Source organism: Gulosibacter sediminis (assembly GCF_030011715.1).
Lineage (GTDB): Bacteria > Actinomycetota > Actinomycetes > Actinomycetales > Microbacteriaceae > Gulosibacter > Gulosibacter sediminis.
In genome coordinates, this window is record NZ_JASCYH010000005.1 from 1 (window position 1) to 57671 (window position 57671).

At 67.9% G+C, this 57671-nt stretch carries 52 protein-coding genes and 3 tRNA genes (1 of these 55 running past the window's edge); 35 read left to right on the top strand and 20 right to left on the bottom strand.

The window, feature by feature from the left end; all coding sequences use genetic code 11:
* A partial coding sequence (locus QM019_RS03235; protein ID WP_282851893.1) for a transposase occupies nt 1-131 on the bottom strand: 131 nt, incomplete at its 3' end.
* A 492-nt stretch (nt 132-623) separates the two neighbouring features.
* On the opposite strand from QM019_RS03235, the gene QM019_RS03240 reads away from it, so the two are divergent.
* The 4 genes from QM019_RS03240 to QM019_RS03255 all read left to right on the top strand — a co-directional run bounded on the left by QM019_RS03240 (nt 624) and on the right by QM019_RS03255 (nt 4914).
* Nucleotides 624-1166 (top strand): DinB family protein, encoded by a 543-nt coding sequence (locus QM019_RS03240; protein WP_125106735.1) that lies wholly within the window; start codon nt 624-626, stop codon nt 1164-1166.
* Between the two features lie 144 nt (nt 1167-1310).
* Entirely contained in the window at nt 1311-2381 is a 1071-nt protein-coding gene (locus QM019_RS03245; RefSeq protein WP_282851844.1) for a thiamine pyrophosphate-dependent enzyme, read from the top strand.
* Entirely contained in the window at nt 2378-3427 is a 1050-nt protein-coding gene (locus tag QM019_RS03250) for an alpha-ketoacid dehydrogenase subunit beta (protein ID WP_125106737.1), read from the top strand. The genes QM019_RS03245 and QM019_RS03250 overlap by 4 nt, the downstream gene beginning before the upstream one ends.
* A gap of 2 nt (nt 3428-3429) precedes the next feature.
* On the top strand, nt 3430-4914 hold the full coding sequence (locus tag QM019_RS03255; protein ID WP_282851845.1) for a dihydrolipoamide acetyltransferase family protein: 1485 nt from the start codon (nt 3430-3432) through the stop codon (nt 4912-4914).
* Here the strand turns inward: QM019_RS03255 and QM019_RS03260 are convergent.
* A complete protein-coding gene (locus QM019_RS03260; protein ID WP_282851846.1) occupies nt 4859-5674 on the bottom strand; it encodes an acyltransferase family protein in 816 nt (271 codons plus the stop codon). The genes QM019_RS03255 and QM019_RS03260 overlap by 56 nt on opposite strands.
* Nucleotides 5604-5936 carry an acyltransferase family protein gene (locus QM019_RS03265; RefSeq protein WP_282851847.1) on the bottom strand — a complete coding sequence of 111 codons (333 nt, stop codon included), beginning with the start codon at nt 5934-5936 and terminating at the stop codon, nt 5604-5606. The genes QM019_RS03260 and QM019_RS03265 overlap by 71 nt, the downstream gene beginning before the upstream one ends.
* A 198-nt stretch (nt 5937-6134) precedes the next feature.
* On the opposite strand from QM019_RS03265, the gene QM019_RS03270 reads away from it, so the two are divergent.
* Both QM019_RS03270 and aqpZ read left to right on the top strand, forming a co-directional pair.
* A complete protein-coding gene (locus QM019_RS03270) occupies nt 6135-6860 on the top strand; it encodes a DUF1345 domain-containing protein (protein ID WP_282851848.1) in 726 nt (241 codons plus the stop codon).
* Nucleotides 6861-7022: 162 nt separating this feature from the next.
* Entirely contained in the window at nt 7023-7820 is a 798-nt protein-coding gene (gene aqpZ, locus QM019_RS03275; RefSeq protein ID WP_428831952.1) for an aquaporin Z, read from the top strand.
* 78 nt (nt 7821-7898) lie between these two features.
* On the opposite strand, the gene aspS is transcribed toward aqpZ, so the two are convergent.
* The gene (gene aspS / locus QM019_RS03280; RefSeq protein ID WP_193128298.1) at nt 7899-9209 is read right to left on the bottom strand and encodes an aspartate--tRNA(Asn) ligase; all 1311 of its coding nucleotides are present in this window, start codon (nt 9207-9209) and stop codon (nt 7899-7901) included.
* A 178-nt stretch (nt 9210-9387) separates the two neighbouring features.
* Here aspS and QM019_RS03285 point away from each other — a divergent pair, with 178 nt between their 5' ends.
* The 5 genes from QM019_RS03285 (at nt 9388) to ccsB (ending at nt 14254) form a co-directional block, all read left to right on the top strand.
* Nucleotides 9388-10035, top strand: a complete 648-nt coding sequence (locus QM019_RS03285) for a histidine phosphatase family protein (RefSeq protein ID WP_282826114.1) — start codon at nt 9388-9390, stop codon at nt 10033-10035.
* Nucleotides 10036-10052: 17 nt separating this feature from the next.
* Nucleotides 10053-10625, top strand: coding sequence for a TlpA family protein disulfide reductase (locus QM019_RS03290; protein ID WP_125106743.1), 573 nt, complete (start codon nt 10053-10055; stop codon nt 10623-10625).
* A 3-nt stretch (nt 10626-10628) separates the two neighbouring features.
* Nucleotides 10629-11438: a cytochrome c biogenesis CcdA family protein gene (locus tag QM019_RS03295; RefSeq protein ID WP_282826110.1), complete on the top strand. Its 810-nt coding sequence runs from the start codon at nt 10629-10631 to the stop codon at nt 11436-11438.
* Nucleotides 11422-13116: a cytochrome c biogenesis protein ResB gene (gene resB / locus QM019_RS03300; RefSeq protein ID WP_282851849.1), complete on the top strand. Its 1695-nt coding sequence runs from the start codon at nt 11422-11424 to the stop codon at nt 13114-13116. The genes QM019_RS03295 and resB overlap by 17 nt, the downstream gene beginning before the upstream one ends.
* Nucleotides 13117-13180: 64 nt before the next feature.
* On the top strand, nt 13181-14254 hold the full coding sequence (gene ccsB, locus QM019_RS03305) for a c-type cytochrome biogenesis protein CcsB (protein WP_125106746.1): 1074 nt from the start codon (nt 13181-13183) through the stop codon (nt 14252-14254).
* A gap of 12 nt (nt 14255-14266) precedes the next feature.
* Here the strand turns inward: ccsB and QM019_RS03310 are convergent, their stop codons facing one another.
* Nucleotides 14267-15289, bottom strand: coding sequence for an o-succinylbenzoate synthase (locus tag QM019_RS03310; protein WP_125106747.1), 1023 nt, complete (start codon nt 15287-15289; stop codon nt 14267-14269).
* A 105-nt stretch (nt 15290-15394) separates the two neighbouring features.
* Between QM019_RS03310 and QM019_RS03315 the strand changes: the two genes are divergently transcribed.
* From QM019_RS03315 to QM019_RS03330, 4 genes are read left to right on the top strand one after another with little or no spacing between them, the layout of a single operon-like run.
* Nucleotides 15395-15838, top strand: coding sequence for a hypothetical protein (locus QM019_RS03315; protein ID WP_125106748.1), 444 nt, complete (start codon nt 15395-15397; stop codon nt 15836-15838).
* Nucleotides 15839-15865: 27 nt separating this feature from the next.
* Nucleotides 15866-16777, top strand: a complete 912-nt coding sequence (locus QM019_RS03320; RefSeq protein WP_193128295.1) for a 1,4-dihydroxy-2-naphthoyl-CoA synthase — start codon at nt 15866-15868, stop codon at nt 16775-16777.
* Between the two features lie 8 nt (nt 16778-16785).
* Entirely contained in the window at nt 16786-18150 is a 1365-nt protein-coding gene (locus QM019_RS03325) for an AMP-binding protein (RefSeq protein ID WP_282851850.1), read from the top strand.
* 9 nt (nt 18151-18159) lie between these two features.
* The gene (locus QM019_RS03330; RefSeq protein ID WP_282851851.1) at nt 18160-19134 is read left to right on the top strand and encodes a 1,4-dihydroxy-2-naphthoate polyprenyltransferase; all 975 of its coding nucleotides are present in this window, start codon (nt 18160-18162) and stop codon (nt 19132-19134) included.
* Nucleotides 19135-19137: 3 nt separating this feature from the next.
* Here the strand turns inward: QM019_RS03330 and QM019_RS03335 are convergent, their stop codons facing one another.
* On the bottom strand, nt 19138-19581 hold the full coding sequence (locus tag QM019_RS03335) for a DUF4229 domain-containing protein (RefSeq protein ID WP_282851852.1): 444 nt from the start codon (nt 19579-19581) through the stop codon (nt 19138-19140).
* Nucleotides 19582-19647: 66 nt separating this feature from the next.
* Here QM019_RS03335 and QM019_RS03340 point away from each other — a divergent pair, with 66 nt between their 5' ends.
* Genes QM019_RS03340 through QM019_RS03350 form a run of 3 tightly spaced genes read left to right on the top strand, consistent with a single transcriptional unit; the run spans nt 19648 to nt 22945 of the window.
* The gene (locus tag QM019_RS03340) at nt 19648-20118 is read left to right on the top strand and encodes a PLD nuclease N-terminal domain-containing protein (RefSeq protein WP_125106753.1); all 471 of its coding nucleotides are present in this window, start codon (nt 19648-19650) and stop codon (nt 20116-20118) included.
* Entirely contained in the window at nt 20115-22031 is a 1917-nt protein-coding gene (menD, locus tag QM019_RS03345; protein WP_282851853.1) for a 2-succinyl-5-enolpyruvyl-6-hydroxy-3-cyclohexene-1-carboxylic-acid synthase, read from the top strand. The genes QM019_RS03340 and menD overlap by 4 nt, the downstream gene beginning before the upstream one ends.
* Nucleotides 22032-22063: 32 nt before the next feature.
* Nucleotides 22064-22945, top strand: coding sequence for a PPK2 family polyphosphate kinase (locus QM019_RS03350; RefSeq protein WP_125106755.1), 882 nt, complete (start codon nt 22064-22066; stop codon nt 22943-22945).
* Nucleotides 22946-23330: 385 nt separating this feature from the next.
* Here the strand turns inward: QM019_RS03350 and QM019_RS03355 are convergent, their stop codons facing one another.
* On the bottom strand, nt 23331-24653 hold the full coding sequence (locus tag QM019_RS03355) for an isochorismate synthase (RefSeq protein ID WP_282851895.1): 1323 nt from the start codon (nt 24651-24653) through the stop codon (nt 23331-23333).
* Between the two features lie 62 nt (nt 24654-24715).
* Between QM019_RS03355 and QM019_RS03360 the strand changes: the two genes are divergently transcribed.
* The 3 genes from QM019_RS03360 to QM019_RS03370 all read left to right on the top strand — a co-directional run bounded on the left by QM019_RS03360 (nt 24716) and on the right by QM019_RS03370 (nt 28029).
* Nucleotides 24716-25423, top strand: coding sequence for a class I SAM-dependent methyltransferase (locus QM019_RS03360; protein WP_282851854.1), 708 nt, complete (start codon nt 24716-24718; stop codon nt 25421-25423).
* Between the two features lie 40 nt (nt 25424-25463).
* A complete protein-coding gene (locus QM019_RS03365) occupies nt 25464-26582 on the top strand; it encodes a polyprenyl synthetase family protein (RefSeq protein WP_282826091.1) in 1119 nt (372 codons plus the stop codon).
* Nucleotides 26583-26655: 73 nt separating this feature from the next.
* Nucleotides 26656-28029: an FAD-dependent oxidoreductase gene (locus QM019_RS03370; RefSeq protein ID WP_282851855.1), complete on the top strand. Its 1374-nt coding sequence runs from the start codon at nt 26656-26658 to the stop codon at nt 28027-28029.
* Between the two features lie 21 nt (nt 28030-28050).
* On the opposite strand, the gene cls is transcribed toward QM019_RS03370, so the two are convergent.
* Both cls and QM019_RS03380 read right to left on the bottom strand, forming a co-directional pair.
* Nucleotides 28051-29598, bottom strand: coding sequence for a cardiolipin synthase (gene cls / locus QM019_RS03375; protein WP_282851856.1), 1548 nt, complete (start codon nt 29596-29598; stop codon nt 28051-28053).
* 21 nt (nt 29599-29619) lie between these two features.
* Nucleotides 29620-30108, bottom strand: coding sequence for a YajQ family cyclic di-GMP-binding protein (locus QM019_RS03380; protein WP_125106761.1), 489 nt, complete (start codon nt 30106-30108; stop codon nt 29620-29622).
* Nucleotides 30109-30269: 161 nt separating this feature from the next.
* Here QM019_RS03380 and QM019_RS03385 point away from each other — a divergent pair, with 161 nt between their 5' ends.
* Entirely contained in the window at nt 30270-32222 is a 1953-nt protein-coding gene (locus QM019_RS03385) for a DUF4261 domain-containing protein (protein WP_282851857.1), read from the top strand.
* Nucleotides 32223-32676: 454 nt separating this feature from the next.
* Entirely contained in the window at nt 32677-34302 is a 1626-nt protein-coding gene (locus QM019_RS03390; protein ID WP_282851858.1) for an HNH endonuclease, read from the top strand.
* Nucleotides 34303-34501: 199 nt separating this feature from the next.
* Here QM019_RS03390 and QM019_RS03395 read toward each other — a convergent pair.
* Nucleotides 34502-34583 (bottom strand) — tRNA-Tyr (locus QM019_RS03395).
* 86 nt (nt 34584-34669) lie between these two features.
* Between QM019_RS03395 and QM019_RS03400 the strand changes: the two genes are divergently transcribed.
* From QM019_RS03400 to QM019_RS03420, 5 genes are all read left to right on the top strand, one after another.
* Complete coding sequence (locus tag QM019_RS03400) at nt 34670-35515, top strand: inositol monophosphatase family protein (RefSeq protein ID WP_282851859.1); 846 nt, start codon at nt 34670-34672, stop codon at nt 35513-35515.
* Between the two features lie 203 nt (nt 35516-35718).
* Entirely contained in the window at nt 35719-37071 is a 1353-nt protein-coding gene (locus QM019_RS03405) for a M23 family metallopeptidase (RefSeq protein ID WP_282827689.1), read from the top strand.
* A 131-nt stretch (nt 37072-37202) separates the two neighbouring features.
* A tRNA-Thr gene (locus tag QM019_RS03410) sits at nt 37203-37277 on the top strand.
* 29 nt (nt 37278-37306) lie between these two features.
* Nucleotides 37307-37380, top strand: a tRNA-Met gene (locus QM019_RS03415).
* A gap of 135 nt (nt 37381-37515) precedes the next feature.
* Nucleotides 37516-37806: a carboxymuconolactone decarboxylase family protein gene (locus QM019_RS03420; RefSeq protein WP_428831953.1), complete on the top strand. Its 291-nt coding sequence runs from the start codon at nt 37516-37518 to the stop codon at nt 37804-37806.
* A gap of 233 nt (nt 37807-38039) precedes the next feature.
* On the opposite strand, the gene QM019_RS03425 is transcribed toward QM019_RS03420, so the two are convergent.
* The 3 genes from QM019_RS03425 to QM019_RS03435 form a co-directional block, all read right to left on the bottom strand.
* Nucleotides 38040-39512: a hypothetical protein gene (locus QM019_RS03425; protein WP_282851861.1), complete on the bottom strand. Its 1473-nt coding sequence runs from the start codon at nt 39510-39512 to the stop codon at nt 38040-38042.
* Between the two features lie 144 nt (nt 39513-39656).
* Entirely contained in the window at nt 39657-40610 is a 954-nt protein-coding gene (locus tag QM019_RS03430) for a PIG-L deacetylase family protein (protein ID WP_282851862.1), read from the bottom strand.
* 104 nt (nt 40611-40714) lie between these two features.
* Complete coding sequence (locus QM019_RS03435; protein ID WP_282851863.1) at nt 40715-41956, bottom strand: glycosyltransferase; 1242 nt, start codon at nt 41954-41956, stop codon at nt 40715-40717.
* Between the two features lie 93 nt (nt 41957-42049).
* Here QM019_RS03435 and QM019_RS03440 point away from each other — a divergent pair, with 93 nt between their 5' ends.
* The 3 genes from QM019_RS03440 (at nt 42050) to QM019_RS03450 (ending at nt 44968) form a co-directional block, all read left to right on the top strand.
* Nucleotides 42050-42355, top strand: coding sequence for a hypothetical protein (locus tag QM019_RS03440; RefSeq protein ID WP_282851864.1), 306 nt, complete (start codon nt 42050-42052; stop codon nt 42353-42355).
* A 268-nt stretch (nt 42356-42623) separates the two neighbouring features.
* The gene (locus QM019_RS03445) at nt 42624-43103 is read left to right on the top strand and encodes an FBP domain-containing protein (RefSeq protein ID WP_282851865.1); all 480 of its coding nucleotides are present in this window, start codon (nt 42624-42626) and stop codon (nt 43101-43103) included.
* A gap of 269 nt (nt 43104-43372) precedes the next feature.
* Complete coding sequence (locus QM019_RS03450; RefSeq protein ID WP_282851866.1) at nt 43373-44968, top strand: AMP-binding protein; 1596 nt, start codon at nt 43373-43375, stop codon at nt 44966-44968.
* Here QM019_RS03450 and QM019_RS03455 read toward each other — a convergent pair whose 3' ends face one another.
* Together QM019_RS03455 and QM019_RS03460 are read right to left on the bottom strand one after the other, a co-directional pair.
* On the bottom strand, nt 44969-45751 hold the full coding sequence (locus tag QM019_RS03455; RefSeq protein WP_282851867.1) for a GntR family transcriptional regulator: 783 nt from the start codon (nt 45749-45751) through the stop codon (nt 44969-44971).
* Between the two features lie 2 nt (nt 45752-45753).
* Nucleotides 45754-47244, bottom strand: coding sequence for an aldehyde dehydrogenase (locus QM019_RS03460; protein ID WP_282851868.1), 1491 nt, complete (start codon nt 47242-47244; stop codon nt 45754-45756).
* Nucleotides 47245-47414: 170 nt separating this feature from the next.
* Between QM019_RS03460 and QM019_RS03465 the strand changes: the two genes are divergently transcribed.
* From QM019_RS03465 to QM019_RS03475, 3 genes are read left to right on the top strand one after another with little or no spacing between them, the layout of a single operon-like run.
* Entirely contained in the window at nt 47415-48794 is a 1380-nt protein-coding gene (locus QM019_RS03465) for an MFS transporter (RefSeq protein ID WP_282851869.1), read from the top strand.
* 14 nt (nt 48795-48808) lie between these two features.
* The gene (locus tag QM019_RS03470) at nt 48809-49774 is read left to right on the top strand and encodes an NAD(P)-dependent oxidoreductase (protein WP_282851870.1); all 966 of its coding nucleotides are present in this window, start codon (nt 48809-48811) and stop codon (nt 49772-49774) included.
* Entirely contained in the window at nt 49771-50580 is an 810-nt protein-coding gene (locus QM019_RS03475; protein WP_282851871.1) for an N-acyl homoserine lactonase family protein, read from the top strand. The genes QM019_RS03470 and QM019_RS03475 overlap by 4 nt, the downstream gene beginning before the upstream one ends.
* Here QM019_RS03475 and QM019_RS03480 read toward each other — a convergent pair whose 3' ends face one another.
* The 3 genes from QM019_RS03480 to QM019_RS03490 form a co-directional block, all read right to left on the bottom strand.
* Entirely contained in the window at nt 50581-52017 is a 1437-nt protein-coding gene (locus QM019_RS03480; RefSeq protein ID WP_282851872.1) for a protein adenylyltransferase SelO, read from the bottom strand.
* A gap of 70 nt (nt 52018-52087) precedes the next feature.
* Nucleotides 52088-54655, bottom strand: coding sequence for a glycoside hydrolase family 65 protein (locus QM019_RS03485; protein WP_282851873.1), 2568 nt, complete (start codon nt 54653-54655; stop codon nt 52088-52090).
* Nucleotides 54652-55431 carry an HAD family hydrolase gene (locus QM019_RS03490; RefSeq protein WP_345961014.1) on the bottom strand — a complete coding sequence of 260 codons (780 nt, stop codon included), beginning with the start codon at nt 55429-55431 and terminating at the stop codon, nt 54652-54654. Before QM019_RS03490 ends, QM019_RS03485 begins: the two co-directional genes overlap by 4 nt.
* Nucleotides 55432-55578: 147 nt before the next feature.
* Between QM019_RS03490 and QM019_RS03495 the strand changes: the two genes are divergently transcribed.
* Nucleotides 55579-55857: a hypothetical protein gene (locus QM019_RS03495; RefSeq protein ID WP_282851874.1), complete on the top strand. Its 279-nt coding sequence runs from the start codon at nt 55579-55581 to the stop codon at nt 55855-55857.
* Here QM019_RS03495 and QM019_RS03500 read toward each other — a convergent pair.
* Both QM019_RS03500 and QM019_RS03505 read right to left on the bottom strand, forming a co-directional pair.
* Complete coding sequence (locus QM019_RS03500; protein WP_125106776.1) at nt 55854-56282, bottom strand: organic hydroperoxide resistance protein; 429 nt, start codon at nt 56280-56282, stop codon at nt 55854-55856. The genes QM019_RS03495 and QM019_RS03500 overlap by 4 nt on opposite strands.
* Nucleotides 56283-56342: 60 nt before the next feature.
* Nucleotides 56343-57671, bottom strand: the 3' portion of a protein-coding gene (locus tag QM019_RS03505; RefSeq protein ID WP_282851875.1) for a family 20 glycosylhydrolase. 420 nt of this gene lie beyond the right edge of the window; the window shows 1329 of its 1749 coding nt (coding positions 421-1749); its start codon lies off the right edge, out of view; it ends in the stop codon at nt 56343-56345.

The following is a 57671-nucleotide window of genomic DNA, read 5'->3' on the forward strand; positions in this document are numbered from 1 at the left end:
GCATCACGCACCCAGGTCTGCAGCGCGGTCTTCGAGATCCCGAGATCCTTGCACACCACCTTCTGCGCGATGCCGGACTCCACAAGCGCGACAGCATCCCGCTTGAACTCGTCCGTGTACTTGATCGACATGACTGCCATCCTTCCAGCGCAACCCTCTCAGGATTACGCGGTCAAGGACTCAACCAAACCTTCAGCAGACCCAGCGGCAGTTTGTTCGGAGCCGGGTGGATCTGTTCGTTGTTGTCTTGTAGACGCGTGAGCGGGCCAAAACGTGAGCCCTGGTTGCGATCTTTTTGCTGGGAGTTTCCTTACCGCGACGATGTGGTCGAGGAGCGAGTCGGCAACGGTTTCTGGGGGAGTGGGATTACTTCATCACGAGCCACCGACAAAGCTGCGGGGCGGTGAGAGAAGAGGGATCGGCAACGGATTCTGGGGGAGTGGAACTACCTCACCACGAGCCTCCGACATTTTTCGGCGCCGGTACGCAGCGTTGTCTGGCGCTCGGAATGACTTCACCACGAGCCAACGACTTTGCTCCGGGCCGAGATGCGGGCGGCTGATGGCGGACTTCGGCCCGGCACACACCACACCCACCCACCCCACCGTGCCAAACTCACCCGCATGACGATCGACGACCACGGACGCACCGAACCTCCCTTCACCGGCGACGAATACGAGACCCTGATCGGCTTCCTGGGCTTCCAGCGCGACACGCTCGAGTGGAAGACACGATCGCTCACCGACGAGCAGCTCCGCCAGACGCTCCCGCCGAGCACGATGTCGCTCGGCGGCATGCTCGCGCACCTCGCCTACGTCGAAGACAACTGGCTCGCCCAGCACGTCGGCGGCAGTTCCAACGAGCCCTGGGCGAGCACCGACTGGCAGGCCGACTACGACGCCGACTGGCACCTCGTGAGCACGACGTCGGGCGACGAGCTTCGCGAACTCTGGCGGGCATCCGTCGACGCATCGTGCGCGGTCATCAACCACGTGACGGGCGAGCGCGGCCGCGTCGCCGCGCTCGACTCGAGCTATGAGATCTGGAAAGGCGAGGATCCAGTCTCGCTGCGCTGGATCCTCGTGCACCTTATCGAGGAGTACGCCCGCCACAACGGCCACGCCGACCTGCTGCGCGAGTCGATCGACGGCGAAACCGGCGAGTAACCCGACTAAAGTCACCCAGACAAACGGCCCCCAAACACGCCAAAACACCAGACAAACGGCGAAACTTCACGGACGATTGGGCAAGGCGACCACGCCTCCTTCCCAGGCCTCGTGCGGCCCGGCGGCCCGGCGCATCCTGGAGCCATGCGAGACAACGACGTCGCGTCGCTGCTTCCCAGCGACTCACCCATTCAGCTGCTCAACGCGGCTGGCGAACCCGTCGAGGGCGCGTACGAGCTGCCCGACCGCGACACGCTCGTCGAGGCCTACCGACGCATGGTCATCGCCCGCCGCTGGGAGGCGCAGGTCACCGCGCTCACCCGCCAGGGTCGCCTCGCGACCTACCCATCCGCCTACGGCCAGGAGGCCGGCGAGGTCGGCAGCGTGCTCGGCCTCGAAGACCGCGACTGGCTCTTCCCGACCTATCGCGAGTCGTCGGCGCTGCTCGCCCGCGGGATGCACCCGCGCGAGATCCTCGCGTTCTTCCGCGGCGACTGGCACGTCGCCTACGACCCGTATGAGTGGCGCGCCTCGTCGCTTTCGACCCCGTTGGCGACCCAGTCGCTGCACGCCGTCGGCTTCGCGCACGGCGAGCACCTGCAGGGCCGCGACACTGTCGCCCTCGCCTACCTCGGCGATGGCTCGACGAGCGAGGGTGACGCCCACGAGGCGATGAACTTCGCCGCGACCTGGCAAACCGCCACCATCTTCTTCGTGCAGAACAATCAGTACGCCATCTCGGTGCCGCTGAAGCACCAGACCCGCTCGCGCTCGATCGCCGACCGCGGCGCCGGCCTCGGCATGCCGGGCGTCAGCGTCGACGGCAACGACGTCGCGGCCGTCATCGCGGTCGTGCGCGAGGCCGCCGAGCGGGCCCGCGCCGGCCAGGGCCCCACGCTCATCGAGGCGCGCACGTACCGCCTCGAGGCGCACACGAACTCCGACGACCCGAGCCGCTACCGCGAGTCGGCCGAGGCGGATGCGTGGCGCGAGCAGGATGCGATCGAGCGGCTCGAGCGCTACCTCGCGGCCACGGGCGAGCTGCCCGAGGTGCCCGAGGCCGAGGAAATCGCACAGCTCACCCGCGACGTCATGAACGAGGACGTCACGGTCGACCCGCTCGAACTGTTCGAGCACGTCTATGCGGAGCCGCGCGCGGCGTTGCGCGAGCAGCGCGATGCGCTGGCGGCCGAGCTCGCAACGAGGGAGGCATGACCATGATCGACACCGGTTACGAAACCGCCGCCGCGGCCGAGCCCGAGGAGCGCGACGTGCCCACCGCATCCGCGCCCGAGACCCTGAGCATCGCCGCCGCCCTCACCGCGGCGCTCGACGACGCGCTCGCCGCCGACGACCGGGTCGTCGTCTACGGCGAAGACGTCGGCCCGCTCGGTGGCGTCTTCCGCGTCACCGACGGCCTCGCCGCAAAGTGGGGCCCGCAGCGCGTGTGGGACTCGCCGCTCGCCGAGTCGGGCATCGTCGGCACCGCGATCGGCATGGCGATGGCGGGCATGCGCCCCGTCGTCGAGATGCAGTTCGACGCGTTCAGCTACCCGGCACTCGAGCAGGTCTTCTCGCACGTCGCGAAGATGCGTAACCGCACGCGCGGTCGGGTCGAGCTGCCGCTCGTTATCCGCATCCCCTACGGCGGCGGCATCGGCGGCGTCGAGCACCACTCCGACTCGTCGGAGGCCTACTGGGCCCACACCCCGGGCCTCACGGTGCTCACGCCTTCGAACGCGCACGACGCCTACCACCAGCTGCGCCACGCGATCGACTCGCAAGATCCGGTGATCGTCTTCGAACCGAAGCGCCGCTACTGGACCCGCGGCGAGGTGCGCCGCGACGAGCCCGGCACCGACTGGAACCGCGCCCGCGTGCTGCGCGAGGGCGACGACGTCGTGCTGCTCAGCTACGGCCCGACCGTCGAGGTCGCCCTGCGTGCAGCCGAGCTCGGCGCCGAGGAGGGGCTCAGCGTCGAGGTCATCGACCTGCGCTCGCTCTCGCCATTCGACGACGAGACGGTGTCGGCCTCGGTGCGCAAGTGCTCGCGCGCTGCGGTGATTCACGAGGCCGCCCAGTTTGGCGGCTACGGCGCCGAGGTCGCTGCCCGCGTCATGCAACGCAATTTCCACTGGCTCGACGCCCCCGTGCTGCGCGTCACCGGCTTCGACATTCCCTACCCCTCGCCGAAGCTCGAGGAGTTCTACCTGCCCACCGCCGAGCGCGTGCTCGCCGCACTTGACACCTGGGAGTGGTGATCATGAACCGCGAATTCATCCTGCCCGACCTCGGCGAGGGCCTCGTCGAGGCGACGATCGTCGACTGGAAGGTCGCCGTCGGCGACGAGGTGCACATCGACCAGCTCGTCGTTGAGGTCGAGTCGGCCAAGTCGATCGTAGAACTGCCCGTGCCCTACGCCGGCACCGTCGTGTCGCTCGGCGGCGCGGTCGGCGACACGCTCAACGCCGGCCAGGTGCTGCTGACGGTCGGTGTCGGCGCGGATGCGCAGCTCGAGTCGGATGTGCCGGCTCCCGCCCCAGCGCAGGCCACCGAACCCGCCGAGCGCGCCGACGGCACCGGCGTCAACGCAGGCTCGGGTGCCGTGCTCATCGGTTACGGCACGAACGACAGCGAGGCGCGGCTGAAGCGCCCCGAGGGCGGCCGCTTCAAGCGCCGCAGCAAGTGCGCCGAACCCGTGGCCGAGAGCTACGAGACCGGCGCGAGCACAGCATCCGCCGCGAACCCCGCGAACCACGCGACCGCCGCCGCGAGCCCGGCCACCGCATCCGCTCGCGTCGCGGCCGCACCTGCAGCATCTGCCGGCTCGGCAGCCACCGCCAACCCCGCAACCACCGGCCAGCTCGACGAGTCGCGCAACTCGCCCGTCATGTCGCCGCTCGTGCGCCGCGAGGCGAAGGAAGCCGGCTTCGACGCGCGGCACCTGCAGGGCACCGGCCCGAACGGCCTCGTGCTGCGCGACGACGTGCGCGCGGCCATCGCGCAGCTGCAGTCCGACGTGCCCGCGACCGCCGAGCTCGCCGCCCAGAATGCCGCCAACTTCGGCGACCGCCGGGTGCCACTCAGCGGCATGCGCGCCGTCACCGCGAAGCACATGGCCTCCTCGCACGCCGAGGTGCCAAAGGCGACGATCTGGCTCGACGTCGACGTGACGCCGCTCATCGAGCTGCGCCACAGCCTGCAACAGGCGACGGGCGAGAAGTTCAGCATCACGACGCTCATCGCGCGCCTCGTCGTCGCGGGCCTACGCAAGCATCCGCGCCTCAACTCGAGCTTCGACGGCGACGCCGTCATCGAACACGGGCGCATCAACCTCGGCCTCGCGGCGCAGACCCCGCGCGGGCTCGTCGTGCCGGTCGTGCACCACACCGAGTCGATGAACCTGCGCCAGCTGCGGGATGCGGTGGGCGAGGTCGTCGCCGCGGCGGGCGAGGGCAAGTTCCCGCCCGAGCGCCTGCGCGGCGGCACCTTCACGCTGAATAACTACGGCGGCTTCGGCGTCGACGGCGCCTCGCCGATCATCAACCAGCCGGAGGCGGCGATGCTCGGCATCGGGCGCATCAAGGATCGCCCGTGGGCCTACCGCGGCGAGATCGCGCTGCGCAAGGTCGCGACCTTCAGCTTCGTCTTCGACCACCGTGTTTGCGACGGCGAGGCCGCGAGCCAGTTCCTCACCTTCGTGACTGACCGGATTGAGCAGCCAGAGCTGCTCTACGCCGACCTGTAGCGGCCACGGGTGATGCGAGCGGCGCGGGGCCCCGGCTTCGCGCCGCTTCGCTGTCTCCCGGGCGCGTCGGTACGAGCCGGCGCAGCCGAAGCGCCGGCGACTCGACGAAGGTCCATGACAGCCACGCGAGCGGCACGACGATCGTGAACGCGATCACCGCGGTCACCCATGGGCTCAGCCAGCCGAGCCCGAACAGCATGATCAGTTGCTGAATCGGGAACGCCCAGATGTACATGCCGTACGAGACGTCGACGCGGTGCGGCATGCGCAGCGGCAGCACCGCACCCGCCCAGAGCACGGCGAGCGCGAGCGGCAGCGGCGTGAGGTAGGTGCCCCAGCCCATCGTCGCGAGCGGGATGACCGCGGCCGCGCAGGCGATCGGCAGCCAGGGCTTCAGACTGATGCGCTCGCGGAAGACGTAGAGGAGCATCCCGGCGAGGAAGTAGCGGGCGAGGGGCAGTGCGACGCTCGCCGCGACGAACAACACCGGAATCACGAGGTGCAGGTGCCCGCGCACCCACTTGCTCAGAAACAGCACGCCGACTGCCAGGTACGCGGCGCCCTCGTACATGAGGGTCCAGAGCGAGCCGTTCCAGGTCGCCCGGTACGGCTCGAGCTCGAGGGTGCCATCGATCGTCGACTGATTCACCTCGAGCAGCGCGTTCTTCGTGACGTAGCTCACGGCGTCGTCAAAGTCGTAGTGCTGCATCGAGAGGATCGACGCGAGGGGCGCGAACACGAATGCGGTTACCAGCAGCACCGTCCACAGCCCCGGGGAAGATGCGCAGCGCGCGCCGCCAGAGGTACGGGCCGAGCGGCATGCGGGCGGCGGATGCGGTGACCAAGTAGCCGCTCAGCACGAAGAACGCGAACACCGCCCACTCGCCGAGGCCGCGGGTGGGATGCGAGCTGAAACCCGAAATGAGCCAGGTGTGGGAGACGATGACGACCGCGGCGAGGAGGAAGCGCAGGACGTCAAGGCCGTTTTCGCGGCTTGAAAGCCGATCACCCAGAGTTTGCATCGGCACGAGGTTACGTACCGATTCGCGGCCGCGCGTTGAGGCGCCGTTCAGGATTTCCGCGGGATCCGCAGCAAGTTGGGCCACAAGAAAATGCTGGGAACGGTGTGCCTGCGGCGCCGAACCCGCCCCACCGCATCCACTACCCTCGGGCACATGGGTCTGGGGCGGCGGAAGAATGACAGCGGCAGCAGTCAGGCGGTGCAACCGCGCTGGCTCGCGCGCGAGGACCACCGGCAGTGGATTGTCGGCGCCATCGGTATCTCGGTGCTCGTGCCGCTGCTGTTCCCCGGATTCAGCGACATCGACGAGGCAGCCACGTGGCTCGAGCGGCTCGAGCGCCTCGCGGTTCCGGTCATCTTCGCCTACGCCGTCATGCAGGCGACGAGTGTGCTCTCCTACGTGCCGCTGACGCTCTGGGCGTTCCGCGGGGTTGCGGGGGAGGACCTCGCCACGCTCGCGCGCTTCTCGTCACCGCGCAACGCAGACGAAGAGCGTCAACTGCGCTGGGCCGGCTTCGACGAGGTGTCAACCGCGATCGGCGCCGGCGGCATCTCGCTGATCTGCGTGATCGCGTTCATCCTCGTGCCGGGCGTGCGCGAGAGCCCGCTCGCGAGCTACGGCGCGCTCGTCGCGATGGTCGCCTCCTGGATGCTCATCGTCGTCGCGTTCGCGGTGCGGTACCTGCGCGACTGGGCGGCCGACGGCGGCGAGTTCATCGAATCGCGCGAGGCGCCGTCGTTCGTGGACTTTCTGCTCGTGTCGCTGCAGGTGTCGACCGGCTACAACTTGGCGAAGGGCATGTTCGAGACCCGGCGCTCGCGCCGCAACGCGCTCACCCACAACGTGATCGCCTACGTCTTCAACACCGTCATCATTGCCCTCGTGATTTCGGTGGCGCTGCCGGCCGCCATGGCCTCGTCCTAAGCGGCAACCGCACGCCGCGCGAACCCGACCGCGCCGCCCGGCGAAAGATTGCGTCACCTCTCTATTCATGGGTGGCCCGTTCCACTAGCGTCAAAATTGCACGCCGCTCACGGTGAGTGCACCCAGCGCCACCGAGTTCGTGACACGACGAAGAAGGTCGCCATGGCCGCAGATCCCAAGTCCGACGCCCCAATCACCCCGACTGACCTCGACCACACACCCACCGCGCCGACCCTGATGGCGACGCTCTTCGCCGAGACAGCGGGCACCTTCCTGCTCGTGATCGGCCTCATCGGCACGGCGCTGTTCGCGGCGAACTTCGGCGCGAGCCCCGAGGGCACCTCGCTCGGTGTCGGCTTCGTCGGCGTCGCGCTCGCGGTCGGCATCACCGTCATCGCCGGCGCGTACGCGTTCGGCCCGATTTCGGGCGGGCACTTCAACCCCGCCGTGACGGTCGGCCTTGCCGCCGCCGGACGCTTCCCCTGGTCGGGTGTGCTCGGCTACGTCGTCGCGCAGATCGTCGGCGGCGTGCTCGCCACTGCGGTCCTCTTCGCCATTGGCTCGTTCGGACCTGAGGGCTGGCTCGCGTCGGCGCAGGAGGCCGGCTTCGCGTCGAACGGCTATGACTCCCTCTCGCCGGGCGGCTTCGGCCTCGGCGCCGTCATCATCATCGAGACCGTGTTCACGGCGCTGTTCCTCTACGTGATTCTCGGCGTCACCCACGAGACGCGCGGCACGAAGTTCGCAGGACTCGCGATCGGACTCACGCTGACCCTTATCCACCTCGTGACCATCCCGGTCTCGAACACCTCGGTCAACCCGGCGCGGTCCATCGCCACCGCGGTGTTCGGCGGCGCCGAGCCGCTCACGCAGCTCTGGGTGTTCCTCGTGTTCCCGACGCTCGGCGCGCTCATCGCCGGCTTCACCTTCAAGCCGCTCTTCGACCGGGCGCGCGCCTAGCCGAAACGACTCGACCCCCGCGCAAGAGCTGCACGGGGGTCGAGTCGTGGCGCCAAGCGGCGCCGAAGCGGATGCGCGTTACGGCGTGAGGCGGTTCGGGCCGCGGAAGAGGTAGGTCACTTCGCGCAGGTTCGCCTGGTGCAGCATGAGCATCATCATGCGGGCGAGGCCCATGCCGAAGCCGCCGTGCGGGGGCGCGCCGTAGCGGAAGAAGTCGAGGTAGAACGAGAGTTCCTCGGGCTCGAGGCCCTTCTCGCGGATCTGCTGCTCGAGCACGTCGATGCGGTGCTCGCGCTGCGCGCCCGTCGAGATCTCGACGCCGTTCCAGATGAGGTCGTACGACTTCGTCAGCGATGCGTCGTGCTCGTGCCGCATGTGGTAGAACGGGCGGATCGAAACGGGGTAGTCGGTGAGGAACACGAACTCGCTGCCGTGCTCTTCGAGCGCCCAGCGGCCGATCTCGCGCTCGCCCTCGGGATCCATGTCGAGGTCGCCGCGTTCGAACTTGTGGCCTCGCGACTGCACGATTTCGCGTGCCTCGAGCAGCGGGATGCGCGGGAACGCCACGTCGGGCACCTTCACATCGACGTCGAAGTGCTGCTTGATCGCGTCGCCGTGGCGCTCCGAGACTGCCTGCAGGGCGGTGCGCATGAGCTCCTCCTGCATGTTCATGACGTCGGCGTGCGAGTCGATCCACGAGATCTCGGCGTCTACGCCAGTGAACTCGGTCGCGTGGCGCGAGGTGAACGACGGGTCGGCACGGAACACGGGGCCGATCTCGAAGATCTTGCCGAAGCCAGCCGACTGCGCCATCTGCTTGAAGAACTGGGGCGACTGCGCGAGGTACGCGGGGCGGTCGAAGTAGTCGACCTTGAACAGCTCGGCGTTCGACTCCGACGCGCTCGCCATGAGCTTCGGCGTGAACACCTCGATGTAGTCGCGCTCGAACCAGTAGTCGCGCATCGCGTGCGTGAAGGTGGTCTGGGCGCGGAAGAGCGTGTTGTTGCGCGGCGTGCGCAGGTCGAGGAAGCGCCAGTCGAGGCGCTTGTCGATCGACGTGTCGTCGGCAATCGGCGTCTCGGGGTCGGCCTCCGACTCGACGATGATCTCGCCGACCTTCACCTCGAGGCCACCGAGCTTCACGCGCTCATCCTTCTTGAGTTCGCCGGTGACGGTGAGCATGGTGCCCTGCGCGAGCGACGAGATCGTGTCGCTGATCTGCTCGCGGCCCTCGCTGCGCGGGTTCACGAGCTGCAGGGCGCCGGTCTCGTCGCGAAGCACGACGAACTGCACCTTCTTCTGGTCGCGGACGGTGTCTACCCAGCCCTGAACCTTGACCGGTCCATCCTCGAGTCCGGCAAGTTCGGCAATCACGGTTCGTTGAGTCACCCCGCCATCCTAGTCGCCCGGCGCCGCGCGCACGTGCCTTCCCAGTGGCGACTCAGCCGCGGCTAGGCGCCGTCGGAGCGTATCCAGCCCAGCAGCTCGCGGTCGAGGCCGCGCCGATACTCGATCCATTCCTTCATGCGATCAGCCTACGCAGGCGCGTCTCGCTAGGCTTGCGACTATGCAGGAGCAGCGAATCCACCTGGTGCGGCACGGCGAGGTCGACAACCCCGAGGGCATTCTGTACGGGCGCTTGCCGAACTATCACCTGAGCGAGCGCGGCCATCGCATGGCGAAGCTCGCGGCCGACGATCTCGCGGCGCGCAACGTGCCGGCCGGGCGCCTCGTCGTCTCGCCGCTCGTGCGCACGCAGGAGTCGGCGGCGCCGGTCGCCAAGGCCCTCGGGCTCGAGCCGGTCATCGACGACCGCATTGTCGAGCCCTGGAACGTCTTCGAGGGCCAGCGACTGGGCGGCCCCGACGGTGCCTGGCGCAAGCCGAGCAACTGGCCGCACTTCGCCCTGCCGTGGGTGCCGAGCTGGGGCGAACCGTTCACCGAAATCGTCGCCCGCATGAAGGCCTCGCTGCTCGAGCACGCGGCCGCAGCGGAGGGCGAGGATGTTATCGTGGTGACACACCAATTGCCGATCTGGATGGTGCATCGGGCCGTGACCCACCGGCCACTCCCGCACAACCCGGCCAAGCGCCGTTGCGCCCTTTCGAGCATCACTGTGCTCGAATACCACCCGGCAACCGGCTTCATCGAAGCCGATTATCACGAACCGGCCGCCAGCGAACTCGCTGGGGCCACCGACCAGGGAGCTGTGTGAGCAGACGACACCGCCGAGTGACCGCAACCGCGCTCGGCCTCGCCGCGGCCCTCGCCCTCACCGGCTGCGCCAACGACGAGTTCGCGCAGCAGTACGCCGCAGATTCTGAGCAGGGCTACGTTTCGGGCGACGGCTCGTGGGAGATCTTCCCCGCCGACCAGCGCGCCGACCCCATCGCCTTCGAGGGCCAGACCGAGTCGGGCGACACCTTCTCGAGCGAGGACTACGCCGGCGAGGTCGTCGTGGTCAACTTCTGGTACGCGGCCTGCCCGCCGTGCCGCGCCGAAGCCGCCGACCTGCAGACCGTCAACGAGAACTACGAAGACGACGGCGTGCAGTTCGTCGGCGTCAACGTGTACGACCAGGCGTCAACCGCCCAGTCGTTCGCCGACGAGTTCGGCGTGACGTACCCGAGCATCCTCGACGTCGATGACGCGAGCGTGCGCCTCGCCTTCGCCGACAACGTGTCGCCGCAGGCGATCCCGTCGACCCTCGTGCTCGACCGCAACGGCTCGGTCGCCGCCGTGATTCGCGGCCTGGCTGACACCTCGGTGCTCAGCTCGATGATCGACGACGCGCTCGCCGAGTAGCTCGTGAACCCCGGCGAAGTCATCATCAGCGGGCAGCTCCTCGCGGCGCTGCCGATCGCGCTGCTCGCCGGGCTCATCTCGTTCGCTTCGCCCTGCGTGCTCCCCGTGATTCCCGGGTACATCGGCATGCTCGGCACGGTCTCCGATTCCAAGAAGTCCGACACGAACAAGCAGGATGCGCGCGAGTCGGTCGCGTCGGGCGGCACGGCCACCGCGGTGCGCGAGGCCGCGGCCCCGGCCCGCGGTCGCGTCGCGCTCGGCGCCCTGCTGTTCGTGCTCGGCTTCTCGGTGATTTACGTCGTCACCGGCGCATTCTTCGGCCAGCTCGGCGTCTGGTTCCTGCGCTACCAAGACCCGATCACGCGCATCCTCGGCATCGTCGTAATTCTCATGGGCCTCGTGTTCATGGGCATGGCGGGCCCCTGGCAGCGCACGATCAAGCTGAGCCGCGCCCCCGCCGGCCTCGTCGGTGCACCCCTGCTCGGCGCGATCTTCGCGCTCGGTTGGGCGCCGTGCATCGGCCCGACCCTCGTCGCGATCCAGTCGCTCTCGTTTGACTCGGCCTCGGCCGGTCGCGGCGCGCTGCTCGCCTTTGCCTACTGCCTCGGCCTCGGCCTCCCATTCGTGCTCGCCGCCGTGTTCTGGAGCTCGGCGACGGGCTGGATCGGTTGGCTCAAGCGGCACATTCGCACCATCAACCTCATTGGCGCCGCCCTGATCATCTTGATCGGCGTGCTCATGGTTGCTGGCGTGTGGCAGCTGTTCGTCTCCTACATCGCATCTATTCTTCCCGGATATGTCGCGCCCCTCTGATCACATCGACGCCGGCAGCGAGGGGTTCGAACCCAGCATTCGCGCGCCGAAGAAGCAGCCCGCAGGCACACCCCGCGGGCCCGGAGCGCGCGCCGTGACGGTGTTGCGCAACCTTTGGACCTGGCTCACGAGCATGCGCACGGCGATCATCCTGCTGTTGCTGCTCGCCATCGCGGCCGTGCCCGGTTCGCTCGTGCCACAGCGCTCGAGCGACCCGAACGGCGTCACCCAGTACTTTACGAACCACCCCGACACGGCGCCGACGCTCGACGAGTGGGGCATGTTCGACGTCTACTCGTCGTGGTGGTTCTCGGCAATATACCTGCTGCTGTTCGTGTCGCTCGTCGGCTGCATCCTGCCCCGGACCGTGCACCACTTCCGGTCCCTGCGCTCGAAGCCGCCCCGCACTCCGGCGCGGCTGCAGCGCCTCGATGCGTACGCGACACTGAAGCTCGACGCGCGCTGGACTGGCCGCGAGGGCGAGATCATCGCCGCGGCGCAGCGACTGCTCAAGTCGCGCCGCTACCGCACGACGCTCTACGAGACCCAGCCCCGGGGTAAGCGCGCCGGCACCCTGTCGGTGTCGGCCGAGCGCGGCTACCTGCGCGAGACGGGCAACCTCATTTTCCACGTCGGTATGCTCGGCGTGATCATCTCGGTCGGCGTGCTCTCGGGCTTCAACTGGCACGGCCAGCGCGTGCTCGTCGAGGGGCAGTCGTACGTCAACGGCCTCGTCAGCTACTCGTCGTTCACGCCCGGTCGCTTCTTCACGCCCTCGCAGATTCCCGGTTTCTCGGTCAAGCTCGACGATCTGCAGGTGACGTACGAGGACGAAAACCAGAACGCCATCGGTATTCCGACCGACTACACCGCGAACGTGACGGTGCAGCATCCGGGCCAGGAGGCGTACCAGGACGTCATCAAGGTGAACGAGCCGCTGCGCATGGACGGCACCGACACCTACCTGCTCGCGAACGGTTACGCGCCGACGGTCACGGTGCGCGACCCTGACGGCAACGAGGTGTTCCATGATTCGGTCGTCTTCATTCCGCAGGACTCGTTCCTCACCTCGACCGGCGTCGTGAAGATTCCGGATGGGCTGGCCGAGCAGGTCGGCATGGTCGGCTTCTTCTACCCGACGGCATCGCAGCTCGAGTCGGGCGCGTTCACGTCGACCAACCAGGACCTGCTCGACCCGATGCTCTCGCTCAACGTCTACGTTGGCGACCTCGGCCTCGACGACGGCGTGCCAACCTCGGTCTATCGCCTCGACACCGAGAACCTCACGCAGGTCGCGGGCGGCGACCACGGTGAGGCGATGCAGCTGCGCCCGGGCGAGACGGTCGAGCTGCCGAACGGCCTCGGCACCATCTCGCTCGACGCCGAGGTGCCTCGCTACGCGTCGTTCGACGTGCAACGCGACCACACGCGCGTGCCGGTGGCCGTGTTCGTGTTCCTCTCGATCGCCGGCCTCATCTCGTCGCTGCTCGTGCCGCGCCGCCGCATCTGGGTCAAGGTGCAGGCCACCGACGACGGCGTGCTCGTCGAATTCGCCGGCCTCGCGCGCGGGGAGGACCCGCAGCTTGCGCGGGCCGTGAATGAACTCGTAGACGCCTGCACACGCGAACTCGTATCCTTGAAGCACCCTGCCGCCGCCTCGTCGAGCGGCGAATCCTGACTCGGTTGCGCCCCGGCGCAACCAGAATGTCGGCGGATCCTCGCCGCTCGGAGCAACACCTCACATGATCGAATCCCTCATCAACTGGTCGGACATCGCGTACTACGTCGCCATGGGCGTCTATGCCTTGGCGTTCATCCTCTTCGCCCTCGACCTCTCGGGCCGCGGCTCGACCGAGGCGAAGCGCGCCGCGGCCGCCCGCAACTCGGGCTCGGCGCTCGGCGCAACCTCGCGCGAGCTCGTCGGCGCGACCGTGAGCCACGCGGATGCGAGCGGCGCGGGCATCGTGACCTCGAAGGCACCCGAGGCGAGCAGCTCAGGCGGCACCGCCGTGCGCGCGACCAGGGCTGGCGGCGGTGAAAGCTGGCGCGACCTGCGCGCGACGCGCTTCCTGCCCGCCGCGATGGTCGCGACCCTCGTCGGCTTCGCGGCGCACTTCACGTCGGCGCTCACCCTCGGCCTCGCGGCCGGACGCGTGCCGTGGTCGAACATGTACGAGTTCACGCTCACGGCGACGCTGCTCATCGTGCTCGTGTTCCTCGTCTCGCAGCTCTGGCAAGACCTCCGGTTCCTCGGCACCTTCATCACCGGCATGGTGACGCTGTTCCTCGGCATCGCAACCGTCGGCTTCCGCGTCGAGGTCATGCCGCTACAGCCGGCGCTACAGAGCTACTGGCTGGTCATTCACGTCTTCATCGCGTCACTTGCGACGGGCTTCCTCGCCCTCGGCTCTGGCCTTTCGGTGCTGCAGCTGCTGCAGCAGCGCCGCGAGGCCCGCGTGCGCGCCGGCGAGGCCGCGAAGCGTGGCCCGCTCTCGGCACTGCCGGGCTCGGAGCGCCTCGAGGACTTGGCCTTCCGCGTCAACGTTGTCGGCTTCATCTTCTGGACCTTCACGCTCGTCGCCGGCGCGATCTGGGCCGAGGCTGCGTGGGGCCGCTACTGGGGTTGGGACACCAAGGAGGTGTGGACCTTCATCATCTGGGTGGTCTACGCCGGCTACCTGCACGCGCGCAGCACGAAGGGCTGGCGCGGCACGCCGTCAGCCTGGCTCGCGATCGTGGGCTTCGCGACGGTGATGTTCAACTTCGGCATCGTCAACGTGTTCTTCAAAGGCCTGCACTCGTACTCGGGCCTGTAGGCCGCCGAGAAGTTACTTGGCCTCGAGCCGCGCGTAGCACTCGCGCATCCGCTCGAACCACCACGAACGCCGCTCCTTCGGGGCGGCGTTCGTGCGTAGCGCGGCTTCGTCGGGCACGACCGGGGCGAGCGAGATGCAGCCGCCGACGGGGCGCCGCGGCTCGCTCACCTCGTCGGCGAAGAGCGAGACCGTGCCGAGGCCCGCGGCGAATGCGGGCTCGGGCAACAGCGCCGCGAGCTGCGCGCCCATGACGATGCCCACCGAGGTGTCGAGGGCGCTCGACACGGTTGCGGTGAGACCGGATGCGCGCACGATCTCGGCCGCGCGGCTCACCCCGCCGAGCGGCTGGGCCTTGACGACGAGGTGGTCGGCGGCGCCCGAGCGGGCGACTTGGAGCGGGTCGCTCGCCTTGCGCACGAGCTCGTCGGCGGCGATGCGGATGCGTGCGGCCGGGCCGCCCGCGAGCGTCTCGCGCAGCGCGACGAGCTCGTCGATCGTGGCGACCGGCTGCTCGGCGTACTCAAACTCGAAGCCGGCGTCGGTGAGGGTGCGCAGCGCCGCCGCGGCCTCGGCCACCGACCAGCCAGCGTTCGCGTCGATGCGAAGCCTGGCATCCGGCGCGGCCTCGCGCACCGCCTCGAGCCGCGCAAGGTCGTCGGCGAGCGAGTGGCCGCGCTCGGCGACCTTGACCTTGACGACTTCGCAGCCGTCGTAGCGCGCGAGCACCTCGGCGACGCGTTCGGCGGCGACGGCCGGCACCGTCGCGTTGACGGGCACCGAGCCCGACCCTCGGCGCTCGAGGGTGGGCGAGAAGCCGTACTCGATTGCGGCCGCGAGCCAGGTCGCCGCCTCGGCGGGGCCGTACTCGAGGAACGGCGAGAACTCGCTCCACACGGGCTGCCCCGCGACCTCGGCGGTGCCCTCGATGAGCGCCGCCTCGCGGCGGGTCACGCCACGGAACTTCGTGTTCAACGGCAGCGACACGATGTGGGTGCGGGCGAGGAGCTCGTCGAGTGGCACGATCGGGGCAGGCATGTGCTCATCTTCGCGCGCCCGGCTGCGCCAGGTCGAATTAGCTGCCCGGCGAGCGCGCACTACACTAATCAGCAGTCACATCCCTACCAGCCCGAACGGAATCGAATGGCGATCGAGCAGAGCGTCGCTGGCGGCCCGCGCCGCAAGCGCGACCGCGACCCCTCGTACCGGCACGCCACCGTGGTGCCGCTGCCATGGGTCGACCAGATGCTCAACCCGCTCAGCTGGCGCGTCGGGCATTGGGCGATGTTTGGGGCCGTGCTGACGCTCGCCGCCGACATCATCACGGGCCTCTACCTCTTCAACTTCTTCGGCATCGGCCGACAGTTCGAGCTGCAGATGTGGCTGCTCATCGCGGGCACGCTCGGCTTCGTGTCGATCACCGCATCGCTCTACGCGATCTTCTTCAAGTCGGGCCGCGCGACCGGCATCTTCGCGTTCATCTGCAGCTTCATCGTCGGCGCGGCGCCCGCCTGGCTCGTGCTCAACACGATCCTGCAGTTCATCATCAACGGGGGCACCCTGCCCGACGCCCCCATCAACTGGTAGCTCGCGGCGGACGACTACGGTGGTTATATGACTACCGAGCAGGTTTCTGACGTCTTCGACCCGTCGCGCTGGCAGCGGGTGTCGCAGTTCGATTTCACCGACATCACGTACCACCTCGACACGACCGGCCGCATCGCGCGCGTCGCGATCGACCGCCCCGAGGTGCGCAACGCGTTTCGCCCGAAGACCGTCGACGAGCTCTACACCGCGCTCGACGACGCCCGCCAGAACCCGCGCGTCGGCGTCGTGCTGCTCACCGGCAACGGCCCGAGCCCAAAGGACGGCGGCTATGCGTTCTGCTCGGGTGGCGACCAGCGCATCCGCGGCCGTGACGGCTACCAGTACGCCGAGGGCGACACCGCCGACTCGGTCGACAAGGCGCGCGCGGGTCGCCTGCACATCCTCGAGGTACAGCGCCTCATTCGCTTCATGCCGAAGGTCGTCATCTCGGTCGTCAACGGCTGGGCGGCCGGCGGCGGGCACTCGCTCTACGTCGTCACCGACCTCACGATCGCGTCGCGCGAGCACGCCATGTTCAAGCAGACCGACGCCAACGTCGGCTCGTTCGACGCGGGTTACGGCTCGGCCTACTTCGCGAAGCAGGTCGGCCAGAAGTTCGCTCGCGAGGCGTTCTTCCTCGCCGAGGAATACGACGCGCAGCGCGGCTACGAGGTCGGCGCCGTGAACCGTGTCGTGCCCCACGCCGAGCTCGAGACCGAGGCCCTGAGCATGGCCGAGACGATTCTCACGAAGTCGCCCACGGCCATCCGCATGCTCAAGTACGCGATGAATCTGCAGGACGACGGGCTTGTGGGCCAGCAGCTCTTCGCCGGCGAGGCGACCCGCCTCGGGTACATGACCGACGAGGCGGTCGAGGGCCGCGACGCGTTCCTGCACAAGCGCGACCCCGACTGGGCGCCGTACCCCTGGTACTACTAATGGGCCGGATGCTCGGCTCGCGCGAGCTGCGCGAGGTCGCGGTCGACGACACCGCCGAGTTCTTCGCCCAGCTGCGCGCGGCGCTCGCGGGGGAGGGGCCGGCGCTGTTGCCGCGCCCGGCCGGCTGGTCGGGGTCGAGCGACGAGCTGCGCGGCGTGACCGTACCAGGCGACGTCGCCCTCGTCATCGAGACGAGCGGCTCGACTGCGGCGCCGAAGCGCGTGCTGCTCACCGCCGAGGGGCTCATGGCGGGGGCGCGCGCGACGCACCTCCGCCTCGGCGGGGCGCACGCCGGCGGCGAGCAGTGGCTGCTCACACTGCCCGCGCACTACATCGCGGGCGCGCAGGTGCTCGTGCGCTCGATCGTCGCGGGCAGCGAGCCGGTCGTCGCCTCGGGCGAGCACTTCACTCCCGAGGGCTTCATCGCCGACGCCGCGCGCCTCACCGGCGAGCGGCGCTACGTGTCGCTCGTGCCGGTGCAGCTGCGCCGGCTCGTCGACGCGGCCCGGGAGGATGCGCGGGTCGGGGCCGCGCTCGCGCGCTTCCACGGCATCCTGGTCGGCGGGCAGGCGACGCCGCGGGAACTGCTCGCCGAGGCCCGCGGGCTCGGCTGGCCGGTCACGACGACATACGGCTCGAGCGAGACGAGCGGTGGTGCCGCCTACAACGCAAAGCCGCTGCCGGGCGTGCGGATGCGGCAGGTTGACGGCGAGCTCTGGGTCGCCTCGCCGTCGCTCGCGCTCGGCTATCTCGGCGACCCCGAGCGCACCGCCGAGGCCTTCGTGACCGACGAGGCCGACGACCGCTGGTACCGCACGGGCGACGCCGGCACGGTGAGCGGCGACGGCCCCTGGGCCCTCGGCCTCGACGTCGAGGCGACCGGCACGATTGCCGTCACCGGGCGCTTCGACAGCGTGATCATTTCGGGCGGGGTCAAGGTCAACCTCGACGAGGTGACGCTCGCCGCGAGTTCAGCCGGCGCCTTCGACGAGGTCGTCGCGGTCGCCGTGGCGAGCCGCGAGTGGGGCGAGCGCGTCGCGCTGATCGCCGCCGACTCCGCAGCTGGCGGGCCGACGATCGACTCGCCCTCGGGCGGCCGCTCGACGCAGGATCCGCCCTCGGGCGAGGAGCCGTCGCCGGGCCAGCCGACGGCCGACGCGGCATCCTTCGGCGCCGGGGTGCTCGACGCAGGCACGGATGCGAGGTGGCAGCGCATCCATTCGGCCCTCGCACCGCTCGGCGCGGCCGCGCGGCCGGCGCTCACCGCGCGCATTCCCGAGCTGCCGCGCCTCGCGAGCGGAAAGCCCAACCGGCGCGCGCTGCGCGAGCTCGTGGAATCGCTCGCGCGCCGCCTCGAAGCCGACCCGACTTAGAATCACTGGGTGGCCAAACAGAAACGCAGCAACCCCAGTCAGCAACCGCGAAAGCAGGCGAACGCGCGCAACGTGACCCTGCGCGATTGGATTTCCGGGGCGCGGCTGCGCACCCTGCCGCTGGCCGTGTCGCCCGTGCTGCTCGGCTTCGCCTCGGCCGTGAGCGCGCAGCCCGGCGAGTTCCACTGGGTGCGGGCGCTCGCCGCGCTCGCCGTGGCGCTCTGCCTGCAGATCGGCGTGAATTACGCGAACGACTACTCCGACGGCGTCCGGGGCACCGACGACGTGCGCGTCGGCCCGGCGCGACTCACGGGCGGTGGCGGCGTCGACCCGAAGCGCGTGCGCAACCTCGCCTTCTTCTTCTTCGCGCTCGCGGCGGTCGCCGGGCTGTTCCTTGTCGTGCGCACCGAACAGTGGTGGCTGCTCGCCATCGGCGTGCTCGCGATTCTCGCCGCGTGGTTCTATACCGGCGGCAAGCGTCCCTACGGCTACGCGGGCCTCGGTGAGGTCTTCGTCTTCAGCTTCTTCGGCCTCGTCGCGACCGTCGGCACCGCCTACACGCAGGTGCTGTTCGTGCCATCGAACGCCTGGGTACTCGGCACCGCCGCGGGCCTGTTCGCCTGCGCCGTGCTCATGGTGAACAACCTGCGCGACCTCGACCAGGACCGCAACGCCGGCAAGCGCACGCTCGCCGTGCTCGTCGGCCGCGGCACGGGCCGCATCTTCTTCGGCGTCTTCGCGCTCGCGCCGTTCGTTGCGACGATCATGTTCATGCTCGTCTACCCGCTGTCGGGCTTCGCGCTGTTCACGCTGCTGATTCTCGGCCCGGCCGTCGTCATCACCTCGACGTCCGAGACGCCGCGCGACCTCATCCTCGCGCTCAAGCTGACGTCGCTCGGTTCGTTCGCCTGGGCGATCATCATGGCGATCGGCATCATCGTGCCGAACATCACGCCGGCCGTGGTGCCGGCGTACCTCGGCTAAGCGCTACTTGGCCTGAGTATCGGGGTCGTCGGTCTTGTCGAGATCGGCGGCCTCGGTCGTTTCCGGGGCGTCGGTGTCGGTGTCAGTGTCGTGCTCGATCTCGACGTCGGGATCGTTCTCGGGCACCGAGCCGGTGGCCGGCTCGTCCGACTCGGCCACCGCATCCGGCTCCTCGTGCGCGTGCTCATCGAGCAGCGCATCCTCGGCCTCGGCATCCGCCCCGGCGACGCGACCCTCGCGCTGCTGCATGATCGCGCCGCCGATCGCGAGGCGCTCGGAGCGCAGGAACAGCAGCGACACGGCGAAGCCGATGATCGAGGCGATCACCACGGCGATCAGCCAATTCCACTGCACGGTCGGCAGCAGCAGCATGACGAGCACGAACGGCACCGCGAACGCGAGCAGCCGAACGACCGTGTAGATGATCCAGGCGCGTGAAGTCTTCATCACAACCAGTCTACGAATCCCCGGCTCTGACGGTTCGTCAGGCTCGCGAAGGTAGAATCTACGGGTATGGGTCGCTGGATAATTCTCGGAGTGGTCGTCGCCGTCGCGCTGACGGTCTACGCAGTCGTTGACTGCGCAATGTCGGACGCCAACCGCACCCGGATTTTCCGCAAGCCAATCTGGCTCGTTATCGTCCTGCTGCTGCCCGTGATCGGCCCGCTGCTCTGGATCTTCATGGGCAAGGGTCCCGTCGGCAAGGATCAGCGCGCGCCCGACAACGACATCGACTACCTGCGCAGCATCGGAGACGACAAGGCGCACGACGACCGCATCGCTGAGCTCGAAGACGAGATGCGAAAGCTCGACGACGAGATCGAGCAGGCGCGCCGTACAAGCATGAACCAGCATCCGTCGAACCACACCGGCGCGCTGCCCACCATCGAGCCCGACGACGAGCAGCCCCGCGAGGGCGACGACAACCTCGGCGACACTCCGGGCACCGGCCCCGACTCGGATTCCGAAGGCACGCGCTCGTGAGCGCCGCGCTCGCGGCAGCAGTTGAGTTGCTCGTCGCGGCGGTGAACGGTGGGGTGCGCGACATTGTCGTGTGCCCGGGCTCGCGCTCGCAGGCGCTCGCGCTGGTTGCCGCCGAGCTTGAGCGGGTGCGCGCCGTGCGGCTGCACGTGCGGGTGGATGAGCGCGGCGCCGCGTTCTTCGCGCTCGGCCTCGCCCGCGAGTCGGGCCGCGCGGTGCCGGTCATCACGACGTCGGGCACGGCGGTTGCGAACCTCCATCCGGCGATGCTCGAAGCGCACCACTCGGGCGTGCCCCTCATCGCCCTCACGGGCGATCGGCCGAAGGAACTCATCGGCACAGGCGCGAACCAGACCACGGTGCAGAGCGGCATATTCGGTCCGCTCATCAACACGACCACGCTCGGCGCCCCCGACGACGACGAGCTCAGTCTCGCGCTCGCGGCAGGGGCGGGCAAGGAGCTCGCGTCCGCGCGCACGGCCTGGCACCTCAACGTCGCCTACCGAGAGCCGCTCTCGGGCATCGTGCCCGACCTGAGCGGCCGAGTCGAGGCGCTCGCGTCGCCGGTGTCGCCCGAGCTCGAGGCGGCCGAGGCCGCGTGGCCGGGCAAGGGCGGCGATGCGCGCATCCTCGGCCGGGGCATCGGCACCGAGCTCGCGGCGCAGATCACCGCGACCATCGAACAGCACAAGTCCGCGCCCGCGAAGCTGCGGGCGTCGGCGCACGACAGCGTGACCCCGCTCGAGATCGCCGAACTCGACCCGGCCGACTGGCCCGTCAGCATCGTCATCGCGGGCGACGGCGCCGGCCCGAGTGCCGAGCGCATCGCGCGCCAGGGCGGCTGGCCGCTCGTGGCCGAAGTGTCGAGCGGTGCCCGGTTCGGCCGCAACCTCGTCGTCGCCTACCGTCAGCTACTCGGTGAGTCGAGCACGGTGCCGGGGCTGCGTGACGGACTCGAACTCGCGATCGTCCTCGGGCATCCGACCCTGAGCCGCGAAGTGACGGCGCTGCTGAAGCGGCCTCGCCTCCGGGTCATCGTCGTCGACCGGCCCGGCGCGCCGGCGTTCAAGCCGACGAAGACGGCCGAGCACGTCGACGACGTCAAGGTGCTCGCGTTCGGCGCGACGCGACTCGGCGCGAGCGATGAAATGTTCCAGCTGCGCCGCGAGGCCGACCGGATGCTTGCCGGCTGGCTCGACGCATCCCGCGCCCTCGTGCTCGAGCAGGGCTCGGATGCCCCGGCTCCCGACATCGAGGCCTCGCGCAGCCGCGATTTTCGCGACCGCGCGCGCTTCGGCCAGCAGGAGCTCGCCGTCTCGCGCGAGCCGGTCAACCGGCACATGCTCGTCGACGCCCTGTGGCGGCACACGTGGCCGCATGACCGGCTGGTCGTCGCCGCATCCCGGCTCATTCGCGACCTCGACAGCCGCGCGCCCGGCAAGCGCCTGCGCGTGCACGCGAACCGCGGCCTCGCCGGCATCGATGGCACGATCGCGACCGCGCTCGGCGTCGCCGACGCGAGCCAGCACGGCGACGAGCTGAGCTCGCGGGCCGGCATGACCCGCCTGCTCGTCGGTGACCTCGCGTTCGTGCACGACGCCTCGTCGCTGCTCGTCATGCAGGGCGGCGAGGATGCGCCGCGGCTGCAGATCGTCGTCGGCAACGACGGCGGCGGCACGATCTTCGACGGCCTCGAGGTCGCCGACACTGCCGACGCCACCGCGTTCGAGCGCGTCATGCGCACCGGTCGCGAGGTCAACATCGAGGCGATCGCCGACGCATTCGGCTGGGGCTACCGCCGCGCGACGACGCGCTCGCAGCTCGAGGAGGCGCTCACCGACCAGACGTCGCCGCGCATCGTCATCGAGGTGCCGCTCGACGCCGAGCAGGGCCAAACCGACGTCGACACCGAGTAGCGCTTCAGTGGGGCGGGTCTAGGCTCGGTGCCATGGCCGACATCACTGACTACATCTACCTCGAGGATGCGCTGCGCGCGCGGATCACTGACGATCAGTTCTCGATTGGCGACCTGGCACCCGACGAAACCCCGGGCTTCACGGCGAAGAAGAACGAGAAGGCGATCGGCAAGGAACTCCTCACCGTTCGCGACAAGGAGCTCTCTGACCTGCAGGAGCGCATGTACGCGAAGGCGCGGGTCGATGACCCGAACGCGCCGAGCGTGCTGTTCGTGCTGCAGGGTATGGACACGGCGGGCAAAGGCGGCATCATCCGCCACGTGTTCGGCTCGGTCGACCCGCAGGGCCTGCAGCTCGCGTCGTTCAAGCGGCCGACCGAGGAGGAGCTCGCGCATGACTTCCTCTGGCGCATCGAAAAGCAGGTGCCAAAACCAGGGTTCATCGGCGTCTTCGACCGCTCGCACTACGAAGACGTGCTCGTGCAGCGGGTGCGTTCGCTCGCGCCCGCGGAGGAAATCGAGCGGCGGTACGGGGCGATCGTTGACTTCGAGCGTGGCCTGGTTGCCGCCGGGACCAAGGTCGTGAAGGTGTTTCTGCACATCTCGAAGGATGAGCAGGAGGAGCGCCTGCGCGAGCGCATCGAGCGCGAGGACAAGCACTGGAAGTACAACCCGGGTGACATCGACGAGCGCGAGTTGTGGGATGAGTACCAGCAGGCCTACGAGATCGCGATCCAGCGCACTTCGACGCCCGAGGCACCTTGGTGGATCGTGCCCGCCGACCGCAAGTGGTTCTCGCGGCTGTTCGTGAAGGGGCTGCTGCTGGACACGCTGCGCGGCCTGGAGCTCGACTGGCCCGAGGCCGACTTTGACCCGAAGACCGAGCTCAAGCGCCTGAAGGAATCGAGCAAGTAGGGGTTTGGCTTAGGCCGGTTTTCTCGGAGAGACGCGGTTACGGCCGCAGCGATACTCGACAACCCGACGGGGAGCGCGTGCAAGCTTCGCCTCAAGTGCCTCTCGCGAGACGCCCGACGTGTTCGACAGCACCCGCAGCAACACGGCAAACGCGACCACCCCGAGCACGAAGAACGTGCCGAACACCCCCTGAAGCCCAAACGCCTCCCGTGGCGCCAATGAGCAAGATCGACGTGACAAACCCCTCCGCGAGCGGGGTCAGCCAGAGCTCTTGCGACATCGGCTCGAGCGCGCCCGGGCAGCGCACGTGCCCACCCTAACGCGCCCGCACCGTGCGGCCACGGGCAGCGTCATGCGACGAACAACGGCACGAATGTGCGCTGCTCTAGTACCCCTCCGGCCCCACCGTCGCCCCGAGCGCCTCGACGATCGGCCGGAACTTCGGCAGCGTCTCGGCGAACTCCTCGTCGGGGTCGGAGCTGCCGACGATGCCGCCGCCGGCGAAGGCGGTCACCGCATCCGTCGCGAACTCGGCGCCGCGCAGCGCGACGACCCACTCGCCATCGCCCGAGGCCGAGAGCCAGCCCGCGGGGCCGGCGTAGCGCATCCGGTCGAAGGGTTCGAGCTTGTCGATCGCGGCGAGCGCCGCCTCGCGCGGCGTGCCGCCGACCGCGGCGGTCGGATGCAGGGCGGCGACGAGGTCGAGCACGCTCGCGTCGCGAGGCAGGGTGCCGCGAATGTCGCTCGCGAGGTGCCACACATTCGGTAGTTCGAGCAGGAACGGCTCGGGTGACGAGGTCAGCCCCGAGTCGGGCTCCTCATGGCGGTCGAGCGAGCGCAGCGACCCGAGCGCCGACTCGACGGCGTAGCGGTGCTCCTCGCGATTTTTCGCGGATGCGCGCAGCGCCTCGGCCGCCTCGGCGTCGGCCCCGGTCTCGGCCTCGCGCGGCGCGGTGCCGGCGAGCACGCGCGCCGTGACCGCGCCGTCGATCACCCGCACGAGCATCTCGGGGCTGGCGCCGATGAGCCCGTCGACGGCGTAGGTCCAGGTCTCGGGGTAGGCCTCGGCGAGGCGCGCGAGCACGGCGCGGAAGTCTTGCCCGGCAGCGATCGGCGCGAGCAGGTCGCGCGCGATGACGACCTTCGACAGCTCGCCGGCGCGGATGCGCTCGACGGCCTCGGCGACGGCGTCGTGGTGCAGCGCGGCGGTCATCACGCCCTCACGGAACGCCAGCGGCGCGAAGTCGCCGATCGGTGCGAGCACCGGCAGCTGCGCGGTGGCGAGCACCGGCTCCGACTCATCCTCGGGGTCGTCGTCGCCCGCGAGTGTCACCCGCGTGACGAAGGCGACGCCGCCCCGGCGGCCGAAGATGAGCTCGGGCACTCGCAGCACGCTCTGCGCGTCGCTCGAGTCGGCGAAGGCGAAGGCGCCGAACGCGACGAGCCCGGTCGAGGGCAACTGCACCTCGTCAGAGATCTCGCTCGCCTCGACTAGCTGCTGCCAGGCCTCGCGCGCCTCGCGGATGCGGTCAGGCCCCGAGAACTCGGCTCGCCAGACCTCGCCGCGGCCGACGATGCCGTCGCCGCGGCGCAACCACACGGCAAGCTCCCGCAGCTGTCCAGCGCCGGGGACGGGCGCGAGTTGCAGCAGCCCGCCCGGGTCGGCAATTCGCGCGGTACGAACGCGGAGCCGAGGGAGCGCAACCATCACGCGTGCCAGCGTACCGCGCGCGCGAAGGCAGGGAGCGGAGGGTGTCCTAGACTGTTCGGGTGACCAAACCCGACCTCGCGAAGCGACCTGACGACGTCTCGTCGATGTTCGACCGAGTTTCCCGCGGGTACGACCTCACCAACGACGTACTTTCGCTCGGTGTGACGCCGTATTGGCGGATGCGCGCTCGGCGTGCGATCGACCCGCGCCCCGGCCAGCAAGTGCTCGACGTGGCCTGCGGCACCGGCACCGTGACGCGCATCCTCGCCGACCACGGCTCGACCGTCACCGGCCTCGACTTCTCGCACGGCATGATCGAGGAGGCCATCAAGCGCCACGGCGACCACCCGAACATCACGTTCCAGCAGGGCGATGCGACGCAGCTGCCCTTCGACGACAACACCTTCGACGTCACGACGGTGAGCTTCGGCATCCGCAACGTGCAGGAGCCCAAGCGCGCGCTCGCCGAGATGCTGCGCGTCACGAAGCCCGGCGGCAAGATCCTCGTGTGCGAGTTCTCGCACCCGACGAACGGGCTCGTGAACTTCGGCTACGACACCTATATGAACGTGCTCATGCCGGGCATCGTCAAGCTCGTGTCGAGCGACCCCGAGGCCTACGACTACCTCTTCAACACGATTCAGGCGTGGCCCGAGCAGGCGACGTTCGCGAGCTGGCTGCGCGAGGTCGGCTACGAGCGGGTCGCCTACCGCAACCTCACCTACGGCATCGTGGCGCTGCACCGCGGCACGAAACCCGCGGCCTAGCCCGCCGCATCCACCTCACTCGCAAGCTTCAGGAGACTACGTGACCGCCTCGACTTCGGCGCGCCGCCCCGCACACGGCGCGATCGGTGCCGGCTTCGCGAAGCAGCTGTTCGGCAAACCGGCCGAGCGCAAGCTCAAGGCGACCCTCGACGAGGGGCTCGAGCGCGTCGAGCAGGTGCTGCACGAGCAGGTGAAGTACTCCGACCAGGTCGCGGCCACGACGACGACCTACCTCATGAGCGCTGGCGGCAAGCGTCTGCGCCCGATGCTCGTGCTGCTTGCGGCCCAGCTCGGCCCGAAGCCCGTGAGCGCGGCGCTCGACGAGGCCGCCGCGGCCGTCGAGATCACCCACCTCGCGTCGCTCTACCACGACGACGTCATGGACGAGGCGACGCTGCGCCGCGGTGTCACCGCCGCCCACCTGCGCTGGAGCAACTCGACCGCGATCCTCGCCGGCGACCTGCTCTTCGCCCGCGCCTCGCAGATTTTCTCGTACCTCGGCGCCGAGGCGATTCGCATGCAGGCGACCGTCTTCGAGCGGCTCGTGCTCGGGCAGATGCACGAGACCATCGGCCCGCGCGAGGGCGAAGACCGCATCGACCACTACATCCGCGTGCTCGCCGACAAGACGGGCTCGCTCATCGGTGCGGCCAGCGAGTACGGCGTGCTCCTGTCGGATGCGCCGGCCGAGTTCCGCCCCGCGATGCGCGACTTCGGCGAGGCCGTCGGCGTCGCCTTCCAGATCGTCGACGACGTGATCGACCTCTCGCCGGCCGCCGACACGACCGGCAAGCGCGCGGGCACCGACCTGCGCGCCGGCGTCGAGACGCTGCCCGTGCTGCTGCTCGAGCGCCGCGCCGCGGCGGGGGATGCGCCTGCCGCAGACCTGCTCGACCGCATCCGCACCCGCGTGGCCGGCAGCGAGCCCGGCAGCGCCGACGAGACCCTCGCGCGCCCCGAGCCGCAGGTGCGGGCCGACGCCGCCGAGGTCGACGCGATCATCGCCGAGCTGCGCGCCCACGAGGTCACGCGCGAGACGATCGACGCCGCGCACGAGTACGTGCACCGCGCGACCGCGTCGCTCGACGTTTTGCCCTCGGGCGTCGTCAAGGAGGCGCTGCGAGAATTCGCTCAGCGCCTCGTCGAACGCGACTTTTAGGCGCGAGCCCAGCGCCGCCGGTGTCTGACCCGGCGATCATCACTTGAACCATCCGCCACGAGTAGGAGCAACCATGTCTCGTCTTCGCGTCGCCGTAGTCGGTGCCGGACCCGCCGGCATCTACGCCTCGGACATCCTCATGAAAGAGGCCGAGGGCACGCACGAGGTCTCGATTGACCTCTTCGAGCGGCTCCCCGCCCCCTATGGCCTCGTGCGCTACGGCGTCGCACCCGACCACCCGCGCATCAAGGGCGTCGTGAACGCGCTGCGCGATGTGCTCGACACCGGCCGCATCCGCATCTTCGGCAACGTGAACTTCGGCACCGACATCACGCTCGAAGACCTGCAGCAGCGCTACAACATCGTCATCTTCTCGACCGGCGCGTTCTACGACGCCGACCTCGACATTCCCGGCATCGAGGCGGAGGGCTCTTACGGCGCCGCCGATTTCGTGAACTGGTACGACGGCTACCCCGAGGCGAGCCGCACCTGGCCGCTCGACCAATCGTCGGTCGCGGTCATCGGCAACGGCAACGTCGCGCTCGACGTCGCGCGCGTGCTCGCGAAGCACGCCGACGACATGCTGCCGACCGAGATTCCCGCGAACGTCTACGAGGGTCTCAAGAACACCGCCGTCACCGACGTGCACGTGTTCGGTCGCCGCGGCCCGCTGCAGGTGAAGTTCACGCCGCTCGAACTGCGCGAGCTCGGCGAGGTGCCCGGCGTCGACATCGTCGTTGCCGAGGAAGACTTCGACCGCGACCCCGAGTCCGACGAGGCCGCGAAGAAGAACAAGCAGATCCTCGTCATCAGCCGCATCCTCGGCAAGTGGCGGGGCGAGCAGGAGTCGCTCGAGGCGCCCCGCCGCATCCACCTGCACTTCTACGCCCGCCCCGCCGAGGTGGTCACGGAGGACGGCCGCGTCTCGGCGCTGCGCGTCGTGCGCACCGAGCCGACCGCCGACGGCGGCGTCGCCGACACCGACGAGATCCGCGACATTCCCGTCGGTCAGATCTACCGTGCCGTGGGCTACTTCGGCTCGCCGCTCGAGGACGTGCCGTTCGACGAGCGCCGCGGCGTGATCCCGAACATCGCGGGTGCGGTCGTCGACGGTAACGGCGAGCGCGTGCAGGGTCTGTTCGCGACCGGTTGGATCAAGCGCGGCCCCGTCGGCCTCATCGGCGCGACGAAGTCGGATGCGCGCGAGACCGTCGAGCAGATTCTCGGCGACGAGTCGAACTGGTGGCAGCCGACGATCGACGACGAGCAGGAGTTGTTCACGCTGCTCGAGAAGCGCCAGGTGCGCTTCACCGACCTCGAGGGTTGGCGCCGACTCGACGCGCACGAGCAGCAACTCGGCGAGGCCGAGGGACGCGAGCGCGTCAAGGTCGTCGAACGCGACGAGATGATCAACGTCTCGCGCGACGAGACGGGCGACACGAAGTAGCGGACGCTTCGCGCTCCTGCGCTACTGCACGACCGAGGTGAGGCGGGCGACATTGTCGGCCGCCTCCCGGTACCAGGGGCGCTCAAGCCATTCGTGCAGCGTGAGCTCCTTCGAAGCCGCGCGGTACGACTCCTCGACCGCGTGCATCCGGGTGGCGAACGCGCGGCCATAGACGAGCAGCATGAGCTCGGCATTGAGCGTGAATGAGCGCATGTCGAGGTTGCTCGAGCCGACGAACGACACCTCGTCGTCGACGGTCATGTGCTTGGCGTGGAGGATGTAGGGCTCCTCGTACCGCATGATGCGCACGCCCGAGCGCAGCAGCTGCTCGTAGAACGACTGCTGCGCGTGCTGAATGAAGAACTGGTCACCCTTCATTGACACGTACAGCTCGACCTTGACCCCGCGCTGGGCCGCCGTGGTGATGGCGTAGAGCATCGAGTCGTCGGGCGCAAAGTACGGGGTGGCGATGACGACACGCTTGCGGGCGAGGTAGAGCAGCTGCACGAAGATGCGCAGGTTGTTCTCGTTCTCATAGCCGGGGCCGGAGGGCACCAGCTGGCAGTCATAGGTTTCCTCGACGTCGCCGAGGACGCGCGCCCGCTCGAGCTCGTCGATGTAATACTGCGCCGACGGGTCGTCGGCGTCGTCAAGCAGCACGCCCGTGATCATGTACCAGTCGTTGCGGAAGACGGCGTCGAGCGCGATCACCATCGGGCCCTGCAGCCGCAGCATGATGTCTTGCCACAGCTTGCGCTCGCCCGGCTTGCCGCCCTTGTGGTAGTCGCGGGCGATGACGTTCTGCGAGCCGACCCAGCCGACGCGGCCGTCGACGACGAGCAGCTTGCGGTGGTTGCGCAGGTCGAAGCGCTGCCAGCCGCCCTTCCACGGCAGCACGGGGTAGACGTGGTGATAGTCGACGCCCATCGCGCGCAGCCGGCTGCGCAGCTGCTTGTAGCCGCTGTAGCGCACCGTGCCGATCTGGTCGAAGAGCACGCGCACCGTGACGCCGCGTGCCTGTGCCCGCTCGATGGCGTCGAAGAACGGCTTCGTGATGTCGTCGTAGCCGACCGTATAGAAGAGCATGTGCACGTAGTCTTCGGCGCCGTCGATCTCACGCGCCATCTCGAGAATCGTCGCGTCGTATTCGGTGTGAATCTGGATGCGGTTGCCCGGCAGGTGTGGAATGGCTGTGAGCGTGCGCGCGAGCCGCGAGACCTGGCGAAAGCGCTTCGGCATCGTCGTCGTCACGCGGTCGTCAAGGCCCTGCGTAGCCTCGCGGAGCAGCTCGTCGAACTCTTCCTGCTTGCGCCGCTGCGAACGGGGCAGGTGGTTGCTGCCGAACATCGCGAACAGCAGCAGGCCGACGTAGGGGATGAGCGTGACGGCGAGCAGCCAGGCCACGGCGGTCGTCGGGCGCCGGTTCTTACCGACGGTGAACAGCATCGTGATGACGATGACGAGGTTCGTCGCGCCGATCAGGGTGATCCACCACGTGCTGTCGTTCAGGCCCCAGTAGCCGAGCGGGCCGAGCCAGATTCCGCCGCCTCCGGACTCGCTCTGGAGCATGGGGTTGTGGGTCTCCGCTGCTTAGCGGAGGTTGACGAACTGTAGGTCGAGGTCGACGTCGGCGCCGCGCAGTAGTTGCATCGTCGCCTGCAGGTCGTCGCGGCTCTTCGAGCTCACGCGCAACTCGTCGCCCTGAATCTGCGCCTTCACGGTCTTCGGTGCCTCGTCGCGGATCAGCTTCGAGAGCTTCTTCGCGTTGGGCTGGTCGATGCCCTCCTTGAGCGTCGCCTCGAGGCGGTACTCCTTGCCCGAGGGGTAGGCCTCGCCGGTGTCGAGCGACTTCAGCGAGATGCCGCGCTTGATGAGCTTCGACTGCAGCACGTCGAGCACCGCGAGCACGCGGTCCTCGCTCGCCGCCTTCATCATGAACTTCGTGTCGGAGAGCTCGACCGAGGCGCCCGCGTCGCGGAAGTCATACCGCTGCGCGATTTCTTTGCTCGCCTGGTTCACCGCGTTCGCGGCCTCCATGTGATCGACCTTGCTCACGACATCAAACGAGGAATCAGCCATGCTGCCATCGTACGTTGCCGCGCGCGGCTCGCGGCCGTCTTTCGGGGCCGAGCCGAGCATCCATCGTTGTGTCTACGGGCGGTCAGTCTGCCGACGCTCGCATGTTCAGGGTCGGTTTTCTACGGTGGAGGCACCCGTTTCTACGAAAGCGAGGCCCCGCCGTGTCGGTTGCCAGTTTCCTTACGCTCGCGCAGCGGCCCTCGAGTCTCGACGCCGAGCCGATCGTTGAGCGGCTCTGTGCCGACTGGGGTATCGAGCGTGAGTCGACGCAGATCGTGCCGCCCGAGAACCGGCAGGGCTTCGAGACGATGTTCGTCATCGGCAGCTATGTGGTGGCGATCGCGGTGCGCGAGGCGCCCGCGGACGGAGGGCTCTTTGACACTTCGGTGCCGACCGGGCGGTTTTGGCCGGTGGGCGCGTCGCGGCCCGAGCCGAGCCACTTCGTCACGGTCTCGCTGCACGACCTTGCGCCGAACACCGAGCAGCCCGAGCATGAGCGCCTCGCGACCGAGATGTTTGTGCTTGGCGGTGTGACCTCCGAGCTTGTGCAGCTCGTGCCGGGCGTGCTGAGCGTTGGGTTCAACAAGGGCAACGATCTCATAGACCCCCGCTGCTTTGATGATTTTCACCACGACACGGAGCAGCGGTTGTTTGCGTATGCGGTGCGCGTGCTGGTGCGGCCTGTGGATGGCGGCTTTGCGGCGCACACGCGTGGCATGGTGCTCTATGGGCTGCCCGAGCTTGAGCTCACGTGGTCGCCGCAGGCCGAGGACGAGACCGCGGGCACACTCTTCGGCATCGCGAGCTACCTGCAGGGGAGGGGACCGGTGCTGACCCCCGGCGAGACGCTCGCGTCGTCGGACGGCAAGTCGCCCGCGTTGCTCGTGGTTGATTCGACGCCGATTCCCGACGGCGACGGCGAGGTGCTGCGCCTTGCGTTCGTGGGGGCGGATGGTGCTGGTGCTGGTGCTGGCACGGACGGTTCTGAAGGTGGCCGGGTAGAAGCTGTGGACCAAGGCGGCGAGCCGCAGGACCAAGCTTCGAGCGAGCAGTTCGCGAGCATCCCGCCGGTTGGTGCGACGGGCGCAGGAATCGCGGGTGGCGACGAAGCAGGAGCAGGAGTCGCTGGCGGCACCGAGGCGGGCCCAGGCATCGCGGGTGGCGACGAAGCGAGCCCGGGCGTCGCGGGTGGCGATGAAGCAGGACAAGGTGTCGCGGGTGCTGCGCAGCCGGGTGCGGGCAGTGAGGGAGCTGACGAGCCTGGTGCGGGCGAGCCCGAGGGAGCGACCGGCACCGAGCAGCGCGAGCGCCAGTCGGATGCGCGCTCGGGCGTGCAGACGGCGATGCTGCTGCGGCGACCCGACGGCGGCGAGCTGTCGACCGACGCCCTGGTCGGGCAGCTCGAGCGCGACTGGCCCGAGCTTGAAGGCACGGTGAGCGACGTCGAGCAGCAGCCCGACGGCACGATCACGCTGCGGGTCGGCGACCGCGTGGTGGTGATCCGGCTCGAGTCGGGCACGGTGTCGGAGCCGCTCGATGAACTCGTGGCCGCGAGCCGGCTCTGGAATCCCGACGATGCGGTGCCCACCGACGCGACGCAGCTTTCGCTCGTTGCTGTGGCGCGCCCGGTGGGTGACGACGGTGTGCGGTCGGCCGACGCCATTGAAGATGCCTCGTTGCTTACTCGCGTGGTGGCGTCGGTGATCAGCATCGATCGCGCGACGCGGGCCATCTACTTGCGCGGAGCGGGGCACGTTGTCTCGCCCCGCTTGTATCGCGACTTCGCGAAGTCGATGCTGCCCGAGCCTGCGACGCTGCTGTGGGTGTCGGTCAATGTTGGCGGCGAGGGCGACGGCGCGCACGGCTTTACCCGCGGGCTCGGGGATCTCGGGCTGCGCGACCTCGAGATAGCACCGGGATCCGGCCTCGTTGCCGCGGGCGTGCGCGACGTGCTCGCGAACACGGCCGTGTATCTCACGGTCGAGGGGCCAGTTATTCGGGATGGCGACACGATTGGCGGCAGCGAGCGTGCCCAGCTCGTGGCGAGCATCCGGCCCTCGAGCTTCGGTTTTGACGATGAGGTGATCGCGCTGACGGCTGTGCCGCAGCCGTAGTTGCTTCGGCGTGACGCCAGTGTCGCGAATCGGCCCCGGCCTGCTGAGACTTCAGCGTGCTGGGGCCGATTTTTTGTGGTGCTGGTGCTGGTGCTGGTGCGAGTGCGAGTGCGAGTGCGAGTGCGAGTGCGAGTGCTGATGCTGATGCTGATGCTGATGCTGATGCTGATGCTGATGCGAGTGCGGGTGCGGGTGCGGGGCGGGTGCGATGACGGTTGGGGCGCGTGCCCCGGGCACCTGGGCATCGTCGTGTCGGGGTGCCTCGGTCGTGTCGGTGGCTCGGGTGACAATGAGTTTGCAGTAAGAGACAGGTGTCCACAGGGGAACGGTAGGTGCGAAAATTGCGGAACCTGGGAGCCAGCTTCGAACATAAATACTACATAGATTGACTTTGAGCCTGCTACTCGTAGAATAGAAGTACGCACTGTTGCAGTCACCTGAGGAGGTGATTCCGATGTCCGTCACCAACTTTTCTGACTTCTCGTTCGCCGACCACTCCCACGCAGGACGCCTGCGCACGAGGTTCACCGAGTTAATGGGGTCGTGGGAATCCCTCACCCACGGGCGGGGCTCGTCGGAAGAGCTTGCGTATTCGCTGACGGGCGCGGATGATGCGGACGTGCTCGATTTTCTCCAGCACCTTGGGGCGATGCACCGCCAACTCGGTGCGGCGGTCGCGGTCGTCGCGAACGAGGTCGCGGTGCGCTCTGACGTGACACGTGGTGAGGAGGCGTTGGCGCGCCGCCACGGCTGCCGCGACGCCAGCGACCTTGTCGCCGAGACCCTGCGGACCGAGAAGCGCGATGCCGACGCGTACGTCCGCATCGGGAAGGACGTCGTTGGCCAGGAACGCTGGAACGGCGAACGCTTCGTGCCGCCGGCGCAGCACGTCGCGACCGCGCTACAAGCAGGTGAACTCGGGCTCGCGCACGCGAACGAGGTCGTGAAGCTCCGCCGCCGCATGGCTCCCCGCGTCCTCGAAGAAGAACTCGCCGAGGGGGAACGCGAGATTGTTGAGGTCGCGAAGACCGGCATGCGCATCCCCGACTTCCGCAAGGTCGAAGCCCGGTTGGAGGCGCAACTCGACCCGGACGGGCTCGAGCCGTCCTTCCTCAAGCAACGGCGGGAGCGGAGCGTCAAGATCTCTACCGACATCGACACGGGCATGCTGCACGTGAAGGCGAAGCTCGATCCGGAAGCTGGCATGTATGTCGCGAAGTTCTTCGAGGCGTATTGCACGAACGCGCTGCGCACCTCTCGCGGCAACAACGTGAAGGGCGACCCGGAACTCCCCACCGATGGTGAGGTCGCGGGGTCGACGGTCATGTTCCGCCCGACCGGCGACGGCGGGGAGCCAGTCTCGGTCGACGAGGGTACTGCGCCGGTTGCGGTGGACCAGGACACGCGGTCGATTCCGCAGATGCAGGCCGATGCGCTCGTCGAAGCGTGTAAGCACCTGCTTGGTTGCGCGCAGGACGAGGTTCCTGGGGTGACGACGACGGTGTTGATTCGGATGCATGCCGAGGGCCTGCGCGCGCACCTGACGGGCAAGGGCGAGGCGGCCGAGTCCGAGGGTGGTGCGATGCTCGATGCCGGGAACCTGCGTCGTCGCGCCTCGGCCGCGAACATCATTCCTGTCGTCCTCGGCGGTGACAGCGAAGTCCTCGACCTGGGGCGCGAATATCGCCACTTCTCGCGGGCGCAGCGCCTCGCCTTGGTGGAGCGGGATGGTGGGTGTGCGTTCTGTGGCCTGCCACCCGGGATGACGGAAGCGCACCATATCGAGTGGTGGAAAGCGCACGACGGCACGACGGATATCGATAACGGGGTGCTGTTGTGTACCTCGTGTCACCATCGGGTGCATGAGGGGTGGGGTGTCCGGATCACGCATGAACCGGGGCCGCCTGCGCAAGTCGCGCGCGAAAAGTCGCGGGGTGGTGGCACAGTGTGGTTCATCCCACCCGAGCACCTGGATTGGACGCAGGAGCCGCGCCTTGGCGGGCGCAAACGGTTCGATATCGGGTACCGGCTCGAGCATCCACCGACCCCGCTACCCGAGACCGTCGGGCGCGGCTGGTAAGAGCCGGGGGAGAACTCCGCCTCGAGCAGCATGCCGCTGCGCGTTTCGGGCCCGCATCGTCGAACGGTGCGGGTCCCACTCTCATTGACGGCGAGTAGAGCCTCGGCGCAATGGAAAAACCTCAGCGCAACGAAACAGCCCCCAGCCTGCTGAATCTTCAGCTTGCTGGGGGCTGCGTTCCGCTCAGTAGTGCGGAATGTGGCTAGTGAGGGATTCGAACCCCCGAAGGCTGAGCCGTCTGATTTACAGTCAGATCCCTTTGGCCGCTCGGGCAACTAGCCGGGTTGTGCGCGATTAAGCGTACCGGACGAGTTTACACAAAAACGCGACACCCGTGCACGTTGATTCCGGCTGCTACCGTCGCGGCGTGACGAATTCGAGCATCCACGACCAACTGCCCGAGCTGCTGCGCATCGCATCCGAGCTTGCCGCCGAAGCCGGCCAGCTGATCGCGACCCGCCGACGCGAGGGAATCTCCGTCACCGCCACCAAGAGCAGCAGCGTGGATATCGTGACCGAGGCAGACCGCGAGTGCGAGGCGTTCATCCGTGCTCGCCTCGGCGAGCTCCGCCCCGACGACGGCTTCTTCGGCGAAGAAAGCGACGCGAGCGCGACGAAGTCCGGCATCACTTGGGTCGTTGATCCCATCGACGGCACCGTCAACTATCTCTACGGCCTCCCCAACTACGCGGTGTCGATCGCGGCGGTCACGGGTGATCCCTCGATTCAGCCCACCGAGTTCGAAATTCTCGCCGGCGCAGTCGTGAGTCCTGAGCAGGGCGAGACATACACCGCGGTCGCGGGTGGCGGCGCCTGGCGCAATGGCGAACCGCTGCAGCTGGGCGAGGGCCCCGAGGATATCGCGCGCACGCTCGTCGCGACCGGCTTCTCGTATACCGCCGCCCGCCGTGAGTTGCAGGCGCAGGCCCTGCTCAATGTGATCGGGAAGGTTCGCGACCTCCGCCGCATCGGTGCGGCATCGCTCGACCTCTGCGCCGTCGCCACCGGCCAGATCGACGCGTACTACGAGTTCGGGCTGAGCCAATGGGACTGGGCGGCCGGCGCCCTGATCGCGAAAGAGGCGGGTGCGAGCGTGTCGGGCCTCGACTTGGAGCAGCGCGAGGGACGCAGTAGTCTTGTGGCTGGCCATCCGCGCATCGTGGCGCAGTTGGTCGATCTGTTATCTGAGGTCACGCCCCAAGATCTGCTCTGATCAGGGACTTTTACCAAATCGTGATTTAGCCTTGTCCTATTCGTAACTTTATCGTTATGATTGGCGAGTCCAAATTCTTCGGTGAAGATCCCCCTATCTGGAGCGAGTACGTAATGACGGATGGTCTCGACTCGACGCAGCCTATGGTGGCGTTGACACGACGGGAACTGCGCGAGCGCGAGCGAGCGGCAGAACGTGCGGCAATGTTGGCCCGGCAAGCGGCGAACTCGACGACAGCCGAAGTTGCGGCTCCCGAGGCTGCGGCTGAGGTCGCACCACAGCAGGAAGCGCCCGCTCTGACGCGACGCGAGATCCGCGAGGCAGAGCGCGCCGCCGAGCGCGAGCAGCAGCTCCGCAGCGCATCGGCCCAGGCTGCGCAGGCCGCCGCCCGGGTCAACCCCGAACTCTTCGCCGCTCCCCAGGCTCCCGCCGAGCCCTCGGTTGCCGAACCCGCCAACTCCGAGACGGTCACGAACTTCACGACGGAAATCGTCGAGACGCTCAACCCCGCAACCGGCCCTATCTCCATCGCGCCGATCATCTCGCTCGAAGACGTGCGCGCGGCCCGCAACGACGTTGACGAGAACTCGCTTCCCGAGGCGCCCGTCGGTGAGCCCGAGATTCCCGCAGCCTTCCTTCGCGCATCCGCCGACGACGCGACCGGCACCGTGTTGCCGTTCCGCGGTCGTGGCAGCGGCGCCGGCAAGTTCGGCGGCTCGATGGTTGCCCTGAGTTTCCTCGCCGGCACCGTCATGCTCGGCGCTGGCTCGGCCGCCGCGATTGGCGCGCTCAGCTCGAGCGACGCCGAGGTTGCGCAGGCCGACGCGGCGCAGCAGGCCGCCGTCGAAGAGAACGCGCAGTCGCTTTCAGTCTCGGGTCAGGCTGTCGCGCACGAGTCCACTCGCACCGATGACGCCACCGCCGTGACCTCGATCGGCACCGCCGCCGCCGCGAACCTCGCCGCCGGCGTGAAGCTGCCCGACTCGACCACCTACGAGAACGACATCACCGCGAACGTGCAGTGGCCGTTCCCGATGGGCGTTCAGCTCACCGACGGTTATGGCCCGCGTAACGGCCCCGCCGGTACCTCGGGTTTCCACGGTGGCCAGGACTTCACCCCCGGTGAGGGCACCCCGATCGGCGCAATCGCCGACGGTGTGGTGAAGAAGGTCGACCTCGACGGCGCTTCGTCGCTCGGTAACTACATCGAGGTTGAGCACGTCATTGAAGGCCAGCGCGTCACCTCGCTCTACGCGCACCTCGACCCGAGCACCATCAAGGTCGAAGAGGGTGACGAGGTCCAGGTCGGCGACGAGCTCGCTGGTGTTGGCAACAGCGGCCTTTCGACCGGCCCTCACCTTCACCTCGAGATCCACGTGAACGGCGACTACGTCGACCCGATCACGTTCCTCAAGAAGGTCAACGTCGCTGGTGTTGAGACCTCGATGCCGACCGAACTCACCGCCACGGTGGGCCTCGGCTCTGACTCGAAGCTCGAGTCGTCCGACAGCACCGCGCTCGTCGAAGACCTCTTCGTCAGCAAGATCAGCAACTAGTTTTTCGGATGCGCGGCTCGCCCCGGCGGCCGGTGCAACCAGCAACAACTGAATAGCCACCGGAGTTGCACATCGTAGGATGTGCTTGCTAGGCTCCTCTGGTGCCCAAGCGAGAAATCGTCTGTGGTTCCGCCCCGATAGCTCAGTGGTAGAGCACTTCCATGGTAAGGAAGGGGTCGCCAGTTCAATCCTGGCTCGGGGCTCCATCAGTTGCTCGACCGGCAGCTGATCCCGTGGCAGGGTAGCTCAGTTGGTGAGAGCGCACGACTCATAATCGTGAGGTCGCGGGTTCAAGCCCCGCTCCTGCTACCGCACAGAACGACCCCCGCAGTTGCGAGGGTCGTTCTTCTTTTCCATTGCGGGTCCAGGCGCACTGCGCAGGTACTCTCAGCGCATGACGAGCACGCAATCCCTGCCTGACCTTCCTCGCCAACAACGCGGCGTATATCGCGGTGCCGTCCGGATGGCACAGGCTGCCGTCGATGCGGCCGAGGCAGCCGGCGTCCTCGCTCGCTCGTCGAACTCGTCAACGTGCGCGTCTCGCAGATGAACGGATGCGCGCGCTGCCTCTCGGTGCACGTGCCCGCCGCGCGCGAGGCCAGCGTCGACGAGGCGAAGTTGCACCTCGCATCCGTCTGGCGCGAGGCAGGCGTCTTCAGCGACGTCGAGCGCGCGGGCCTCGAGATCGCGGAGCTCACGACCGAACTGCCGGCCGAGGCCGCGCGCGCCGCGTAAACCGCGGGTGCGGTGCTGACCTGAGCGACGAACAGATCACCGCGATCGAGTGGATCGCCATCTCGATCGGGGTGTTCAATCGCATCTCGATCATCTCGGGTCACCATGTGTTGACTGAGAGGTTTGCGACCGGCGCCGGTGACCCCGTCGAGAACTAGGGATCAACCGCATGACTGCAATCGCGAGCAGTTCCTTGCCGCCGCAAGCCGCGTCGCACGGCATGCGTGCCAGAGCTACTGATGCGTCACGAGTTGGGGCTGCGGATCGACCGCGAGCGTCTCGGCGGGCGTGAACGTCGGGGTGTCTTCATCGATGAAGTTCTTCCAGCCGAGCGCCATGCCGTCGGGCAGGTCGGCGATGAGCGCGTTCCACGTCTCCATCTTGAGCCCCGGCGTGCCGTGTCCATCGATATGCACGACGAGCTGGAGCGTGTCGTGGCCGGTGGCGATGTTGTCGCGATCACCAAGCATGTCACCACGAAACTCGTGCAGCACCACGATCTTCTGCGGCAGCTCGTGCTCAGTCGTGAACTCGGCGAGCCACTCGAGCGTCTCGTTGATCTCCTCGTCGCTCACGGTGCCGATCTGCTCGAGATGATGCTGCCCGGGCTTCAGGCGCCACTCGGGGTCGAGCGCGAGGCCAACGTGCGGCTCGGCCAGCAGTGACTCATACTGCTGCGCCTGCTCGGGGAACGACGACAGCCCCGGTTGCAGGTCGAGCACGACGTAGATGTCCTCTTCGGCGGCGCGGTCGATCCACGGGCGCAGCGCCTCGGGATCGCTCTCGGCCGAGTAGTCGCCGTCGTCGCCAGCGCTGCCGCTCGCGAGTGTCACGATGATCTCGAAGGTCGGCACGACCTGCTTGTCGGTGAGCGCCTGGTACTCGGCGGCGCGCTCCTTCACGTCGTGCACCGCCCAGTCGAGGTCGTGCTCGCCGAGCACGCCGAGCACGGGTTCGCCGGGGTAGCCGTAGTCGGCGACGAGGATGCGGTCATGCAGCGGGAGCATCCCGCCGCCCGGCAGCTCGGCAGCGTTCAGGGCCGTGCCAAAGCGCTGCGCGAAGTCGTCGCTGGCGCCGAACGCGTCACCAAACCCAAGAACATTCGCCCCCGGATGTTCGCGGGCGATCGCGACCGTCTCGCTCGTCGCGCGCGGGTCGCCACCAGGCAGCGCCTCGACGCTGCCCCCGACCGCGGCGAGCGTCGCGGCCGGTACCAGCGCGGCGTCTGGCACTTCGCCATCCTCGGTGAACAGCACGGCGGGTGCAGGTTCCTCCGTCCAGCTGAGCTGGGGCACCTCGGTCGACGCAGGGTCGGCGGCCGCATCAATTGAGATCACGCTCACCCCGCCCGGATCGACCTCGTCGTCGTTCGCGGTGACGACCGTGGTAACACCGAGCCGCTCGAGTTCGCCGCCGAGGCTGGGGCCGTCCACGAGCAGCGGTGCTCCCGCCGCCACCGCATCATCAGCGAGTTCGCCCGCGTGCTGGGCCGTGGCCACGAACGCAAGATCGCTCGTCTCGAACAATGCGGTGCTTACGGAGATCGAGGCCGCGCTCGGATCGTCGACGGCGAGCGACACGGCAGCAACCGCCTCGGCGCGCGGCCGTGCCTCGAGCGCGCCGCTGGCGCATCCGGTCACGGCCGCGAGCGGCGCCGCGACCCCGAGCAGGACGAGCAGGATGCGGATGACGGGACGGCGGAGCATGAGACCTCGGCGGTTGGCGGAGCGGGCACCCGGCCCGCGAGTACGCCGCGAGTCTAGCCGCCAAGCCTCTCCGCACCCGTAATGCCGCCTGGCTCGGCAACGTGCGGAGGCGCGTCGCCGTCGGGGTTCCGTGAAGTGATCCGGCTAGGTGACGATGCGCAGGCCGATGTCGGTCTCAACACGCTGTCGCTGGCCGCCCGAGTGCGTGAGCTGGCGTCCATCCGCGTCGACCGTAAGTTGGGTGCGGTGACTGCGCAGGGCCTCGAGCACAGCAGCGCGCTGGTACGGCAGCGTGAACCACTCGACGCCGGGCAAGTTCGGGTCGTCGATGAGCTCGGCCAAGCGAATGCCGGATGCGCGGGCGACGGCGAGCGCCGCCTCGCGGGCCCGCAGGTGGTCGGGATGCCCGTAGCCGCCCGCATCGTCATAGCTCACGATGACCTCGGGGCGCTCGACCGCGACGACCGCCGTGAGATCGGCGACCACCTCGGCGAGCGGCGCCGTGGTGAATGACCGGGCGTCGCTCGAGTCGGCCGGCCCAGCGACGCCGGGGCGCACCCACTGCATGCCCGAGTCGCGGTAGATCCGCGCATCGGTGAACGCGGTGGCCTCCGCGAAAGCGTCTGCTCGTACGTAGGCACTCGTGCCTGCACCCGCATGCCCATGGATGTTCGCATCTGCGTTCGCCTTCGTGCCCGTATCCGCGCCAATTGCGGTTCCCGCGTCGGCGCCCTCAATCGCGTCCGCGTCCTCGCCGGCGTCCGCATCCGGCCCCGTAATCGCGTCCGCGACGGAACTCGCGGCCCACGCGGGCGGCGTCCCAAGCCAGTACTGCGCCGCAATGCCGAGCGCCTCGACCGATCCGCGAACCTCTCGCTCGCGCACCTCGGCGAGCTCGGCCTCGCTCGTGCGATCAGGCAGAACGCCGTCAACGATCTCGCCGGCCTCGCCGCGCGAGCAGGTCACGAGTGCCACCCGAACGCCGCGATCGTGCAGCTCGCGCAGCAGCGCACCGCCTGCGAGCACCTCGTCGTCGGGATGCGCGTGCACGACGAGCACGCGGCGCACCCCGGCAAGCAGGCTGTTGCGCTCAGGCATAGCTCTCCCCGTTTTCGACGTCGGCACGCACCGCGAACCGGTCGTGCTCCCACACCTCCAATTGGCTCGCGAGCTGGACGCAAGCAACTAGCGAGCCGTCGTGCTCAGCCACGCGCCGCTCGATCCACGAGACCGCGATACGCTTCGAGCAGCTGCCCAGCCGACGCATCCCAGCTCATTGCCCGCGCGTGAGCGAGCGCGGTCGCTGCCAGCCGCGCATACAGCCCCGCATCGCCGAGCACCCGCGCAATCGCGGCGGCCCAGTCGGCGGGCTCGCGGGTATCGACGAGCAGGCCCGTCTCGTCATGCCGCACCGATTCGGCGAGCCCGCCCGAGCGATACGCGATCGCCGGCAGCCCGCACGCCGCAGCCTCCAGCACGACGAGCCCAAACGTCTCAGAATGCGAGGGCATGAGCAGTACGTCAGCCTCGCGCATCTCGGCCGCGAATCCGGCGCGCGAAAGCGGTCCAGTGAACCGCACCCGCTCGGCAAGCCCATGCCGCGCGACTGCTTCGTGCAGCGACCGCTCGTAGGCGAGCGAATCGGGCGGCGGCGCGCCCACCACGACGAGGTCGGGCCGCGAGGCCCCGGGTAACTCGGCAACCGCGTCGACCGCGAGGTCGATGCCTTTGAGTGGATGCAGACGCCCGCCGACGATGAGTCGCGGCCGGTCGCCACCCGCACCCGGGGCCGCGACGACAGCATCCGCGGGATAAAACACCGTCTGGTCAACGCCCGGCGGCACGACGATGATCCGTTCGGGCGAGGCATTGAGCCGCTCGATCGCCGTGTCGCGCTCGGCGTCGCTGATGACGACGAGCGCATCCGACTCCCGGGCGAGCCGCGCCTCGCCCGCAAGCCGACCCGGCGACTCGGCCCGCTCGCCCGCCGAGAGCGCCAGCGAGGCGTCGGCCGCAATTGAGTGAAAACTCTGCACGAACGGCACGCCGAGCTCACGCGCGACCGGCAGCGCCGCGATGCCCGAAAACCAGTGCTCGCCGTGGATCACGTCGACCGGCACCTCGCGCAGCAGCGCCGCGAGGGCGTCGCGGAACGCGTCGATGAGCGCCTCGTGCTCGCCCTTCTCAATGGTGCGCGCCGGCCCCGCGCCCAGCGAGTGCAGCCGGAGGTTCGGCGCGAGCTCGACCACGGCGGGCTCATCGGGCCGCTGCCGGCGCGTGATCAGCTCGACCCGATGCCCGGCACGCGCGAGCACCTCGGCCTGCGCGCGCACGACGACGTTCATGCCGCCCGCATCCTTCGTGCCGGGCTCGTCGACGGGGGAGGTGTGCAGCACGACGAATGCGATGCCGAGAGGCGCGACCGAAGTAGCGTCAGAAGTCATGCTGCGACGCTACCGCGGCGAGCCCAGCACCGCACCCGTGGCCAACGCAACGGGTCACAGGCGCTGGCCAGGCGCATCCGCGAGGGTGGGTGCATGATCATTACGGCACAGGACGACGGATTCACGCTCAGCGAGCCCGACAATTTCTCAAGCTTCCATGTCGACGCGGGCGGCCGCACGAACGTCGAACTCACCGAGCTTGCGACGGCGCACGTCTCAGTGATCCCCATCGTCGACGCCGACCACCTCTGGGTGTCGGCCGACTTCCTGCGGCAGGAGGGCGACACCGACGAGCGCGCCGAGCAGCTCGATCGCCTCGTCGAGTTCGCGCGTGAAAAGGGTTGGTACGACGAGGATTCGCAGGCGATCCGCGCGCACGTCGAGAACCTCGGCGAGTAGTCGCGCGGCGAGCGAACGTACCAGTTCGCTCGTGATGGCGCGGGTGTAACGTTCTCGGGTGATGTTTTCAATGACTCAGCACGAGAGTGCGGCTGGAGGCCGTGGCGGCGCTGCCGCCACGGGTAGGTGACCTCGTCGCTCAGGCCGGTTCCGCGCATGCGCGGTGCTGGCGACTCGTGCTGCGCAATCTGCGTGGCGTACCGGCCCGGCGGCCGGTCCTGATCATCAACGCCGGCGCCGTCAGCGCGCCATTTGAAAGGCCATCATCATGATTCCGCTCACGGAAAAATTCATTCGCACCAACTTCATCAACGCTTCGAAAAAGGAGCGCTCGGAGCTCTCGCTGCCGGAGAACTTCGACGAGGTCGACTGGGACTCGCTCGACTACTTCGGCTGGCGCGACCCGCGCGTCGCCCGCCGCGCTTACGCCTTCGTGCCGATCGGTGGTGACGAGGTGCGCGGCATCCTGTTCCAGCAACAGCCGCCGCTCGCGAAGCCGCAGCTGTGCGGCTGGTGCCACGACGTGCGCCTGCCGAACGACGTCGTCTTCTCGAACGCGAAGCGCTCGGGCTCGTCGGGCCGCAACGGCAACACCGTCGCGGTCTACGTGTGCAAGAACTTCGAGTGCTCGTTCAACGTGCGCAATGACCCGCCGAGCCCGTACGACGGCTTCGACATGGATGCGGCACGCACCTCGCGCATCGAAGGCTTGCGCGAGCGCGCGGCCAAGTTTGCAGCCGAGCTCTAGCTGGTCGCAGCGCGGATAGGGACGGCGTGGGGTGAAGTGCCGCCCTGCTGCCCGCTGCTGCGCGTGGCCGGTGGCGCGGTCATCGACGACTGGCACGATGCTCACGGCTCCAGTTGCCGCTGAACCCGCCGTTGCGTGCGGGCTCCCTGCGTTTCCGAGAGCGCACACCAGGTGTCGTCACTATGCTCAGGGGCAACCTGCACGTGGTGACCTCGCAACGACGCGAGCCGCCCCGACCAGCGGCGACGCTGCCGCGGTGAGGAGTCCTCATGATCTTTACGAGCCCCTACGACGATGTCGAGATCCCTGCGGAAACGCTCTACGAGGCGATCTTCGTTGACCTGAATGAAGAGGATGCGGGCCGCGTCGCGATCGTCGACGGCCCGACCGGCAATACGACGACCTACGGCGAGCTGAAGACACAGGTCGATGCGATCGCTGGCGGGCTCGCCGAGCGGGGGATTGCTCCCGGCGACGTCGTCGCGCTGCACGCCCCGAACATCCCGGCGTTCGTCGCGATCTTCCACGCGATTCTCCGCGCCGGCGGCACCGTGACGACCGTGGCAGCCCTCTCGACGGCCGAAGACATCGAGCACCAGCTGCGCGCCGCGGGGGCGCGGATGCTCTTCACCATTTCGGCGCTCGGCAGCCAGTCGTTGCCAGCGGCCGCCGCGGCCGGCATCGCAAACGAGCAGGTCATCGTGCTCGACGGCGCCGAGGGCTACCCGAACCTTGGTGAGCTGCTCGCGTCGGCGACGACCGCCCCGAAACGCACCTTCGACCCCGAGTATCACCTCGCGGTGCTGCCGTTCTCGTCGGGTACGACGGGCGCGCCGAAGGGCGTCATGCTCACGCACCGCAACCTCGTGGCGAACCTCGTGCAGGCCGACGCCGCCATCGGGCTCCAGCCCGACGACCGGGTACTCGCGGTGCTGCCGTTCACTCACATCTACGGACTCACGGTGCTGCTCAATCTCGCGCTGCGCAATCGCGCGCGGCTTATTACGCTGCCGAAGTTCGACCTGCCCGAGTTCCTGCGCGCGATTCAGGACGAGCGGGCGACCGCGGTATTCATCGCGCCGCCCATCGCCGTCGCCCTCGCGAAGCACCCGCTTGTCGCGCAGTACGACCTCTCGTCAATCGACTTCGTGCTCTCGGGCGCCGCGGCCCTCGACGAGCAGCTCGCGAACTCGGTCGCGTTGCGGCTCGGCACGCGCATCCTGCAGGGCTACGGCATGACCGAGACGAGCCCCGTGACCCACGTCATTCCGCGCGACCGCGACGATCTCTCGCGAGGCTCGATCGGTGTGCCCGTGCCGAACACCGAGGTGCGCGTCGTTGACATCGAGACCGGCGACGACATCGAGGTGCCCGACGACGGCCTGAGCGAGCCCGGCGAGATGCTCATCCGCGGCCCGCAGGTCATGGTCGGCTACATGAACAACCACAGCGCGACGTCGGCGACGATCGGCTCCGACGGCTTCCTCCACACCGGCGACATCGTGCGCGTCGACGCGCACGGGCAGACGTTCGTCGTCGACCGGCTCAAGGAGCTCATCAAGTACAAGGGCTATCAGGTGCCGCCGGCCGAGCTCGAGGCGCTGCTGCTCACTAATCCGCTCATCGCCGACGCGGCCGTCGTCGCGTTCCCCGACCCCGAGGTCGGTGAGTTGCCGAAGGCCTTCGTTGTGCGGCAGCCCGGCGCCGAGCTCACCGAGCAGGATGTGCTCGACTTCGTCGCGGTGCACGCCGCGCCCCACAAGAAGGTGCGCCTCGTCGAGTTCATCGACGCGATCCCGAAGTCGAGCTCGGGCAAGATCCTGCGCCGCGAGCTGCGGGCGAGGGATGCGGCCGCGGTCGCGTAACTAGTTATTTGCGAAACGCGTGTGGAATAGCTCCTCTGCTGTCCGCAGGCCACGGAACACCAGTCGTTGGCTGATTCCGACGGCTGTCTTCGCATCGCGTTCCTCAAACGCGAGCTGAAGTCGGTCATGGTCGGCGCTAGATCGCACCAACTCGCCGGGGCGATCCAGGTGGAGTTTGCGCGGCACCATGTCGCGCACCGCAATGCTCTCAAGAAGCTCCGTGAGGACCTTATTCCGCGTGAGCGCAATCTGAGCCATGCGCGACACCACGACTATCCAGTGATACCGCAGCGTATCGCCGTCGGCGATGGCGTCGTGACGGGCATCTTGGAATCGTCGAAGCGTGAGAATGTCCTCGTCGGACGCGCGCAGCACGAGTTGCTCTGCCGCGAACCCGTACAGTTCGGCACGGACCCGATAGAGATCGTGAATGTCGTCGAGCCCCATGGACTTCACGAACGGTCGGCGTCGCGGCGGTACCTCGATTAGCCCCTGACGCTGGAGCATCGCGAACGCTTCACGTACAGGGGATCGGCTAGTGCCGAAGCGCGTAGCGATGCTCACCGAGTTGAGGTCACTGCCGGGCGCCAGATCGCCCTCGACTATCTCTCGCGTCAGCGCCAACACAATCTCTTGAGCTGAAGGCGATGCTGCCACATCGATGCTGTGGCGCAACACGAGCTCGGCGATGTTGTCTTGCGAGAAGTCGATCTGTAGCAGCTCGCGAAGCGCGTCCGGGGGAGCGGCGGTGCTCGCGGCGCTCTGACGATCAGCCGTGGTCATGCCTAGAATCTTGCCGTAAACGGGTCGCGAATGTCGTTCGACAGGTCGATCATGACGTTCTTGAAGCGAGTGAACTCGAGCAGTGCCTCAATGCCGCGTTCGCGACCGTAGCCGGAATGGCCTACTCCGCCGAACGGTGCCTGTGCCGCGCTCGTGCGGTATGTATTGACCCAAACGGTGCCGGCCCGCAACAGCTTCGCCACGCTGTGCGCACGACTCAGGTTTTGGGTCCATATTCCAGAAGCAAGCCCAAATTCCGTGCTGTTCGCGATCTCAACTGCTTCGTCATCGGAGTCGAACGGGATCACAGCCAGAGCTGGACCGAATACTTCCTGTTGAGCAAGGTCGCTGTCCGGCTTCACGTCGGTGAACACTGTGGGCGCAACAAAGAGGCCACCGAGTTGTTCGCTCGCCTCGACGCCTCCGGTTGCGAGGCGGGCACCGCTCGACTCGGCCGCCGCCAGCATACGAAGGATGTGCTCGTGCTGTCTGGCGTGTGCGACGGGCCCCATGTCAGTGGCCGGATCAACGGGGTCGCCGCAGCGGATAGACTCCGCGAGTTTGACGATGCCGTCGACGACTTCGTCGACGATGCTGCGGTGCACGAGCAGCCTCGATCCCGCGATACACGTCTGCCCGGATGCCGCAAAGATGCCCGAGACTGCGCCCGGAATCGCGCGATCGAGATCCGCGTCGGCAAAGATGATATTTGCCGACTTACCTCCGAGCTCGAGGGTGACCGGCGTTAGCTGATCTGCAGCCTGTCGGGCGATGATCTTGCCAACGCCGACGCTCCCGGTGAAGCTCACCCGATCGACCCGTGCATCCGTGGTGAGGTACTCGCCAACCTCCTGATCTCCGACCACGACATTGAATACGCCGGGAGGGAAGCCCGCCTCGACGATGTACTCGGCGAACTTCAGGGTGCTTGCGGCCGTAAATGGACTGGGTTTCACGACTATGGTGTTGCCCGCCGCGAGTGCTGGCGCCAGCTTGTTGGCGAGAAGCGAAATGGGAGAGTTCCAGGCAGTGATGAGCACCGCGACGCCGAGTGGTTCGCGGAGGGTGTAATCAAAGAGAGCCGGGTTATCGAGGGGCTTCGTTTCGCCACTGAGTTTGTCGGCCATGCTTGCCATAAAGCGATAGTTCCGCGCAGAGAAGTGCATCTGCGCCTTCGTCTCGCGAATGATCTTGCCGTTGTCGGTCGACTCGATCGTGGCGAGTTCCTCGGCGCGGCTATCGAGGATGTCGGCGAGTCGTTGCATGAGCTCTGCGCGACGAATGCCAGGTAGCGCCGCACCCCAGGCCGGTGCAGCCTTGGCTGCTGCAGCAATGGCCGCGTCGGCCTGCTCGATCGTCGCTTGCCGGACGTGGGCCCAGGTCTTGTTGGTGTACGGGTTCACCGATTCGAGGAGGTCTCCCCGGCCCGCAGTGCGCTGGCCAGCAATGTGGAGCGAAAACTCCTGGATCTTCTGTTCGGGCACGGCGCCCACCTTTCGGCGATCATCCTTGAACTGTCGACACTCAGCATAGACTGTGCCGGTAATTTGTCCAATATTGGGGAAAGATGCGGCTAAGTGTCGACAGCAACGCGTGATTTGGGTTAGTGTCGTGCCGAGCGTGACAACGCAATCGGAGACCAGACGGGCAAAGGAGCCTAATGATGTCCAACACTTCAACCAGCAAGACCGGCTACTGGAGCAGCCAATCGGGGCGTGCTACGGCCAGTTCATTTATCGGTACGACGATCGAGTGGTACGACTTTTACCTCTACGGCACTTCGTCGGCGCTCGTGTTCAACGTTCTATTCTTCCCCGACCTCGACCCGCTCATTGGCACGATCGCGGCCTTCGGCGCGTTCGCGGCCGGATTCCTTGTGCGGCCAATTGGAGGCATCGTCTTCGGACACTTCGGCGACCGGATCGGCCGCAAGAAGATGCTGGTCATCAGCCTGTTGATGATGGGAATCGCGACCGTCCTCATTGGCGCTCTCCCAACGTTCGATCAGGTCGGGATGCTCGCGCCGGTCCTGCTCGTCGCTCTTCGACTGGTGCAGGGCTTCGCGGTCGGCGGTGAGTGGGGCGGGGCAGCACTGATGTCGGTCGAACACGCACCCAAAAAGTGGCGTGGCCTCGCAGGGAGCGCGACGCAGGTAGGCTCGCCGGCCGGGCTGCTGCTGTCCACTGGAATCTTCGCGATTTTCTCGTCGCTCCCGGAAGACGCGTTCCTCACGTGGGGTTGGCGGATGCCGTTCCTCGTTAGCGTCTTGCTTATCGCGGTTGGCATGTTCATCCGTCTGCGAGTCGAAGAGACGCCGTCGTTCACGAATTCGATTCAACTGCAGGAAGCACCGAAGGTACCGCTCTTCGAAACGCTTGCGAAGCATCCGGTGACTGTCCTCATCGTGATCGGCCTCACCGTGGGTGCCTTTGCTGCCTTCTACATGTACGCCACTTTCGTCCTGACCTATGGCACGCAGTTCCTTGGCTTCGAGCGCGCTGACGTCTTGCTCGTCGTCTCGATCGCAGCGATCGGGCAGATCATCTTCATCCCGACGTTCGCGTGGCTTTCCGACAAGACGAGCCGGTTCGCGGTCTATCTTGCCGGGGGCATCGGCACAGTGCTCTTCGTCGGTCCCTTCTTCTTGATCAACGAGAGCGTCGTCTCGATCGGCGTGCTCATGGCGACGACGTTCCTTGGGCTGTCGATCTTCCAAGCATCGATGTACGCGGTCATGCCTGCGCTGTACTCCGAACTGTTCCCCGCATCCGTTCGCTACACGGGAGTGTCGCTCGGTGTCCAGATCGGTGGAGCGCTTGGTGGTGGGCTGACGCCGCTCTTCTTGACGTCGCTGCTCGCGACCGGCCAGCCAACGTGGCTCGTAATCGCTCCGTACATCATGGGCCTCGGCATCATCTGCATCATCTCGATCGTGGCGGCACGCGCCCGGATGCGTCGATACGTCCACGACGACACCGACCTCGTCGACGCGGTCATTTCGCAGCAGGCCACCGGTGCAAGACCGACAACCGTTCACCCCTAGGAGGAATCTTCAGCATGACTCAGCACGTAACACTTACCGCGAACGAATCTCAGGGCGTCGCATCAATTGGCCTCGTCGGACTGGGCAACATGGGCTACGCGGTGTGTCAGCGCCTCGGCGCGGGTAGCGACGTTGTTGCCTACGACATTTCGAAGGAACGAAGGCAACTCGCGTCAGCGCTTGAACGCGTCACAGCAACGGAGAGGCTTGAGGACCTCGCGGGCGCTGAGACCATTGTCTTGTCGTTGCCCCGGCCTGAGATTTCATTGAGTGTTCTCGCGCAAGTCAGCGAAGTGGTTCGTCCCGGCACCGTGGTGATCGAGACGAGCACGGTGACTCCTGACGCGGTCGAGAGCATGAAGGCTATTGCCGATGCCGCTGAGCTTTTACTCATCGACGCCGCCATTCTTTCGGGGACTGTCGACATGGCCGAGCACCGCTCGAAGTTGCTCGTCGGTGGTGATCGAGCGGCGATCGACCGAGCCGCGGGCGTGCTTGATCTGCTGTCTCCCAAATGGATCGAGTTCGGCGCATCGGGAAGCGGCATGGCGGCGAAGGTGATCAACAACGGTGTCGCGCACGCAACCATGGTGGTCCTGCTTGAGGCGTTTGCCATTGCACGATCGTACGACGTCGATCCGGGGCTCCTCGTTAACCTGCTCAAGGGTGAGGACGCGGGTCTGATTCGACCGCTGACCTTCCGCATCGACCAGCGAGTTGCGGGCGGCGACTACAAGGGTGGCATGTCGGTGGCGTCAGCACGGAAAGACTCTGAACTGATTGTTGACATGGCGAAGGCGGCGAAGGTTCCTTTGTTCGCGACCTCCGCGTCCCACAGCGTCTACGAACTCGCCCTTGGGATGGGCCTCGGAGGACTCGACTACGCGGCGATCGCGAACCTCTGGGAACAGGGGCTCCCCGGTACTCTGCAGTTCTCAAAGGATGAGGGCTGGGCACCAGCAGAGGAGGAGCTTCCGTGACACGTTTCGATGATGGAATCGTCGCGGTCCGGTATGCGGCCCGAACTGAGTCGAAGCGCGGCGAGCACTTTTACCGATTCGACGCCGATTGCTGCTGCGATGCGCTGCCGATCGACTACTTCGTTTGGATCGTGGCGACACCTGGCCGGCTGATTCTGCTCGATGCCGGATTTACCGCAGAGACTGCACATGCTCGGGGTAGCCGCGAGTTCTTTGGAACGATTGCGGAAAGCATTCGCGGGCTCGGTCGAAGCCCTGACGAGGTGACGGATGTGGTCTTGTCGCACCTGCATTACGACCACACCGGCCAGCTGCCGGACTTCCCAGAAAGCCGCATCTGGGTGCAGCAGCGGGAGTGGGACTTCTGGCACGGGCCCATGACGAGTCGGAAAATGTACTCCCACATCTACGAGCCACGCGATATTGAGTATCTCGACCAGCGATTCGCTAGCGGTGATGTGCGGTTGATCGAAGGTGACACCGAGATTGCACCGGGCGTGACGGCAAGACTGCTCGGCGGACATACGCCAGGGCTTCAGGTGCTCGAATGCAGTCTTGGCGACCGGGCGGTCGTCTTGGCTTCGGATGCGAGCCACTATTACGACAACTACGAGCTCGACGAACCATACGCGATCGTCGACCACGTGCCCTCGGTCCTCAACGCGTTTGACCGGATACGGGAACTTGTCGCGGATGAAGGCACATTCGTTCCTGGCCACGACCCGCTGGTGCGCGAACGATTCGTTCATCGCGTGAACGACGACGAAAACCTCGTCTTGGTCACGGCGCAGGCTGTCGTCGCGTAACTAGGTGCCGCAGTACGTGACGTACGGCCCGAACGCGGCGGGCGCCGCGGTGGCGAAGCGCTCGCCGCCGGGGCGCTCGGCGTAGGGCTCGGTGACGACCTCGAGCAGTTCGCCGAAGGGCGCGAGATCGCCGCGGCCGGCGGCGGCGAGCGCCTCCTCGACGAGGTGGTTGCGCGGAATGTAGGCGGGGTTGCTCCGCGCGATCAGCTCGGCGTCGGGCGTGACCTCGCGCCAGCGGTGCAGCCACGGGCGCACATCCGAAGCGTCGGCGAAAAGTCGCTCGACCGCGGCGTCGTCGCCCGTCGCCGCCGTCACGAGTGCGCGGAAGAACTCGGTGTAGTCGATCTGCTCCTCCTGCAGCAGCCGCAGCGTGGCGCTCGCGAGCGCATCCACCTGCGGGTCAGAGAGGTCGTCCGACAGGCCGAGCTTGTCGCGCATCCCGGCGAGCCACGCCCGCTGGTACTGCGGCGCGAACTGCTGCAGCTCGGCGGTCACGAGCGCGACCGCCTCCTCGCCCTCACCGACGAGCGGCAGCAGCGCCTCGCCGAGCCGCGCGAGGTCCCACTCGGCGATCGCCGGCTGGTTCGCGAACGCGTAGCGCCCGTGCTCGTCGATCGAGCTGAACCAGAGCGTCGGGTCGTAGGCGTCAAGGAACGCGCAGGGCCCGTAATCGATCGTTTCGCCCGAAATCGTCACGTTGTCGGTGTTCATCACGCCGTGAACGAAGCCGAGGCGCATCCAATCGGCGATGAGCCGGGCCTGGCGCGCAATCACCTCGCGGTAGAGGGCGAGCGCCGGCACCTCGGCGTCGGCCGCGGCGGGGGAGTGCCGCTCGACCGCGAAGTCGACGAGGCGCCGCAACGCTTCTGGTTCGTCGAGCGAGCGCGCGTACTGAAAGCTCCCGACGCGAAGGTGGCTGCTCGCGACCCGGACGAGCAGCGCGCCGCGCTCGGGGAAGTCGCGCTGCACGATGTGGCCCGTCGCGACGACGGCGAGCGCTCGCGTCGTCGGCACGCCGAGCGCGTACATCGCCTCGCTCATGAGGAACTCGCGCAGCATCGGCCCGAGCACCGCCTGGCCGTCGCCCCGGCGGGCGAACGGGGTCTTGCCCGAGCCCTTGAGGTGCACATCCCGCCGCTGCCCGTCGCGGTCGATGAGTTCGCCGAGCAGCAGCGCGCGGCCGTCACCGAGCCGCGGCGCGTACCAGCCGAACTGATGCCCAGAATAGATCTGTGCGACGGGTTGCCCGCCCTCGGGCACGGTCTGCCCCGTCAGCCAGCTGAGGCCCTCGGGCCCGCGCAGCCACGCGACGTCGAGCCCGAGCTCCTCGGCGAGTGACTCGTTGAGCACGAGCAGCTCGGCATTCGGCATCTCTTGCGCCCGCCACGGCTGCGCGAGCTCGGGCAGGGTGTCGGCGAATTCATGCTGCAACTGCATGCCCACCAGTTAACGACGGCCGGCTGGGCACCGCCACAGCCGGCCGTCAGCAAGTCGCGGCGTTACGCGCTCACTCCCAGCTCGTGGTCTGGTACTTGCCCGAGGGCTCGGGCACGGATGCGGTGAGCAGCGTGCCGTCCGAACGGTGCCAGCCCGCGAGGGTGTGCATGCCGAGCTCGCGGTCGACGCGCGGGCCCTGGCCGCGCAGCGGCACGGTGGCCGGCGCATCCGCCCGCACGAGCACCTCTTCGCCGCGCACGCCGACGCGAACGATGGACGACGTGCCCGACTCGAGTGTGAACGTCATCGTCTCGGGCCGCAGCTCGACGCGCACCTGCGCGCGTCTGAGCTGGAGCTTGAAGTCGATGCCCTCCCAGCCGTCGGGCAGGCGCGGGTCGAACTGCACCTCGCCGCCGTGGTCGCGCATGCCGGCGAAGCCGCAGACCGCGCCGAGCCAGATGCCGCCGGCCGACGCGACGTGCACGCCGACGTCGGTATTGCCGTGCAGGTCGGCGAGGTCGACGAATGCCGTGTGACGGAAGTACTTCTCGGCGAGCTGCAGGTGGCCGACCTCGGCCGCAATGATCGACTGCACCGCCGCCGACAGGCTCGAGTCGGCGGTGGTGAGCACGTCGTAGTACTCGAAGTCGTTGAGCTTCTCCTCGGCCGTGAACCGGTCGCCGCGCAGGAACAGCGCGAGCACGACATCGGCCTGCTTGATCACCTGGAAGCGGTAGATGACGAGCGGGTGGAAGTGCAGCAGCAGCGGCCGCTGCGACTCGGGCGTGTTCTCGAGGTCCCAGATCTCCTTGTCGAGGAATGCGGCATCCTGCGGGTGCACGCCGACCTGCTCGTCGTGGGGGATGAACATCTTGCGCGCCGCGCGCCGCCACTTGTCGGGCTCGTCGGCCGAGATCGAAAGCCGGTCGATGGTTTGCTCGTACTCGAGCGGATGCGTGTCGTGCAGCAGCTCGAGCGACTCGGCCGCGGTGCGCAGGTTCTTCTGCGCCATGACGTTGGTGAAGAGGTTGTCGTTGACGACGGTCGTGTACTCGTCGGGCCCGGTGACGCCGTGGATGTGGAAAGTGTCAGAGGCGTTCGTGCGCCAAAACCCCAGGTCGTACCACATGCGGGCCGTCTCGACGAAGACGTCAACGGCGCCGCCGAGCAGGAACTCGGTGTCGCCCGTGGCCGCGAGGTACTGCGACATCGCATGCGAGATGTCGGCGTCGATGTGGTACTGCGCAGTGCCCGCCGCGTAGTACGCGCTCGACTCCTGCCCGTTGATCGTGCGCCAGGGGAAGAGGGCGCCGCGCTCGTTCAACTCGACCGCGCGCTCACGGGCGTAGTCGAGCATCCGCACCCGGTAGCGCAGGGCGTTGCGGGCCATCGTCGGCTGCGTGTAGGTGAGGAACGGCAGCACGAAGATCTCGGTGTCCCAGAAGTAGTGGCCGCCGTAGCCGGAGCCGCTCACGCCCTTCGCGGGCACGCCGAGGCCGTCGGCGCGCGCCGCGGCCTGGGCGACCTGGAAGAGATCCCAGCGGATCGCCTGCTGCAGCTCGGGCTGGTCGTGCAGCACGACGTCGGACTTCGACCAGAAGTCGTCGAGCCACTGGCGCTGCTCGGCGTGGATCTTCTCGACGCCGAGTTCGAGCGCCCGGCCAAGCGTGCGGCCGCAGCGGTCGGCGAGCTCGCGGGCCGGCGCGACGCCGGCCGTGTGGTAGGTCAAGTACTTCGTGAGGCGAATGACGTCGCCGCCCTTCGCGTTGATGCGGAACACGCGCTTCGCGAGGTCGGGCTGGAGGTCGGTCGAGGTGTGCACGGGGCGCTCGCCCTCGCCGGTGACTTCGATACGGTGGTCGAGGGCGCAGGCGATCGACATTTTCGAGTTGCGCGTGCGGTAGCCGAGGATGAGCCGGTCCCCCTCGTCGCGCTGGAGGATCGGCTCGAGCACGCGCTCGTTGAGCTTCTCGGCGTGGCGCGGGTCGAAGGATGCTGGGGTCTCGCCCGCGACCTTCGGCGCGGCGTCGCGATACTCGTCGATGCCGTCCTGCCGGTTGAGGAGCTCGCTCGAGATGACGACCGAGGCGTCGCCGTCGAGCAGCTCGACCTCGTACTCGATGAGGCCGAGGTGCCGCTCGACGAACGACACCATGCGGCTCGAGCGGATGCGCACCCGCTTGCCGCTCGGCGTTCGCCAGACGAGGTCGCGCGAGAGCACGCCGTCGCGCAGGTCGAGGCGGCGCTCGTACTCGAGCAGCTCGGCGGTCGAGAGGATGAGGGGTTCGTCGTCGACGTAGAGGCGAATCACCTTCGCGTCGGGCGCGTTGATGATCGTCTGGCCGACCTTCGCGAATCCGAACGCCTCCTCGGCGTGCTGGATCGGCCACGTCTCGTGAAAGCCATTGATGTACGTGCCCTGCTCGCCGGTCTCGCGGCCCTCGTCAATGTTGCCGCGCATCCCGAAATAGCCGTTGCCGACGGCGAAGAGCGTCTCGGTGTGGCCGAGGCGGGATGCGTCGAAGCGGGTCTCGATGAACGCCCACGGGTCGAGGGGGTAGCAGGCGCGGTCGAGGGGCTCGCGCTCCCGGTCGAACTGCGGCTCGAGCGGGGTCTCGCCCGCGAACTTGGCGGTCATGCGTTTGGTCCTTCGGTGGCGGTCTGGGGGAGCCCTGGGATGAGCTCGGCGAGGTCGTCGACGACGAAAGTCGCGCCGTGGGCTTCGAGCGCCTCGTGGCTAGCGCCGCGGTCGACGCCGATCACCGCGCCGAACTTGCCCGCGCGGCCCGCGGCGACGCCCGAGGTCGCGTCCTCGACGACGGCGCACGCGGATGCGTCGAGGCCGAGCTCGCGCGCGCCCTGGAGGTAGGTGTCGGGCGCTGGCTTGCCCGGGAGCCCGAGCTCGGCCGCGTGGACGCCGTCGATGATGACGTCGAAGCGGTCGCCGAGACCCGCCGCGCTGAGGACGCGCTTGCCATTGCGCGAGCTCGTCACGACGGCGGCCGGGATGCTTCGGTCAGCGATCGCGCGCAGAAAGTCGAGGGAGCCGGGGTAGGCCTCGATGCCGTCTTCGTCGAGCAGCCGGGCGAAGTGGGAGTTCTTGCGGTTGCCGAGCCCGCCGACCGTCTCGAGCTCGGGCGCATCCTCGGGCGTGCCCTCGGGGAGGGTGATGCCGCGCGAGGCGAGGATGTCGCGCACCGCGTCAAAGCGCGGCTTGCCGTCGAGGTAGGCGAAATAGTCGGCCTCTTCGTAGGGCGCGACACCGTATTGCCGGAACACCTCGGTGAACAGGGCGGCCCACGCGTGCCGGTGCAGTTCGGCGGTTGGCGTGATGACGCCGTCGAGGTCCAGCAAGAACGCTCGGATGTGCTGGAGGGATGGGGTGATGCTCGCGGCCGCGGTCATGTCGACCATTGTGCGCCCCTCGCGGCTGTGAATCGATCAATGCTGGCGAATGTTGAACATCGGCGTCGCTTGGTCACGTTCGGGGCGAGTTCACGCGCTTCGCGGGTGGGCGGCGCGCGCTGAGATGTTCGAGCCGCGCCGACAATGAAGGTCGAGATGGCACACGAGGCGGTTCAGGGCGCGGGGCATCCCCGCATCGTCATCACCAGGCTCGACCAGCACAACGCGAAGATCACGCGCAACGCTGGCGACGGCTTTCGGTTGTCGTCGCGGCGCGACACGCACTCCGCATCGGCCGGCGATGGCTCACCCACCGACGACGCGCCCGAGGGCGTGCGGCTGCGGCACGGCTCAGGCTTCACGATTCGAGACACGAAGTTCGTGTTTCAGCGTGACGAGTTCGCCGACCGCAGCCACGCGGAGGACGAAGACTAGTCGTCGGAGACGCTGACGGTCACCTGGATGTTGCCGCGCGTCGCGTTCGAGTAGGGGCACACCTGGTGGGCGGCGTCAGCGAGGGCCTGTGCCTCGTCGTGCGGCAGGTTCGGGATTACCACCTCGAGGTGCACGGCGAGCTCGAAGCCGCCCTCACCATTCGAACCGATGTCGACGCGCGAGCCGACGGTCGAGTCGGTGATCGTGACCTTCTGCGCGCGGGCAACCGCGTGCAAGGCCGAGTGGAAGCAGGCGGCGTAGCCGGCCGCGAACAGCAGTTCGGGGTTTGCGCCCTCGCCCGAGCCGCCCATGCTCTGCGGGGTAGCCATGTCGAAGTCGACGCGGCCGTCGGTCGTGCGCACGTGGCCGTCGCGGCCGCTTCCGGTCGAGAGGGCTTCGGCGGTGTAGAGAGTGGAATCGATCATCGATGCTCCTTCGCGCTGGTGAGTTGGGAGCCCGACCCTAGCGCCGCTTGTTGAGAGCGTTCACATCTGGGGTGGAGACCTACGAGATGGAGCGGGCACTGGTGAGCGTCGCCGGGTCAGCAGCACGAGTACGACGCTCAACAGCACGAGCACACCGACGCTGGTGAGCACGAACACGATGACCGAGCCGCCCGGCTCGCCTTCGGCGGCGGGGACGGTGCTCGCGCTCGGCCGGGGAGTCGCGGTCGGCGTCGGCGCGATCGTGGCCAGCGCATCCGGCACCTTGACCTGTGCGACCTCGGGCGCGGCGCCGATGTCGTCGAGCTGGCTCGTGAGATCGGCGAAGCTCAGCGTGCTCGCGGGGTCGGCGAACTTGACCGACATCGCGGCGAGAGGCGCGCGCACGCGCTCGACCAGCGCATCCGGTGTCAGGGCATCGGGAATGTCGCTCCAGATCGCGAACATGCCGCCCGAACTCGCCTCGACGAGGTCGGGGCTGCCCTGCACCGAGGGATACACGGTGTCGTCCCAGCCCGCGAGGATCGCCTCACCGGTGGGATACGCGTAGCCGACGCGCTCGCCGAGCACGAAGTAGAGGAATTCGTCGTTGACGTTGACGAGCTCGTAGCCCGCCGCGGCGAAGTCGCTCGCGGGCACGGCGCCGGGCGGGCGCTGGGTCCAGTACGCCACCTGCACGCTGGTGTCGAGGGCGACGCTGTGCGAGCGGAGCATGCCGTCGCTCCAGACGCGGGGCTGGTAGCCAGCGTCGCTGAGCAGCGCGGCGGTGGTGTTCACAAAGTCGGTGAGGGCGTCGTAGGCCGTGGCCTGCGCGCCGAACTTCGCCTGTGCGGCCTGGGTGAGTGCCTGCACCTCGGCCGTTTCGGCGAAGTCGACGAACTCGTCGCCGCCGAGGTTCCACGGCACGGGGCCGGGCATATCGGGCTGCTCGAACAGCTCCGTGTATTCGCCGATGAGGTCATGGGCGAACTCGACGCCGGCGTCGCGCGTGATGTCGAGGGCGCCGAAGACGTTACCGCCGTATGCGTCGTGTAGGCGCAGTTCGGGGTAGGCGTCGAGCGCGTGGTCGAGGTGGCCCGGCATGTCGAGTGACGGCGCGACGCGGATGTGGAGGTCGTTCGCGTAGGCGATGAGCTCGCGAATCTCGTTTTGCGAGTGCGCATCGGGCGAGGCGATGTCGGGATGCGTCGTCGACTCGATCGCGAAGCCTTCGTTCTCGGAGAAGTGCAGTTCGAGCTCGGTGAAGCCGAACCAGCTGAGCTGGCGCACGAGCGCCTCGAGGCGTTCAATCGGGTAGTGCTTGCGCGCGATGTCGATGTGCGCGGCGCGGATCTGCTCGGCGGGGAAGGTGAACTCGTAGTCGCCGTTCGC

Coding starts and splice junctions, on each gene's coding strand:
- QM019_RS03240 (WP_125106735.1), top strand. CDS start 624: ATGACGATCGACGACCACGGACGCACCGAACCTCCCTTCACCGGCGAC.
- QM019_RS03245 (WP_282851844.1), top strand. CDS start 1,311: ATGCGAGACAACGACGTCGCGTCGCTGCTTCCCAGCGACTCACCCATT.
- QM019_RS03250 (WP_125106737.1), top strand. CDS start 2,378: ATGACCATGATCGACACCGGTTACGAAACCGCCGCCGCGGCCGAGCCC.
- QM019_RS03255 (WP_282851845.1), top strand. CDS start 3,430: ATGAACCGCGAATTCATCCTGCCCGACCTCGGCGAGGGCCTCGTCGAG.
- QM019_RS03265 (WP_282851847.1), bottom strand. CDS start 5,936: ATGCAAACTCTGGGTGATCGGCTTTCAAGCCGCGAAAACGGCCTTGAC.
- aqpZ (WP_428831952.1), top strand. CDS start 7,023: ATGGCCGCAGATCCCAAGTCCGACGCCCCAATCACCCCGACTGACCTC.
- QM019_RS03285 (WP_282826114.1), top strand. CDS start 9,388: ATGCAGGAGCAGCGAATCCACCTGGTGCGGCACGGCGAGGTCGACAAC.
- resB (WP_282851849.1), top strand. CDS start 11,422: ATGTCGCGCCCCTCTGATCACATCGACGCCGGCAGCGAGGGGTTCGAA.
- ccsB (WP_125106746.1), top strand. CDS start 13,181: ATGATCGAATCCCTCATCAACTGGTCGGACATCGCGTACTACGTCGCC.
- QM019_RS03310 (WP_125106747.1), bottom strand. CDS start 15,289: ATGCCTGCCCCGATCGTGCCACTCGACGAGCTCCTCGCCCGCACCCAC.
- QM019_RS03315 (WP_125106748.1), top strand. CDS start 15,395: ATGGCGATCGAGCAGAGCGTCGCTGGCGGCCCGCGCCGCAAGCGCGAC.
- QM019_RS03320 (WP_193128295.1), top strand. CDS start 15,866: ATGACTACCGAGCAGGTTTCTGACGTCTTCGACCCGTCGCGCTGGCAG.
- QM019_RS03325 (WP_282851850.1), top strand. CDS start 16,786: ATGCTCGGCTCGCGCGAGCTGCGCGAGGTCGCGGTCGACGACACCGCC.
- QM019_RS03335 (WP_282851852.1), bottom strand. CDS start 19,581: ATGAAGACTTCACGCGCCTGGATCATCTACACGGTCGTTCGGCTGCTC.
- QM019_RS03340 (WP_125106753.1), top strand. CDS start 19,648: ATGGGTCGCTGGATAATTCTCGGAGTGGTCGTCGCCGTCGCGCTGACG.
- QM019_RS03350 (WP_125106755.1), top strand. CDS start 22,064: ATGGCCGACATCACTGACTACATCTACCTCGAGGATGCGCTGCGCGCG.
- QM019_RS03355 (WP_282851895.1), bottom strand. CDS start 24,653: ATGGTTGCGCTCCCTCGGCTCCGCGTTCGTACCGCGCGAATTGCCGAC.
- QM019_RS03370 (WP_282851855.1), top strand. CDS start 26,656: ATGTCTCGTCTTCGCGTCGCCGTAGTCGGTGCCGGACCCGCCGGCATC.
- cls (WP_282851856.1), bottom strand. CDS start 29,598: ATGCTCCAGAGCGAGTCCGGAGGCGGCGGAATCTGGCTCGGCCCGCTC.
- QM019_RS03380 (WP_125106761.1), bottom strand. CDS start 30,108: ATGGCTGATTCCTCGTTTGATGTCGTGAGCAAGGTCGATCACATGGAG.
- QM019_RS03390 (WP_282851858.1), top strand. CDS start 32,677: ATGTCCGTCACCAACTTTTCTGACTTCTCGTTCGCCGACCACTCCCAC.
- QM019_RS03405 (WP_282827689.1), top strand. CDS start 35,719: ATGTTGGCCCGGCAAGCGGCGAACTCGACGACAGCCGAAGTTGCGGCT.
- QM019_RS03425 (WP_282851861.1), bottom strand. CDS start 39,512: ATGCTCCGCCGTCCCGTCATCCGCATCCTGCTCGTCCTGCTCGGGGTC.
- QM019_RS03430 (WP_282851862.1), bottom strand. CDS start 40,610: ATGCCTGAGCGCAACAGCCTGCTTGCCGGGGTGCGCCGCGTGCTCGTC.
- QM019_RS03435 (WP_282851863.1), bottom strand. CDS start 41,956: ATGACTTCTGACGCTACTTCGGTCGCGCCTCTCGGCATCGCATTCGTC.
- QM019_RS03440 (WP_282851864.1), top strand. CDS start 42,050: ATGATCATTACGGCACAGGACGACGGATTCACGCTCAGCGAGCCCGAC.
- QM019_RS03445 (WP_282851865.1), top strand. CDS start 42,624: ATGATTCCGCTCACGGAAAAATTCATTCGCACCAACTTCATCAACGCT.
- QM019_RS03450 (WP_282851866.1), top strand. CDS start 43,373: ATGATCTTTACGAGCCCCTACGACGATGTCGAGATCCCTGCGGAAACG.
- QM019_RS03455 (WP_282851867.1), bottom strand. CDS start 45,751: ATGACCACGGCTGATCGTCAGAGCGCCGCGAGCACCGCCGCTCCCCCG.
- QM019_RS03465 (WP_282851869.1), top strand. CDS start 47,415: ATGTCCAACACTTCAACCAGCAAGACCGGCTACTGGAGCAGCCAATCG.
- QM019_RS03470 (WP_282851870.1), top strand. CDS start 48,809: ATGACTCAGCACGTAACACTTACCGCGAACGAATCTCAGGGCGTCGCA.
- QM019_RS03480 (WP_282851872.1), bottom strand. CDS start 52,017: ATGCAGTTGCAGCATGAATTCGCCGACACCCTGCCCGAGCTCGCGCAG.
- QM019_RS03485 (WP_282851873.1), bottom strand. CDS start 54,655: ATGACCGCCAAGTTCGCGGGCGAGACCCCGCTCGAGCCGCAGTTCGAC.
- QM019_RS03490 (WP_345961014.1), bottom strand. CDS start 55,431: ATGGTCGACATGACCGCGGCCGCGAGCATCACCCCATCCCTCCAGCAC.
- QM019_RS03495 (WP_282851874.1), top strand. CDS start 55,579: ATGGCACACGAGGCGGTTCAGGGCGCGGGGCATCCCCGCATCGTCATC.
- QM019_RS03500 (WP_125106776.1), bottom strand. CDS start 56,282: ATGATCGATTCCACTCTCTACACCGCCGAAGCCCTCTCGACCGGAAGC.